Below are 55,725 nucleotides of genomic sequence, written 5' to 3' on the forward strand. Positions count from 1 at the left end.
AACCTGACATGGTAAGTGCGCTCGTGGAACCAAGAACGAGAATCCCCGGCCTACGGCCCGCTGTCGCGAATGCCCTTTAGGGCGGGGAGTATGTCAATCCAGGCTAGCCAGCCGTTTGCGCTTGGAGGGTAAGGAACTCAGGCAGTTTGCGCCTGGCGCGCCAGCCCCGTTGCCGCCAAAGCAGCCAAGGCGCGATCCCGGTAACGGCCATAGCGCTCTTGTTTGCTGCGAACCTTTTGCCCCTCCAGCTCCGGCAAGAGGCCAAAATTGGCTGGCATGGGCTGGAAGTACTTGGGATCGGCGCTGCTGATGAACTGAAACAGGGATCCCATCATCGTCTCCGGCGGCAACGTGATCAAAGGCAGCCCCAGAGCCAGGCGGGCGGCGTTCTGTCCGGCCAGCCACCCCCCCGCCACGGCGCAGGCGTAGCCTTCAGTGCCCACCAACTGGCCGGCAGCCAACAGGGTCGGACGGCGGCGAAATTGCAACGTAGGCAGCAAAAGCTGTGGCGAGTTCAAAAAGGTGTTGCGGTGCATCACGCCAAAGCGGACAAACTCCGCTGCTTCCAGGCCGGGGATGAGGCGAAAGACCCGCTGCTGTTCTCCCCACTTCAAATTGGTCTGAAAGCCCACCAGGTTCCACAGCTTGCCCGCTCTGTCCTCCTGGCGTAGCTGCACCACCGCATAGGGCCGGGATCCCGTGCGGGGATCCACCAGCCCCACCGGCTTCAAGGGCCCAAAGCGGAGGGTGTCTTTGCCGCGGCGGGCCATTTCTTCAATGGGCAGGCAGCCCTCGAAAAACTTGCGCTCCTCTTTTTCAAAATCCTTAAGGGGCACCTGTTCTGCCTCCACCAGCGCCTGCCAGAAGCGCTCGTACTCCGCCTCTGTCATAGGGCAGTTGAGGTAGGCCGCCTCTCCTTTGTCGTAGCGAGAAGCCTGAAACACTACTGCGCGGTTGAGGGAATCCCCGGTAACAATGGGGCTGGAAGCGTCAAAAAAGCTCAGGTATTCCAGGCCGGTGAAGGCTTGCAGCGCCTTGGCTAGGGGCTCGCTGGTTAGGGGGCCGGTGCAGAGGACAGCTATCCCTTCTGGGATCTCGGTCACCTCCTCCCGGCGCAGGGTAATGAGAGGATGGTTGGCAATGGCTTCTGTCAGGGCCTGGCTAAAGCGAGCCCGATCCACAGCTAGGGCCCCCCCTGCCGGCACAGCGTGGCGATCCGCGGTGGCGATCACCAGAGATCCCAGTTGGCGCAGCTCTTCCTTAAGCAGCCCTGCCGCTCGATCGCTGGCTATGGCCCCGAAGGAATTGCTGCACACCAGCTCTCCCAGTAGATCCGTATGGTGGGCCGGGCTTTGCCGCACAGGGCGCATCTCCGAGAGGATGACGGGCACCCCCAGTTGGGCGATTTGCCAGGCGGCTTCTGTCCCTGCCAGCCCCCCGCCCACCACATGGATGGGGGCCACGGTTGGCGATGGATGCGCGGGATGGTGCATCACAGCCTCCAGAGATAGGTATTCCCCGCTAGCAGCTCCCTCAGGCGGCAAAGTGAATGCGCAGGTAGTCCTCTTCCATTTTGGCTCGTGCCGGCTTCATGGCCGCTAGAGCCTGGGGCAACACCAGGTTGCGGCGGTGGTTGCCAATGCGGATGTTGAGCTCGTCGCCAGTTTTGCTCAGCTCCACCTGCTCTTTGGGGATCCCGGGCAAGTAGAGGTCTAGGCGGTACTGGCCGTTGTCGGTAACCACCTGCATTGTCTGCTCAGCGTAGAACACCTCCGCCGGGTTGCGGTCTCCCCAGAGATCCTTTTTCAGGCGGGCCAGGGCGTCCCACCCCACCAGCTCCTCGGGGTAAAGCGGGATCTCCACCACCGGTAGAGGAGCAAAGTCCTCGTGGATCTGCTGGCGATACTTCTGCTGGGCAGCCTTCCAGGCGGCAAAGTAGGGATCCACCACCCCTTCTGGCAAAATGCGGTTGGCGATCACCAAATCGGTGGCGACGCCGTAGAGGCTGAGGTAGGCATGCGCCCGCAGGGACTCCTTGATCACCATCTTTTCGGGGTTGGTGACCAGGCGCACTGAGGTGATGCGGTTGTCGGTAAGGATGCGCTCTAGCCGCTCGATCTTCTGGTAGAACTCGTAGGGGGCATCTAGCACCTGGTCATCTGGCAGGGGGATCCCGGTTAGCCCTTTAACAATCGGCTCGGCAATAGGGCGCAGCACCCGCGCCAGCCCCTGTAAAGGTTTGTAGAACTTGCGCATGTACCAGCCGGAAACATCGGGCAAGCTGAGGAGGCGCAAAGCCGTGCCAGTAGGGGCTGAGTCGATGATGAGCACATCGAACTTGCCTTCGTCGTAGTGGCGGTTGACCCGCACCAGGGCAAAGATCTCGTCCATCCCCGGCAGCACCGCCAGCTCCTGCGCCTGCACGCCGTCCAGCCCGCGGGCCTGCAACACCTGCGTGATGTAGGCCTTGACGGATCCCCAGTTCAGTTCCAGCTCCTGCAGGGCATCCAGCTCCGCTCCCCAGAGGTTGGGTTTGACCTCCACCGGCTCGTGGCCCAAGGGTTGGTCGAAACTGTCGGCCAGGGAGTGGGCCGGATCGGTGCTCAGCACCAGGGTTTTTAGGCCAAGCTCGGCACAACGCCAGCCGGTCGCCGCTGCCATCGAGGTCTTGCCGACCCCTCCCTTGCCAGTCATGAGGATGATGCGTTGCATGGGAGCGCCGTTTACATTCTTTTACAGTTCTAGGCTAACCGATTTGCTCTTTTCTCCTCCGAGCAGCCAAGGGCTGGAGGGCAGTCAACAGGTACACTATATGGTTGCTGAGAAAGTAATGGCCAAGAGTCAAGCCGGTGAAGACAGGTGGGAGGTGGAGGATGATGCGTCGCTGGCGCAGTTTGCTGCTACTTGCCATCCTAACGTTGGGCCTGTGGCTGGGATCCCTTCCTGTCCAGGCGGCTGCCGCCTTGCCCCGAGAGCTACAGCAGCTAGAGCAACACGTAGAGCGGCTGCAGAGCCTGGTGGACGCTGAGGATTGGCTGGAGATCCGCTCCTTCATTCACGGGCCGATGGGCCTGACCCGCAAGACCCTAACCAGCCTGGCAAACACCTTGCCCCAGCAGCAAAAGCGGGAGATGCTGCGCTTGGCCAAGGAAATGGGCCGCAGCTTGGAAGAACTGGACTTTGCCGCCAAAGCCTACGACCAACCAGAGGTGGAAGCTGCCCAGGCCAAGGTGAGAAAGACGTTGCAAGAGCTCAAGGCCCTGTTTTCGTAGTTGGGGACAGAGCGGATCAAGTTAAGGGGAAACGCTCCCGCAGATCTTGAGCCACCGGCGGGGGTACCAGGTGGTCAATGGGGCCGCCCAGCTTGGCCACTTCCTTAACTAAGCTGCTACTGACAAAGCTGTGCTCGCTAGCAGTAGCAAGGAAAAGGGTTTCCAACTCAGGAGCCAGGAGCTTGTTGGTGTGGGCCATCTGCAGCTCGACATCAAAGTCAGATAGCACCCGCAAGCCGCGCACAATGACTTTTGCCCCTCGCTGGCGGGCGTAGGCCACCGTCAGGCCGGAAAAGGTGTCGACCTCAACGTTTTTTAGGTGGGCAACAGAGAGGAGGATCTGGGCTTGCCGCTGCTCAGGAGTAAACAGAGGCGTTTTGTTGGGGTTTTTCAGGACTGCAACGATGACTTTGGAAAACAAGCGGCTGGCCCGCTCGATGATGTCGAGGTGCCCAAAGGTGATGGGGTCGAAGCTGCCGGGGTAGAGGGCAATCATGCTAGAGAGGGTACCGCTCTTCTTAGCCTACCTGCTCTCGGGCCCACGCCAGATAGGTAGCGCTTACCTGAGCAGCCGGCAGAGCCAGGATCTCCGGCTCCTGGTAGGGGTGGAGCTCCCGCAGCCGCTGTTCCAGGCGGGGATAAGCCCTGCTGGGCAACTTAAGCAGCAGCAAGTATTCTTTCTCTGTCTGCAGGGATCCCTGCCAGCGATAGTAGGAGGTAATTGGGGGCAGCACCTGGGCGCAGGCCACGTAGCGCTCGGCCACTAGGGTGTGGGCCAGGCGATGGGCGTCGGCTTCGGAGCCCACGGTGGTCAGGACTACGGAGAGGGTTTCTAGGGCGGTCTTGTCGTCCATTAAAGCTGGCTGTAGGCATTCCTCTCCCCCATCCTACCCTTCAGGCTCCGCAAGAAAAAGAGCAGGGCTAGGCCAGCCCGTCGGCAGCAAATCTGCAGGGGCACTACCTTACTAGTAGATAGGAACTGCTGCCGTCGGAGCCGCAAGGCGGCAATAAAGTCCTGAGCGCAATCCAAGGCGAGGCTGGCAGGGGGGTGCAGACTTTGGCAGCTTTTGGGTGAACCAGCCTAGAGGTCCGTCAGGGCTACCCCTAGGGAGACGAAGTGTTCTACCCTGGCATGAGGGCGGGTAGTTTACAATAGAACTTTGCCCGGCTCAGGTCGGGCTTGTATCTTGTCGTTTCATCTAAGGAGAAACAAGCCTTGCCGAAATTTGCCCTAAAAGCCTTGTGGCTGCAAAACGATTTGGCCATTGCAGTGGATCAAGTAGTGGCCAAAAACCGCAGTCCTCTCACCCGCTACTTCTTCTGGCCCCGAGATGATGCTTGGGAACAGCTTAAGGCTGAACTGGAAAGCAAAAGCTGGATTAGTGAGGAAGATCGCATCAACTTGCTCAACCAAGCCACTGAGCTCATCAACTACTGGCAAAATGGTGGGCGCGACCGCCCCATTAGCGAAGCCCAAGCCCAGTTTCCTGACATCCTCATCAGCGACAGTTCGTGAGTGTTCCTTGCTTCCGCCTGCTATCTCTGCATCCAGGCCATCTTGCTGAGGCTGCCGCCTTTGGGCTAGATTAGCACTCGAGGTTCCAGAGTGCTAACTCTTGACCTAGCCAAGGGAAGGGATCGCTGTCGACCTCGCAGGATCCCGCTCTGCCCGGTAGCACTTAGAACAAGTGGCCTAGTTGCTAGTCGAGATAGCGAGGATCAGGGATTCTATGGCAAAGCAGATTTTGTTTAAGGAAGAGGCCCGCAAGGCTCTAGAAGAGGGCATCAATCAAGTAGCAAACACAGTCAAGGTTACGATTGGCCCCAAGGGGCGCAATGTGGTTCTAGAGAAGAAATTTGGCGCTCCTCAGATTGTTAACGACGGAGTAACAATTGCTAAAGAAATTGAGTTGGCCAATCCCTTGAAAAATGCCGGTGCCCAGTTGATGCGGGAGGTGGCCAGCAAAACCAACGACGCGGCCGGGGATGGCACCAGTACAGCCACCATCTTGGCCCAGAGCATGATCCAGGAGGGGCTAAAGCACGTTGCGGCAGGAGCTAACCCTGTAGCCCTGCGGCGCGGCATTGAAAAGACCACCGCCTACCTGGTGGAGAAGATTGCCGCCCAGGCCAAACGGGTGGAGGATCGCAAGACCATCACCGAGGTGGCCACTATCTCTGCCGGTAACGACAGCGAGGTAGGCGAGATGATCGCCAAGGCCATGGATGCGGTGGGGCGAGAGGGGGTGATCACGGTCGAAGAGTCCAAGTCGATGGAAACCCAGTTGGAAGTAGTGGAGGGAATGCAGTTTGACCGCGGCTACATCTCTCCCTACTTCATCACCGATACCGAGCGGATGGTAGCGGAATACGAAAACGCCTATCTGCTCATCACGAGCAACAAGCTCTCCAACGTGCAGGAGCTGGTGCCTCTGCTGGAGCGGCTGGCTCGGGAGGGGCGGCCCCTACTGGTGATTGCCGAAGATGTGGAGGGAGAAGCCCTGGCTACCCTAGTGGTCAACAAGCTGCGGGGAGTGTTGAATGCGGTGGCGGTGAAGGCTCCCTCCTTTGGGGAGCGGCGCAAGGCCATGCTGGAGGACATTGCCATCCTCACCGGGGGCCGGCTCATCTCGGAGGAAATTGGCGTCAAGATGGAGAATGTCACCCTGGACATGCTGGGGTCGGCCCGCAAGATCACGGTTACCCGCGACAAGACCACCATTGTTACCGATGGCAGTACTAAGGCAGCCGTAGAGAAGCGGGTAGCTCAGCTCCGCAAGCAGCTGGAGACCACCGATTCTGAGTACGACCGCGAGAAGTTGCAGGAGCGAATTGCCAAGCTGGTTGGCGGAGTGGCGGTCATCAAGGTGGGAGCTGCCACCGAGACCGAGCTCAAAGACCGCAAGCTGCGCATTGAAGATGCTCTCAACGCCACGCGAGCAGCCGTGGAGGAAGGGATCGTCCCTGGCGGGGGGGTGACACTGCTCCACCTTTCCAAGGGGATCCCAGACTTTAAGGCCAAGTTGAATGCCGAAGAGCAGGTGGGGGCAGACATTGTCTACCAGGCCGTGCGGGCGCCGCTCTATCAGATTGCCCACAATGCGGGGCTGGAGGGATCAATAGTGGTGGAAAAAGTTCTGGAGCAAGAGATGCCCTACGGCCTCGACGCCCTGACCGCCGAGTATGTGGACATGTTTGCCCGCGGGATTGTAGACCCGGCCAAGGTGGTGCGCTTGGCCCTGCAAAATGCGGCTTCCATTGCCGCCATGTACCTCACCACGGAGGCCGTGGTCGTCGAGAAGCCAGAGCCCAAGCCGGCCAAAGGCCGCTCGAGTAAGCCAGGAATGATGTAAAGCCTCTTCTCTGCAAGCCTAGGCCCCTATTCGGGGGCTTTTTCTTGGGCAGAGCTTTCGGGCCGCAGCAGGGGAAAGGCGATGACATCCCGAATGCTGGGAGCATCGCACAGCAGCATCACCAGGCGGTCAATGCCTAGGCCAAGACCGCCCGTGGGAGGAAGGCCATATTCCAGGGCCGTGAGGAAGTCTTCGTCAAGAAAGTGGGCTTCTTCCTTGCCGGCTGCCTTTAGGGCTGCCTGGGCCTCCAGCCGCCGCCGCTGATCCACCGGATCGGTGAGCTCCGAGTAGGCGTTGGCGGTCTCCCGCCCAACAATGAACAGCTCAAAGCGCTCGGCCAGCCCCGCCTTGCTGCGGTGAGGCTTGGTGAGCGGACATACCTCCAGGGGATAGTCCAGGACAAAGGTGGGTTGGCGCAGGCGGCTTTCACAGCAGTGCTCAAAGGCCTTGACCAGCAACTGGCCAGGAGAGTCCTGGGGTGAGAGATTGGGGATCCCTTGCGCGGCCAAGGCGGGCAAGAGCTCCTCAGAGCACTCTTTTTCTACATCGATGAAGATGCCAGTGGCCTCTTCCACCAGCTCTTGCATCGTCACCCGTCGCCAGGGGGGGGTGAGGTCGATGGCTTCCCCTTGGTAGGTAAGCTGCAGGGATCCCCGCACAGCCAGGGCGGCGTTGCACACCAAGGTTTCGGTGAGCTCCATCATCGTGTGGTAGTCGGCAAAGGCTTGGTAGGCCTCCAGGGAGGTAAATTCCGGGTTGTGGCGGGTGGAGATCCCCTCATTGCGAAAGACCCGCCCAATTTCGTAAACCCGCTCGATCCCGCCCACCACTAGCCGCTTCAGGTGCAGCTCGGTGGCAATACGGAGGTAGAGATCTAGATTCAGGGCGTTGTGGTGGGTTACAAAAGGCCGCGCCTCTGCCCCCCCGGGGATAACCTGCAACACCGGCGTTTCAATTTCCACAAAGCCTCGCTCTTCCAGGGTCTGCCGCAGGGAGCGGATGATCTTGGCGCGGTCGAGCAGGGTCTGTTTGACCTCGGGGTTGACAATGAGATCGACGTAGCGCTGGCGGTAGCGTTTTTCCACATCCCGCAGGCCGTGCCACTTGTCAGGCAGAGGCAGCAGGGCCTTGGTCAGGATCTGGTATTCGTCCACCCACACCGACAGCTCCCCTTTTTCGGTGCGCTTGAGGCAGCCCCTGGCCCCCAGCCAGTCGCCCACGTCGATGAGCTTGTCTAGGTTCTTGAAAGCCACCTCCCCCATGCGCTCTGTTAGCCGCTGCTTCTCCAGGTAAAGCTGGATGGTGCCAGAGCGATCTTGCAGAGTCAAGAAAGCGAGTTTACCCATCACTCGCCGCGCTCGGATTCGCCCAGCCACGGCCACCTGGACATCCTCCCGCTCCCCGCCAGGCTCCAGGTCAGCAAATTGCGCCTGCAACTCGGCAGCTAGGTGGGTAACGGGAAAAGAATAGGCATAGGGCAGGATCCCTTGCTCCTGCAGGTGGCGGACCTTTTCTAGGCGGGCAGCCCGTTGAGCGGCTTCGCTGCTAGTGGAAGGGGTGGACATAAGTAAAAACTGCTGAAACCAACAAGCGAGGAAGAGGATCCCGGCTTTGCCCCTGCGCTCCCTAGAAGGCGCTTAGGCTCTAGGACAGGCTTAAGGCTTATCCCTGGGCAAGGCCAGCCAAGAGGGCCTGCACCTGCTGGAGGTGAGCCCAGGCGCTGGAGCTCCCTTCTTGGTACCGACTCAGCTCCGCCTCCAACTGCCCCAGATACCCTGCCCACTCTGCCCAGCGCTCTTGCTCAGCAGCAAGCGCAGCTTGCAGTTGGTTGAGGCGCCCCCAGGTTTCGGCCATTGCCTGGGCACGGGCCCGCAGGGCCTCCTCCTCTTGCTCTAGGTGTTGCCACTCCTGCTCCAGGTCCTGCTGTTGGCGGTTCAGTTGCTCCTGTTGAGCTGAGAGGGAAGCTTCCAGTTGGTGGACAAGCGTTTGCAGGCGGTCTTTTTCCTGGAGCAGCTCCTGCTTTTGCTCGGCCATCTGTCCCAGGAGGGAGCCAATATCCACTCGAACCGGAGCGGCAGCCTGATTCTGTAGCTGCTTGAGGCGAGCCTCGTGGCGGGCTAGTTCCTCGTACTCCCGCTGCAGGTTTTTCTCTTGGGGCAGCAGAGCTTCTTCTAGGGCGCTACAGGCAGCCTGGGCGTAGTCGATCTCCATTTCGAGGTCAAACCGTTCCTCGGGAGAGGCGGTGGCCAGCCGCGCTTGTAACCCCTGTAAGGTTTGCCGGTTCTGCTCCAGCTCAGCCCGCTGCTGGCTAACCTGGGCCGCCCGCTGCTCGTAGTCCCGGCGCATTTGGCTAACCAAAGCCGCCAGCTCCTCCACTGAGACCGCCACCTCCTCCCCTCCGTTGCGGCTACCGTCAACGATGAAGTCGTACTCCTGAACCAAACGGTAGGCTTTTTGCTGGAGGCTCTCCTGAGAGTGCAACTGCTGGAGGATCCTCTGCAGTTGCTCTTGGTAAAGCTGCAGGGATCGCTGCTGAACCTGCCAGCTAGCCTGGCTTTGCTCGAGGGCATGGCGGGATCCCCACCAGGCAGCGCGGCGCTCCCGCCAGGCTTGGTAGTCCCGCTCCAGCTCCTCCTGGCAAAGTTGGGCTTGCTGTCGCTCCTGCTCCAGTTGGGCCATCTGGTGGTGGAAGTGCTCCTGCTGCTGCTGAACCTGGCCTTTTAAACTTTGCAGAAGATCCAGGGGCGCCGTAGGGAAACTTAAATGTTCCTGAACTTCTTGCAACAAAGCCCGGAGCTGGGCTGCTTCAGCTTCTCTAAGGCGGCTGGAGCGAGCTTCCAGTTCCTGCCGCTGTCGGTTGAGAGCTTCTCGCTGCTCTCCAATCAGGCGCTGTTGCTCAGCCAGATAGGCTTGCTGGTTGGTCAGCTCCTCTTTGAGACTCTCCAGAAGTTTGCGCTCCTCCTCGACCGCTTTGTATTGCTCGTACAGCCGCTGCACCTCCTCTTCTTGGGCAGCCAGCTCCATCTCGCGGCGGGTGAGCTCTTGGGCCTGAAAGGTGAGGGACTTGCGCCAATTCTCGATCTCTTCCTCTTGGCTGCGGACTTTTTGCTGAAGTTGGCTGAAACTTTGCAGGTAGGTTACCACTTGGCGAGCAGCTTCGCTGATGCGAGTTACCTGACGGTTGCCAGAGACCTCTGCTAGCACCAGCGCCCCATCCTTGAAGCGCCCGGCTTCTTGAGCAATGCGGCCATCCAGGGTGATGGATTCTTCGTTGACGGCCACCCAGGTGTTGTCCTGCTGTTGCTTAGCTAGTAGTTGCAGAGACGACTTGGCAAATCCAAGTGGCTTGGAGAGCTCTGCTAGGTACAGCACGCCTAACCCCCTCAAATATGGACAGCAATAACCTCAATCCTGCTTTAGGGCCGCCGCTCAACTTGCAGGTTAACCCGCCATCTCAGTTGCTGATCCCAACCTCAACGATAGGGTAAAAAAAACGCCTTTGCCAGAGGCTGCTTGGGGAAACCTGGAGTAGCTATTCAAACTGGCCGCTTAGCCCTAGAGTGATCTAGGGTGAGGTGATAAGGTTCTGGTCAGGGGCGATATGGAGCTGCAGAGTGAACCGCTTGCTATTCGTCGGCGTTCCCCTGCCCCAGCAGTAGTGGTCGCCTCGCAGGTCTACCAGATAGCAGCGCCCGAGGCTGAGCCGCGCCACATTTTGGAAGCCATTGTCTGGCACAAAGAGCAGGAGGTGGAGCGCCAGCGGGAGCAGCTTCCTCTCAAGGAATTGCAACGGCAACTGGAGCAGGCTCCCCCCGTGCGGGATTTCGTGGCCGCTCTCACCCAATCCCCCCACCCCGTCTCTCTCATTGCTGAGGTGAAAAGGGCCTCTCCTAGCCGCGGCATCCTCCGGGATCCCTTTGACCCAGTGGCCATTGCCCGCAGCTATGAAGCAGGGGGGGCCAGTTGCCTATCGGTGCTTACAGATGAGCGGTTTTTTCAGGGCAGCGGCGAGTACCTGCGCCAGATCCGCCAGGCAGTAGGGATCCCCATCCTCTGCAAGGAGTTCATCCTCTACCCCTACCAAATCCTCTGGGCCCGCAGCCTAGGAGCGGATGCGGTGCTGCTGATTGCCGCCATTCTCTCGGATGCCGACTTGGGCTACTTCCTCAAGCTCGTTCAGCGGTTGGGCATGGCGGCTTTGCTGGAGGTGCATACCGCTCAGGAGCTGGAGCGAGTCTTAGCCTTGCCGCAACTGCAACAGGCCAAGGGGCGGGTGTTGATTGGAATCAACAATCGCGACTTGAGAACCTTTACAGTCGACTTAAGGACGACACGCAACCTCCTAGCCGCCTACCGGGATCGCCTGGGGGATCTGCCGGTGGTCAGCGAGTCTGGCATCCACACCTTCGCCGATCTGCAGCAGTTGCAAGCCTGGGGGGTGCGCGCCGTGCTGGTGGGGGAAGCCCTGGTCACGCAGCCAGATCCTGGCCAAGGGGTGCGCTCCCTGTTGTCCCCGTAAACTTTTCGCCAGCCACCAAGATGGATCCCTTCTAGATCGATGAAACGGATTCCGGTGCCAGCCCACATCCACTATGAGTTTCTGCTGCGGGTTTTGGAGCGGCAGACGTTTCCGGCGGTCGAGGAACAGGATTTTGGCAACCGCGGCCGCACGCAGGAGCTGATCACCTCTTTGCGCAAGGCCCTCACCCAACAGTTGCAACTGGAAGAAGAGTGGCGCCAGCGGGGCTACCAAGTGGACTACCGCTGGAACCTGGACGATCCGCCTCCCTCCCCTTGACCTTCTAGCCCCCTGCAAGGCTTAGCATCGAGCTATGGAGGTGTAGAGGCTTTTCAGGATGCAGGTTGTTTTGACGGTGCCCAAGCTGGCCTGCTCGGCTTGTGTGGAGACCATTGCCCAGGCGGTGCGGCAACGGGATCCCCAGGCCCAAGTGGAAGCGGATCCCAAGACTAAGCAGGTGCGGATTCTCTCCGCGCAGACAGACACGGACTGGCGGCAGGTTCTTGCCCAAGTGGGCTATCCGCCGGCGTAGCGACGTCGGCAGGACAAAGCTCCCGGCTGGGGTTTTCCTCATTGTTGGGAGGAAGGAGGCTTTGGCGTTGCTTTTACTCGGAGGGCAGCCATGTCTGGTTCTAGTACCCCCAACCCCTCTGCCCCATCTGCTGCCGGCACTTGGCGCTTGGCCATCCAGGGTATGAGCTGTGCCTCCTGCGCTGCCGGCATTGAACGGGCGCTGGGCCAGGTGCCAGGGGTGACGGCGCAAACGGTGAACTTTGCCAGCGAACAGGCGATTGTTCAAGGGGATCCCCGGCTGGTGAGCCCCCAAGCCTTGATCCAGGCGGTGGAGCAGGCGGGGTATCGGGCCCACCTCATCCAAGACGATTGGCAACCGCTGGAGCCGACGGATCCCGAGCGGATTGCCCAACGGGCGGCAATAGGAATAGGCATCAGCACGGCGCTGCTAGTGGGATCGTTGCCGATGATGCTGGGGAGGGAGATCCCCGGCTTGCCCCTACAGGATCCGTGGCTGCAGTTGCTGCTGACAATACCGGTGCAGTTTTGGGTGGGCCAGCCGTTTTATCGCGGGGCCTGGGCGGCTTGGCGGCGGCGAACGGCCGATATGAACACCCTGGTGGCCTTGGGAACCAGTGCCGCCTTCTTCCATTCCCTTTTTGCCACCCTCTTTCCCGACTTCTTCCACCGGCAAGGGCTGCACCCCGAGGTGTACTACGAAGTAGCGGCCGTGGTCGTCACGCTGGTGCTGGTGGGCAAGTGGATGGAGCAGCGGGCCAAAGCCCAAACCTCCGAGGCCATCCACAAGCTGATGGGGCTGCAGCCCAAAACCGCAAGGGTAATTCGCCAGGGAGTGGAACAGGAGATCCCAATTGGGGAGGTGCAAGTAGGAGATTGCATCCGCGTGCGCCCCGGCGAGAAGGTGCCGGTGGACGGTGTAATCCTGGAAGGTTCCTCGGCGATAGATGAGTCGATGGTAACCGGGGAAAGCCTGCCTGTCGTCAAATCGGTGGGGGATGAGGTTATCGCGGCCACTCTCAACCAGACCGGCAGCTTTGTCATGAAGGCCCAGCGGGTAGGCAAAGATACGCTTTTGGCCCAGATCGTGCGCCTGGTGCAGGAAGCTCAGGGATCCAAAGCTCCCATTCAGCAGGTGGCAGATCGAGTGACCTCGTGGTTTGTGCCGGCGGTCATTGGAGTGGCGGCGGTAACGTTTGGGCTCTGGTGGGGACTGGCGGGCAAGCCAACGTTGGCTTTGGTCAATGCCGTTGGGGTGCTGGTCATTGCCTGCCCTTGTGCCTTGGGTTTGGCCACCCCCACCTCGATCCAGGTGGCCACAGGGCGAGGAGCAGAGCTGGGGATCCTGGTGAAGCGGCCTGAGAGCTTGGAGGTTTTGGCCCATCGCCTTGCCACCGTGGTCTTGGACAAAACCGGCACTCTCACCGCTGGCCGTCCCGCTGTTACCGATATCTGGACTCCAGCCTCCTCTCCCCTAGGGCTGTTGCGTCTAGCGGCTGCGGCAGAACAGTACTCAGAACATCCGCTAGCCCGGGCAGTGGTGCAAAAAGCTGAAGCAGAAGGGATCGCGCTCCCGCCAGCCCAGCACTTCCAGGCAAGAGTAGGCGAGGGGATAGAAGCCTGGGTAGAGGGACAGCCGGTGCGTGTTGGTCGGCTGAGCTGGCTGCAGGCGATGGGGATCCCTTGCCATCCCGCCAGCAAGGAGCGGGCTCAAGCTTGGGAGAACGAGGGCAAAACGGTCATTGGCGTGGCTCAAGGGGAGAGTTTTCTGGGACTGCTGGCCATTGCCGATCCGCTAAAGCCCACTTCCGCTGAAGCTGTGCAGCAGCTGCACCAGATGGGGCTGGAGGTGGTTATGCTGACTGGCGACAACCCCACCACTGCCCAAGCCATTGCCCGGCAGGTCGGGATCCGGCGAGTCATTGCCCAAGTCCGTCCTGAGCAGAAGGCAGCCTTGATTCGCCAGCTTAGGCGGCCTCAGGGGCGGGTGGTGATGGTGGGAGACGGCCTTAACGATGCGCCGGCCCTGGCTGAGGCCGATGTGGGGATTGCCATGGGGACGGGCACGGACGTGGCCATGGCCACCGGCGACATTACCCTGGTATCGGGCGATTTGCGGGGTGTGGCTGCCGCCATCCAACTTAGCCGGGCTACCCTTGCCAACATTCGCCAAAACCTCTTCTTTGCTTTTATCTACAACGTCCTGGGGATCCCCATTGCTGCCGGGGCGCTCTATCCCTTCACCGGCTGGCTGCTCAACCCCATGTTGGCGGGGGCAGCCATGGCCTTCAGCTCTGTCTCGGTGGTGGCCAATGCCCTGCGCCTGCGGCACTTTCAGCCCTCACCCCCAGTCCCTCTTGCTCGGAGAGGAGGGAGTTAGGGATCAAGACAAGGATCTGGAATTATCTCCCCGGAGGCGGCAATCCCCCTGGGGGGCCTTGGTGAACAACTAGCGGCAGGCTAGCCTAAAAGGCCCAGGCAGGCTGGGGAAAGTGCGGCGCCAATCCGCTCCCTCAGCGAAAACACCCACCTGCTTTTTCCTGGACCTTTGCAATTCCCAAGGAACGGAGTTTTCGTGTTGAATACCCTCAGTTTTTCTCCTTCCCCTACCGTTGGGCAGTCCCCTTCTGCGTCCTTGCCCTTGTTGCTCATCGGCCACGGATCCCGTGACCCGGAGGGACAGCAAGCCTTCCTGGAGCTGGCCCAGACCTACCAAGCTCTCACCCCCCATCGGCCGGTGATCCCTTGCTTTCTGGAGCTGGCCCAGCCGACCATTGCCCAAGGGGTGGAACACTGCTTGGCCCAGGGGTGGCAGGAGATCGTGGCTCTGCCGCTATTGCTGTTTGGGGCGCGCCACAACAAGTTCGACGTGACCACGGAGCTGGATCGCCTCCAGGCCCTCCACCCGCAGTTGCGCGTCCACTACGGCGCGCCGCTGGGGATCCGCGTTGAGATCTTGCAAATGCTGCGGGAGCGAATGGCCACTTTGCTGGCCGCCCAGCCGCAGCGGATCCCGGAAGCGGAGACGGTGCTGCTCTTTGTCGGCCGCGGCTCCAGTGATCCCGAAGCCAACGCCGAAGCCTGCAAGCTGGCTCGGCTGCTCTGGGAAGGGTCGGGGTTTGCGGCCGTGGAGACTTGCTTTATCGGCATTACCCATCCGCGCCTGCCCGTGGGGTTGCAGCGAGCCCTCTCTTGGCAGCCGCGCCGGGTTCTCGTGTTGCCCTATTTTCTCTTTACAGGGGTACTGGTGAAAAGAATCGAGGCGGCAGTGCAGGAGCAGCGGCGCTGCCACCCCGAGATTGACTGGCTGATGCTGCCAGAATTGGGCATAGTGGATACGGTGCTGCACACCCTGCAGCAACTGGAGCAGGAGGCTCTCCAGGGCCAAACTCCAGTGAACTGCCACCTCTGCAAGTTTCGCCTGGCGGTGAGCGCAGAGCTGGGAGCAGGACATTCCCATCCTCATCCCCACGACCATGACCATCACTCTCATGGGCATGGACACGACCATCACTCCCATGGGCACGGTCCTCACCACCATCACTCTGAACACCACCATGCCCCCGCAGGGGCAGCGGATCCCTGGGCCTCCTTGGAGAGCTATCACCAACGAGCTTGGCAGGTGCCCTAGCAAGAGCGACGGGATAAACTGGGGGGTGGCAGGCGTTGTGTGGGCCCCTTAGGGCTTTGGTTTCTTGGCCTACCCGATGACGAGGCTTGTCCGCTCCTTTTGGATCTCCGGTGCTGCTGCTGCAGGGAGCGGGCTCCTCGTCTTCGCCGGGGTGGTGGCTCTGCTGGATCAGATCCTGCCGACTCTGCCCAAGATTTCCCTCTCCTTGGCTGGGATTCCTGGCCTAGCGGCTGGGCTGGGGGCTGCCTATGGGGTTTGGTGGCTGGCCCGGCTGGCGTTGCAGTCGACCTCTTGGGGCAGCTTCCGAGAAGCGCTGCTAGAAGCTCTATCTCCGTTTGATCCTGCCGATCACGGCGGCCAGCCGCGACTACGACCCAAGCCTAGCCCAGAGCAAGCGCTGCGCCAGCTGCAATCCCAAGTTGCTGCCCTGGAGGCAGAATTGGAACGCCAAGGGATCCAACTACAGCAGGCAAAAGCAGAGCAAGCCCAGCTCCAGCAGCGGCAGCAGCAACTCGAGCGCCTTCTACAGTGCACCAAATGGGAAAACCAAAAGCTGCACTCTCAACAAGAGGAATGGGCCCGGCAACTGGAACAGTCCCAAGAGAAGTTGCAGGCGTTGCAAGCGTCCTACCGGGCCCTGGAGACCCTCTGTGAGATCAGCTTCGCTCTCATCGAGAAAACGCGAGGTGAAGACCCCCGGCTTTAGCCGTGGGGTAGTGCGTCTCCAGCTAGCTACTGCCTTCGCCCACCCGCCTGAGCACGAAGAGACTCCCTTGGCTGCCACGGCCAATCCGCAGATCCTCGTCCAAATAGGTGATATCCAGCCAGCCCGTTGGCTTGCGACAACCCAGGTCAATCTTGATAGCCGGGATCCGGTTGGGATCCCGTTCGAGCAGATAGAGAAAACTCTCGATCTCGTAGCTCATCAACGCCTGGAGTCCCACAAGCAGCCGCTCGAACAGCACCTTGACCCGCCGTTCCGATGCCGGATAGAAGCGGGCTGCCACCGCCAAGATCCCCCGCGGCAGCCAGCCGGATCCCTGGATTTCGGCCACGTTAAAGACTTGGCTCTTTTGGGCTCGAATGCACTGATAGATCTCGCCGGTGGTCAAAAGGGGCAAAGGGGCCAGCCGCAACAAAGCGGCGCTAGTGGTGAACAGGTTCAGCCAAGTCCCCTCCAACCGTTCAGGAGCTGCTAGGGGGTTAGGGGTAGGGTTGAGGACTTCTAGGGCGGCAATGTGAGCCAGAATCTGGTTTTTTTGGCTAGGGGAAACCCTGCGGCCCCGGTCGGTCGTCTCCAAAAGCTGCAACAGCGCCGACTTTTTTTCAGCTAAGGTTTCAGGCATGGGACCATACCGGCAGGACGACCCTATTCTAGGAGCAAGCAGCTAGGCGGAAAACCCAGGGTCTGTGCCTCAATTGCCCGGCTCTTTTGCCCACTGCAGATCCGCCACCTGCTTGTAGCCCAGCCCGGCCCGCACCAGCAGCGGCTCCGGCCCTGTGAGATCGATGACGGTCGAGACCTGGGCCCGATAGGGAGCCTCGTCATCCACTATCAGATCCACTTGCTTCTCCAACTGGCGCATTTCCTCGGCGGTAAAGATTCCCCCTTCCTCCCAATCCGCTGCCGGATCAAAGCCCACCTCCAACGAGCCGATGGGATCCCTGCCCAGCTTGGCCGAGGTGGAGACGATGGGGTTACCCAACTCGGCCAACAGCGCCTGACAGATGGCCGAATCGGGCACGCGGATGCCAGTGGTCTTTCGCTTGGGATCCATCACCAACCGAGGCACCAGCTTGGTGGCTGGCAACAAAAACGTAAACGGGCCAGGGATCAGCCGCCGCATCAGCCGATAGGCGGGATCGCTCACCTGGGCATACTGAGCAATCTGGGAAAGCGAAGGGCACAGAAAGGTAAGAGGCTTGTCGTTAGAAAGCCGCTTGATGTGCCGCACCCGCTCCACTGCCTGCTTGTGAGTGACATCGCAGCCGATGGCATAGACCGTGTCGGTGGGATAAAGCATGACCGCCCCCTCGCGGAGCGCGGCTGCAATGCGCTGGATGGAGCGGGGCTGGGGGTGTTGGGGATGGAGCTTGAAGTATTCGGCCATCAGAAAACGTCAAGACTCAGAACGGCTTTCCGAGACCTCCACCACAGGACGAGGGGTGGGCGGCACCGACAGGGAGCTCTGCGGCCAGTCTTTGAGCTGCTGCATCAGCGCCTGGATGTGCAAACGCGGCAGGTAGGGCCAGTCACCTGCCTCCTCTAGTTCTTGAAGCACTTGATAGAGCTCTTGCCGGGTGTTGGGCAAAGCTTCTTGGAAGGCTCCCTCCAAAATGGTGCGGTGCAGATCCTCCAACAGGCGCAGCAGCATTGCCAGCTCCAGACAGGATCCTGCCCTTGCCTGCGTCGCCTGCTCAACGGCCCGCTTAATCTGGCGCAAGTCGGGTGGCAGATCCTCCTCGGGGACGTACATAGCCACTCATCTCTGGGCTTGGGGGAAGCGGGGGCACTCCTATTCTAGGCTTCTCTTGAGGCGCCGCTAGCTGGATCTTGCCCCCAGGTCGAGGGGGCTCTGGATCCCGGCCCAGACTCTGCCACACTTGCTGCAGGAGAGCATCCAAACCCTGCCTGGCCACTGCCGAGATGGCCAAGACTGGAGCGCCGACGGCGGTTGCAAGCCGCTGGGTTCGCTCGACAACCTCCTGCAGCTCGAGGGCGTCGATTTTGTTTAAAACCACAATCTGCGGCTTGTCGATGAGCCCGTGGCCGTAGGCGCGCAACTCCTGCTGCACAACTTGGTAAGCCCTGACAGGATCGGCCACCGTGCCGTCCACCAAATGAATCAGCAGCCGCGTGCGCTCCACATGGCGCAAAAAGTCATGCCCCAGTCCCACCCCTCGGTGGGCTCCCTCAATGAGACCGGGAATATCGGCAAACACCACCCCATCGCCCGAGGGATGGGGCACCACCCCCAAATTGGGCTGTAGCGTGGTGAAGGGGTAATCGGCAATCTTAGGCCGGGCGGAGGAGATCACGGAAATCAAGGTTGACTTGCCGGCGTTAGGCAGGCCGACGATCCCCACTTCAGCAATGAGCTTCAGCTCCAGGCGCAGCCGCACCCGCTCCCCCGGCTGGCCCCTAGTAAAACGGCGGGGGGCGCGATCGTGGTTGCTCAAGAAGTGGGCGTTGCCCAAGCCCCCTTTGCCGCCCCGGGCCACCAGCAGCTGATCCCCTGGCTGCACCAGATCTCCAAGGAGCTCGCCCGTTTCTGCGTTGAACACCATCGTGCCACAGGGCACCCGCACCAGCCGATCTGCCCCGCTGGCCCCCGTGCGCTGGTTGGGTCCTCCTTTGGAGCCGTTTTCGGCTTTGATGACCGGCTGGAAGCGAAAGTCCAGCAAAGTCTGCAGCCCCGGATCTGCCACTAGGATCACCGAGCCGCCCCGCCCCCCATTGCCGCCCGAGGGTCCGCCGGCAGGCACGTACTTCTCGCGGCGGAAGGCCACAATGCCATCCCCCCCATTTCCCCCCTGCACCTCAATCTCCACCTGGTCAATGAAATGCAACTGCCTTTCTCCCAACGCTCCCTGGGCCACTTTCTTACTAGCTTGGCAGGAGGGCGAGGAAATTTGCTACAAGAGCTTCTTTTTTAAGCTAGGATAGTGTTTCCAAGACCTACCCTTTTGGGTGTGAAGGTGGAGGCATGCCCATGCCTTCTCCTAGTCTAGGTCTGGCTGTGGTTTGAACTTGCGCAACTGCTCTGCTAGTAAGCCCCTATGACTCGAGTTACCGCTGCTGCCGACGTAGGTTTTACCACCGAGGACTTTGCCGCTCTCCTAGACAAGTACGACTATCGCTTCAGCCCCGGCGAAATTGTAACCGGCACAGTATTTTCGGTGGAACCGGGCGGCGCGTTAATCGACATTGGGGCCAAAACCGCTGCCTTCTTGCCGCTGCAGGAGATGTCTATCAGCCGGGTGGAAGATCCCCACGAGGTACTCCAGCCCGGAGAGACGCGCGAGTTCTTCATCCTCACTGAAGAGAACGAGGAGGGGCAGCTGACCCTCTCCATCCGCCGCATTGAGTACATGCGGGCGTGGGAACGGGTGCGCCAGCTCCAAAAAGAGGATGCCACGGTGCGGGCCACCATTTTTGCCACCAACCGCGGGGGCGCCCTGGTGCGCATCGAGGGGCTGCGCGGTTTTATCCCCGGCTCCCACATCAGCACCCGCAAGCCCAAGGAAGAGCTAGTGGGCGAGGAGCTGCCCTTGAAGTTTCTCGAGGTGGACGAAGACCGCAACCGCTTGGTGTTGAGCCATCGCCGGGCTTTAGTGGAGCGGAAGATGAACAAGCTAGAGGTGGGCGAGGTGGTGGTTGGCACGGTGCGCGGCATCAAGCCCTACGGTGCTTTCATTGACATTGGCGGCGTTTCCGGCTTGCTGCACATTTCCGAGATCTCCCACGAGCACGTCGACACACCCCACAGCGTCTTTAACGTCAACGACGAAGTGAAGGTGATGATCATCGACCTAGACGCGGAGCGGGGCCGGATCTCGCTATCAACTAAGCAGCTGGAGCCCAATCCCGGCGATATGCTGCGGGATCCCAAGCTGGTTTACGAGAAAGCCGAGGAAATGGCAGCCAAGTACCGCGAGCAACTGCGGGCTGCCAAGCAAGGACAGGCGGAACAGGTTGAGGAGGCACCCTTGAGGGTGGCAGAAGAAGAGCTGGAATATGCGGCAACAGCAGCGGAATAGGGCAGGCGGCCTGAGGCGCGCTGGTCTGGCCGTCGCGGCCTTCACCTGGGATCGTAGGGGGGCAGCCGAGCAGGAGGGCAGCGGCGGTGGCAGGAGATTTGTCCATGGGCGTCTGCGGCTACCTCTACACGCCGGCCTATGCTCCTTGGCCAGAAGAGGAGCTGGCTTGGCTAAAAGCCCACGGGGCTGATCCTCTCTGGCACGACTGGGGATCCCGTACCTACCTGGAGGAGCTGCTGCAGGGCGTGGCCAGTGGCTCGGTGCATCAGGTGCTGCTGGTGCGCCTGGCGGATTTGGGAGATCAGCTGGATGAGGTGCACGGGCGGCTGCTGCAAATCCAACAGGCTGGGGTCCGCCTTAGCCTGGTCAGGGCAGATGGCCTACAAACCCCTAGCACTGCTGGCGAGTGGATCCCGCTGCTGGCCGAGGTTCCCCATCACCTGCAAAGCCGCCGTCGCCGTCAAAGCCAGGCTCAAAGCCGTCTGGCAGGCAAGCCTCCCCCCGGGCCGCCTCCCTTTGGCTACCGCCGCGAAGGGGGTCGCTATATCCCCGATTGCCGCCAGGCCCCCATTGTTCAGGATTTTTTCCGGCACTTTCTCCTCTACGGATCTCTGCGCCAGGCGGTGCGCTTCATTGCCGAGAGACACCACAAGCGCATCTCAGTAGCCACCGGGCGCAACTGGCTGCTCAACCCGGTCTACCGGGGGGATCTGGCCTACGCCGACGGTACTGTTCTGCGCGATACTCACCCAGCTCTCCTCAGCCGCACCGAAGCCGCCCAGATCGATCGCTGGCTGAAACGCAACCAAGGGATCCCGCGCCGCAGCGCCAGCGCCTCCCGCGCCTTGGCCGGACTCGTCCACTGCCGGGCCTGTGGCAGCCTGCTACGCATTGTGCAAACAACCCCCAGCAAGGGCAAAAGGAACGGCTCTTCTTACCTCTACCTGCGCTGCCAAACCTGCCGCTATAGCCTCCGCTACGCTGAAGTCCTGCAGGAGGTGATTCGACAGGTCTGTGAGCAGTTGCCCCAACGGCTCCAGACGCTGAATCGGCAGGCTCTAGCCCAAACTCGCCAACAGCTCCAGGCCCAACTCCAGGCCAACGCCGAGCGGCTGCGGCAACTGGAAGAGCTGCGACAAGCCGGCCTGCTGGACGAGCCCTCGCTAGCCCAGCGCTGCTACCAGCTGCGAGCAGAGACAGCCCGCTTGGCCCAAAAGCTAGAGCAGCTCCCCCCTGCCAACCTCACCCAGACCGTCCAAACCCTCTCCCTCCCGCCCTTCTGGCAGGATCTCAGCGAAAGCGAGCGCCGCGCCTACCTGCGGGAAGTCCTGCGCAAGGTTGAGGTGGATTCCACGGGGGCTGTGCAGATTACCTTTGCCTTTGATCCGCTCTGAAAGACTTCTACAACCCCGGACAAAAGCGGACTTGTGCTCCAGGTTGAGGCTTTCTTCCTGCTTCCACGACCCATAGCTAGCAGCAGAGTTCACCTCCGCTACCCCACTAGAGGGATCTCCACAGGCGTCACTTCCCGTCGAGCTGACGGTAGTTGCTCCTTGCTCTTGAGCGAGCACGCAGGCCAAAGGCGGAGCCAACTTTAGCCTAGGCGAAATGCCTACCCGAAGAAACGTACCTGCTCGCTTACTAGCTTAGCTAACCCACGTCAAGGCAGAAGGTGCGTTGGCGAGGTTGCCCATTGTGCTGGGAAGCCCTAGCGGCCTTCTTTAGTCCTCGTTCGCAACAGCGGTGCGGCTTTGCCCACCTAGATCTACCTGAGCCGGCAAGGCCGAGCTTGTATCTAAAAATGAAGGGAATGGCCCGGAAAAGCGTCGCAAACCTTATCAATTCCTTGTCTAGACCCCTTTCCACTCCAAGATGGATCCTGCAGGGATCTGGGGGATCCCCCCCCAGGAAACAGTCTAGGAGGTGGATATGGAAGGGCAAATGCAACCCACCGTCGTGATTACTGGTGCTTCCTCAGGCGTTGGCCTGTATGCCTCCTTGGCTTTGGCCAAGCGGGGCTGGCACGTGGTCATGGCCTGTCGGGATCTGGACAAGGGCCGGCGGATGGCCCAGCAGGTGGGGATCCCAGAGGGGAGCTACAGCCTGATGCCAATTGATCTGGCCAGCCTGGCCAGTGTTCGGCAGTTTGTCGAGCAGTTCCGTCAGTCGGGCCGTTCTCTGGATGCCCTGGTGTGCAACGCCGCCATCTACATGCCCCTGCTCAAGCAGCCCCTGCGCAGCCCCGAGGGCTATGAGCTAACCATGGCCACCAACCACCTAGGACATTTCCTCCTCTGCCACTTGATGCTGGAGGATCTCAAGCGCTCCCCCTACCCGGATCGGCGGCTGGTAATCTTAGGAACGGTTACCCACAACCCCAAAGAGCTGGGAGGCAAGATCCCACCCCAACCTCACCTGGGAGATCTGCGGGGCTTTGCCCAGGGCTTTAAGGAACCCATCAGCATGGCCGACGGCGGCAAGTTCGATCCCGTCAAGGCCTACAAAGACAGCAAAGTTTGCAACATCATCACCATGCGGGAGCTGCACCGCCGCTTCCACGAGAGCACCGGCATCACCTTTCTCTCCCTTTACCCCGGCTGTGTGGCGGAAAGCGGCCTCTTCCGCCATCACTATCCCTTGTTCCAAAAGCTTTTCCCCTGGTTTCAAAAATACATCACCGGTGGCTATGTCTCCCAGGAGCTGGCCGGCGAGCGGGTGGCGCAGGTGGTGGCCGATCCCGAATTTCGCCAGTCGGGATTCTACTGGAGCTGGGGCAACCGGCAACGGAAGAATGCCAGGCCCTTTAACCAGGAGGTTTCTGACGAAGCCAAGGATGAGGCCAAAGCCAAGTTGCTCTGGGAGCTGAGCGAGAAACTGGTGGGCGTGGTCCAGTTGGCGGCCCTCTAGCTTTGCCAGTTTCTAGGAACCACTGCTCGCCAATTGGTTGCGTAGTCTATACCCCCAACTTTTGGGGATCGCAACCCCAGCACCATTGTTGGGCTTGGCACCTATGCCCTTGGATCCTCAAGGTGGATCTGGAGGACCTCGGGTCCCGTAGGGGCAAGGGATCTTGGCCAAAGCCAGCCCGACGCAAGCCAGGGGATCTTCGCACCCTGTCCAACGGGGTTAACCTTAGCTCCGCTCCGAAATGGGGATGTAGCGCTGCTGGCGCTTGCCGGTGTAGACCTGGGTGGGGCGAAAGAGGCGATTATCCGCCAACTGCTCCCGCCAATGGGCCAGCCAACCCGCTACCCGAGCAATGGCAAACACCGGAGTAAACAAATCCTCTGGGATCCCCAACTTGGCGTAGACCAAGCCTGAGTAGAAGTCCACATTAGGGTAGATGCCCTTGGGTCCCAGCAGCTCTGCACACACCCGCTCTACCTCCAGGGCAATGTCGTAGTACTTGTCGTGGCCGTGGCGCTCGAACAGCTCCTCGGCAAGCTTTTGCAGGATGATGGCCCGCGGATCCTTCACTTTGTAGACGCGGTGCCCCATGCCCATAATCCGCTCTTTTCTAGCCAGCTTTTCTTCAATAAACGGGCGGACGTTCTCCACTGAGCCAATCTGCCGCAACAGCTTCATCACCTCTTGGTTGGCCCCGCCGTGCAGCAACCCCGAAAGGGTGCCCACCGCTGTGGCCAGGCTGCTGTAGGGGCTAGCCAGGGTCGAGGCGCTCACCAAAAGGGCAAAGGTTGAAGCGTTAACCGTGTGCTCGGCGTGCAGGATGAGACAGGTATCGAAAACGCGAGCTAGCCAGGGATCTGGCTTTTTGCCCGAGAGCATGTAGAGGAAATTGGCGGCATGATCCAGGCTGTCGTCAGGGGGAATGGGATCGTTGCCCTGCCGCATCTGGTGAAACATGGCCACCATCGTCGGCAGCTTGGCCAGCAGGCGGGTAACCGTGACAAAGACGTAGTCGGGATCTGCCTCCTGCACCGGGTAGAACATGCCCAGGCTGGCGACACAGGTCTGTAGGGCATCCATCGGGTGGCCAGAGTCGGGAAACGACTTAATCATGTCGCGGATACGGTACTTGACCCGCCGATGGCTGCGGACAGCCTGATCAAAGTTGTCCAGCTCCGACTGGGTGGGCAGCTTGCCAAAAATCAGCAAGTAAGCTGTCTCCAGAAAGGTACTGTGGGCCGCCAGCTCCTCAATGGGGATGCCGCGGTATTCCAGGATCCCTGCCTGGCCGTCGACAAAGCTAATGTTGGATCGCGTGGCCGGAACGCCCTCTAGCCCAGGCCTGTATTCCGCCATAGCTGGATGCCTATGTGCTCCCCAAAACGAGAGAACAAGGGCGCTACTTTGCTTGCTATCCGCTACATTAAACCACGAGGAGGCCTGGCCCGTAAGCCCCTGGCTGCAGGGGGCCATTGACCCAACTGTAGCTGCCCAGGATAGTGCCAGCAGGGATCTGGGCTTGGGGCCCTAGGCGGGTATAGGCGCCGATGTAGCAAGGGGCATGCAGTTGGGCAGCAGGGTGGACCTCAGCCGTCTTGTGAACCCAGATCCCGGGCGCCCGTTCTTCCACATCCTCGAGCGGAAAATCCCTCATCCGGCCTAGGAGAATATCCAGTTGACCCTGGTAGTAGCTGGCCGGCGTGCCCAGATCCCGCCAGTAGCCCGTGTGCAGGTAGGCTTGCAGCCGCTGCCCTTGCTGGAGCAGGTCGGGGAAGACGCGCCGCTCAAAGCTAAGGGGATCCCCGCTGGGGTAGTCCTTGAAAATGGCTGGATCGAGGACATAGGTGCCGGCATTGATGGTGTTGGTGGTCAGGGTGAGGGCTTCGGCAGGGGTGGGCTTTTCCCGAAAGGATTGGATCCGGCCGCCTTCCCCCACTTCCACCAGGCCGTAGGCGGTGATGTCCTCAACGCGGGCAAGGGTAAGGGTGGCAACAGCCCCGCTCTGCAAATGGCAGCGCATCAATGCCGCCAGATCCAAATCGGTGAGGATATCGGCGTTGAAGACCACCAAGGGATCCCCGCTGAAATAGGGCTGGGCCAACACCAAAGCCCCTGCCGTATCCAGCGGTGTTTCCTCGACGATGTAGCGAAGCTTTACCCCCCAGGCAGCGCCATCTCCTAGGGCAGCCTCGATCTGCCTGCCCAAGTACCCAACGCTCAACAGGATGTCCGTCAAGCCAGCTCGACGGCAGCGGCCAATGAGCCAGTGCAAAAAAGGTACCTCCAACAGGGGCAGCAACGGCTTTGGCTGCCATAGGGTCAAAGGTCGTAAGCGAGTTCCCTGCCCCCCTGCCAGAATTACCGCCTGCATAGCTGTCCCCAACCCATTTTCCCAGCCTAGATGGTAGGGGAAAAGGATCCGGCTTGCCAGAGCCAACTGGCTGAGGCCAGAGGCAGGGAGAGCCCCCCTTTGCCGCTGTTCTGCTGGGCAGCGAAGGCCCGCTAGGCTGGCGGCGACGGCTGGGGATCCCGGCAGGCGGCCAGGATGGCCTGGGCAGCCAACTGGCCAGAGAGGGTGGCTCCTTCCATGCTGTCGATGTAGTCCTGGGCGGTGTAGCTGCCGGCAAGGAAGAAGTTGGGCACGGGAGTTTTCTGCGGCGGCCGATAGGGCTCCATGCCCGGCGCCTCGCGGTAGAGGGAGTGGGCCAGCTTGACCACGCTGTACCAGGTCAGGTTCAGTTGCCGCGAGGAGGGAAAGAGCTCATGCACTTGGTGCAGCACGTGCTGGGCAATGGCCTCGTTGGACATGGAGATAAAGGGATCCCCGGGCGTAAGCACGCATTGCAGCAGGGATCCCTGGCCGGGTTTGTAGTAGTCAGCAGGGCTGGTGAGGGCGAGATCGGCAAAGCAGGAGAAATCGGCATCGGCAGTGTAGAGGAGGTTGTCAATGCCAAGCGGCTGGGGATAGTCGGCGGCGCGTTTGGCCCGGCCCTGGGGGTTGAGCTCCGTCACCCAGCCGTCGAAGCGCAACTGCACCGTGGCAACTGGCACTGAGTCCAGCTTGTAGAGGTTGTCGAACTGGGGCCACTGCCGCCACACCTGGGGGATCAGGCGTTTTGCCCCTTCTACCGCCGTTGCACACACATACACATCCGCCTCCACGCGCTCGCCGTTGGCCAAAACCAGGCCGGTTACCGCGTAGGGGGGGGAGTCGCTGACTTCAATGCGGCTGACCCCCCGCCGGGTATGAACCTGACCGCCGTGGGCTTGTAGGTAGCGGACGATGGGCTGGGTAAGGTAATTGTCCGGGGATCCCTTGAGGAAATTGAGCTTAGAGGCGTCTGTTTTGCTGGCAAACATCTGAAAGATGGTCAGCATGCAGCGAGCAGAAATCTGCTCCGTGTCGATGAAGCCCAGGGCATAGGCAATGGGGTTCCACATCCGCTTCAGGCTACCCTCAGACCCGCCGTGCTGGCGGAACCACTCGGCAAAGCTTACCCGATCCAAAGCGCGAATCTGTTGCATTGCCCCTTCGTAGTCCAGCAGGCCGCGAATCAAGGGGCTAGTGCCTAGCGCCAAGGCGTTGCGCAGTTTATCGGCCCAGGAGAGCTGGTTGGTGGTAAAAAAAGCTTTGAGGCCGTTGAAGGGCGCTCCTAGGGGAAAGCGAAAATCGAGGCTGGCCACCCGCCCGCCGCGGTTGACAAAAGTGTGGACGTGCTGCTTGGGCAGCAGATTCTCGTAGGCCCCCACCTTTTTCATTAGGGCAAACAGGTTGCTGTAGTTGCAGAAAAAAACGTGCAATCCCATCTCAATGTGGTTGCCCTCGGCATCCTGCCAGGATCCCACCTTGCCGCCGGCAAAGGGCCGCGCCTCGTAGATCCGCACTTCATGGCCCGCCTCAGCCAAGTAAACCCCCGTTGCCAAGCCGGCCAACCCTGCTCCAATAATGGCTACCCGCATCGCGATTTCCTAGGCCCCGCTAGGGGCTGACGCAACTGCAAAGAAAGATGAACTGCTCCCATTCTGGAACAAAATGCCGCCCACTTCCCCCCTTGACAGACAGCGGCAAAGTTTGTCACGATACACTACTAGCTAGTGCGGATGTAGCTCAGTGGTAGAGCTTCTCGTTGCCAACGAGAAGGTCGCGCGTTCGAATCGCGTCATCCGCTTTCTTGGCACTCCCTTGGCTTCTCTTCCAAGGGAAGGGGGGATTGCCTATCGCTTGTAGAAGGTCTCTAGGCTGTGGCGGTCGCCCACAAAGCGCCAGTGCCAGGGCTCGTAGCTTACTCCTTGGGGGTTGCCGCGGGGAAAGGACAGCTCAAAGCCAAAACGAGCAGCGTTCTTCTCCAGCCAGCGGAAGGCAGGAGTCTTTTCAAAAGCCTCCTGGAGATCCCACTGCGGAAACTGGGCATCCCCAATGTCGATAGCGTAGCCGGTGTGATGCTCGCTATATCCCGGGGGAGCGCTGACTGCAGCCCGTTCTCCTGGCCGCAGAGCCCGCGCTTGGGCTACTTGAAAAAACAAAGCCTCCTGCTCCGCTATCGAGCGAAACCCAGAGATGGGGACAAGGCGGATCCCGTCGGCTAGAGCCGCTGCGCTCATTCGCCGGTAGCTCTCGGCAGCGGCGTGGCGCAGGCGCACCTCGCGCCCGTGGTAATAGCCCACTACCTGGAGGGTCTCTGGCGGAGCTTCAGCATAGGCATAGTGGCCCAGCAGAGAGGGCCTGCCCTCTCCTTGCTGAGAAACAGAGAGCTCTTGCGCCAGGGGTTCTCTTCTTTCCTTTGATCCTGGCAACCTGCCCACTGCCCACATCGTTGAGAGCAGCAGCGTAAGCAAGGCTAGAGCTAGCCTTAAGCCCAGCCTCCAAGGACCTGAGGAGCCTTGCGCTTTTGCTGGAGGGGGAGGGTAGCGACGCGCAACTGGAATGTCGTCGTTCATACCCAAAGGCTGGGAGGCAAGCCCTCAGGTTCAGCCTCCTCACCGGCCCAAGTCCGCCAAGATATCGCGGGCGTGAGTTTCCGTATTAATGTTTTGGTAGACCTTAGCAATTTTGCCCTCACCATCAATGACGTAGGTTACTCGCTTGGCATAGCCGCCTCCGTCCACATCGTAGGCGCGGGCAATTGCGCCGTCGCTATCCACCAAGAGAGGGAAGGGCAAGTTGTACTTTTCGGCAAACTTCTTGTGGGAAGCTTGGTCGTCCATGCTTACCCCCAGCACCACCAAGTCTTTGCTCTGATAGTCCGCGTAGGCGTCACGGAAGCCGCAGGCCTCTTTGGTGCAGCCAGGGGTGTCATCTTTGGGGTAAAAGTAAAGAATCACCGTTTTCCCAGCAAAATCGGCTAGGGAAACCGGGTTGCCGTGGGCGTCGACGGTGTTAAAGCCAGGAGCAGGGGTACCGACCGCAAGAACCATAGACGGGTGACCTATAGGACTGCCCTCAGCATTTTCTTCAGCCCCCCTCCTCCCTGTCAAGCGCCGGATTCGGCTCGGCTGTCCGTTGCAACTCGGCCACCACTTCCTGGAGCTCCGCAGCTAACCCCGAAGGTAGCCGTCGTCCCAGGATCTCCGCCAGCGAGCGGTAGTACCATAGGGATCCCTCCTTACCGCCGGAGAAGCGCTCCCAAAGCTGATCCCCTAGCTGGCGAAAGTCCCGTAGGAGGCAGCGGGCGTTGTGCAGCTTGTCAGCGGCAGCCACCAGCAGAACCGAAGCGTCTGCGGTTTCCAAATGCTTCAGGTAGGCCGTTTTCCGCTCCTTCCAGTTTTCTTTGGGCTCGCCCCGGGAGCTATCGCTTTCAGTATCCGTACACCCTAAGATGATCTGCAGCACTCGTTCTCCAAAGCGCTCCCGCAGTTGCTGTTCAATCTGGGCCCGTGGCTCGCCGCTGTAGCGGGGGCCATCTTCCAGGCTGTCGTGGAGCAAAGCAGCAATGGCCTCATCCTCATCGGCACCGTACTCTAGGGCAATGGAGGCTACGGCCAACAGGTGGCTGAGGTAAGGGATCCTGGTTCCCTTGCGGGTTTGAGCAGCGTGCCATCGGTAGGCGTAGCGCATGGCCTCGGCAAACCGCGGCGTCAAGTGGGTGGACATCGGTCTCTCTCTAGTCGGGGTTGGTAAGTTGAGGAGATGGGGCGGGGATCGTTAGCACCTGGTCGGAACCTCAGAGGTTCAGATCCCAGCCCCCTGCCAAGTGTACTGCTAGGCGAAGGAGCTCGGAGTGATTTGGCTGGTAGGCGGCCACCTCTACTTGAGGACTGGCAGGAAATCCCCATTGCCGCTCAGCAGCAGCTCTGTTTTGGAGGCAAGATAGCCTCCCCTCCCAATTGGCCTTGCAGCTGCAAACGGCGCTGGCTGAGGTTGTGTCGGGTAGAGCCTGAAAATGGGACAGCATGCTACCGTCAGAAGGCCATGACGGCTTAGAGACAAGCTCGGGACTCATTGGCAGCTCCAAGGCTCTGCTAGCTGCTGCCTAGAAGCCAGCTGCAGCTGCAGGGAGTATGTCAACCTGGAAAAACCCTTTCTAGTTAGAGGTCACCATGCGGATCCCGACTTGCACCTATCGCATCCAGTTTCACGCCGGTTTTGACTTCGAGGCAGCACGGCAAATCGTCCCCTACCTAAAGTTGCTGGGTGTTAGCGATCTGTACGCCTCTCCCATCTTTCAGGCTCGCAAAGGCAGTACCCACGGCTACGACGTGGTGGATCCCACCCAGATCAACTGCGAACTGGGAGGAATCGAAAAATTTGAAGTTCTATGGGAAACTCTCCACCAGCAGGGAATTGGCTGGATCCAAGACATTGTTCCCAATCACATGGCCTATGACGGCCAAAATCGAATGCTAATGGATGTGCTGGAAAGCGGCCCCAACTCAGACTTTATCGATTACTTCGATGTTGACTGGGATCACTCCTACCTTGGCATCAAGGGCAGAATTTTGGCACCCTTTCTGGGAGATTTCTACAACAAATGCTTAGAGTCCGGACAAATCCAGCTTCGTTACGATGCCGATGGCCTTAGCATTAACTACTTCAACTTGAGGTTTCCTCTCAATATCGACACCTACGCCGATGTTTTTACTTACAACTTAGGCAAGCTGAGGCGAAAACTAGGACGCAGCCATCCTGACTACGTCAAGCTACTGGGAATTCTCTTCAGCCTCAAGTTCATTCCTAGCAAAGAAGACCTCCTAGAGCGTACTGACCAAATCAATTTTGCTAAGCACTCTCTGTGGGAGCTTTATACCTCCAGCCCGCATATTCAAAGCTTTTTTGATGAGAACATTGCCATCTTTAATGGCAAGCCAGGAGATCCCTCAAGCTTTGACTTGCTGGACAGTCTCTTGGCCCGGCAAAACTTCCGCCTTTCCTTCTGGAAGGTAGGTGCTGAAGAGATCAACTACCGTCGCTTCTTTACCATCAATGACTTGATCTCGCTGCGGGTAGAAGACCGGGAGGTCTTTCGCAAAACGCACCAGCTCATCTTTAAGCTTGCAGAGCAAGGGCGCTTTACGGGCTTGCGCATTGACCATATTGATGGCCTATTTAACCCGGAGGAATATCTCCATCGCCTCCGTGAGCGCTGTCCAGATCTCTACATCGTTGTAGAAAAAATACTGGGGCCTGACGAGAAGCTGCCTCCTCAGTGGCCGGTACAGGGCACAACAGGTTATGACTTCCTGGCTAAGCTGAACGGCCTCTTTTGCTGCTCTGAGAACGAGGAGGCGTTTGAAAGGCTATATCAGAACTTTACCGATCTAAGGCAGTCTCCCGAACAGGTAATCGAAGACAAAAAACGCCTAATTATTGAGCGCAACCTAGCGGGGGACATGGACAACCTTGCCTTTTTGCTTAAGCGAATTACCAGCCATCACCGCTATGCCAACGACTTTACTCTCTACAGCTTGCGCCGAGCTCTGGCAGAGGTTTTGGTGTGTTTCCCAGTTTACCGAGTCTACATCCATGAAGGGGTTCTCAGCCCAGAAGGTCAGCAGGCTATCCGCCAGGCTGTAGAGAAAGCTAAGGAGAACCTGCCCATCTTAGTCAACGAGCTGAATTTCCTACAGCGCTTTCTCTGTCTTGAGTTCCCCGAAAACATCTCGGAGGAGGAGAAGAACGAGCAAATCTACTTTGCCATGCGGCTGCAACAGTTGGCCGGCCCTCTCATGGCCAAAGGGGTAGAGGACACGGCCTTCTACGTTTACAATAGGCTGCTATCCCTAAACGAGGTAGGCAGCGATCTGTGTCGTTTTGGCATTTCTATCCAGGAGTTCCATCGCTTTAACCAAGAACGAGCAGCCCAGTGGCCTTTGACCCTAAATGCCTCTTCCACCCACGACACCAAGCGTGGCGAGGATGTGCGGGCCCGCCTGAACGTACTCTCCGAAATACCCGCCGAGTGGGAGAGACATATTAACCTTTGGCACGAGCTCAATGTTGGCTATAAAGTTTACCGCAAGCAAGCCAAGCGTTCGGAGCTGCCAGATCGCAACGACGAGTATTTTCTCTATCAGACTTTGATCGGCTCCTATCCTTTTCAACCAGAGGAAGTTCCGACCTTTGTCCAGCGAGTTAAAGACTACGCCATCAAAGCAGTTCGGGAAGCTAAAGTCCATACTGCCTGGCTTCGCCCCGATACCGAATACGAAGAAGCTACCCTTGCTTTCATCGATCAAATCCTGCAGCCCTCAAGCCCCTTCTTGGAGTCTTTCCTGCCCTTTCAGCGCAAAATTGCCCACTTTGGCATCTTTAACTCTCTCTCTCAAACTCTGCTGAAGCTCACCAGCCCTGGGATCCCGGATATCTATCAGGGCACGGAGCTGTGGGATCTCAGCATGGTGGATCCCGACAATCGCCGACCTGTGGACTTTTCCCGTCGCCTAGCTTACCTCGAAGAAATCCAGCGGCGGATCAAGCAGGATCCCCTGCAACTTATCCAAGATCTTCTGCTCCACCGCCACGATGGCCGCATTAAGCTGTTTCTCATCCACCTGGTGCTCAAGGCCCGTCAGGAACAGCCGCAGCTGTTTCTGGAAGGCAGTTATATTCCTCTACAGGTGAGCGGCTCCTATGCCAACCACGTCATAGCCTTTGCCCGTCAGCACGATAAACAAGTCGTGCTGGTGGTGGCGCCCCGCTTTTTAACTTCCTTAATTGATGAAACTCAAGATCCCCTGGGGGAATCGGTTTGGAAAGATACGGAAATTCAACTGCCGCGCTGGAAGCGGCTGGACTGGGTGAATGGCTTAACCCAGGAAGAGATCCCTGGTGGCGACAGCTTGCCCGTGGGGGCCGTCCTCAAGTCTTTCCCCGTGGCTCTGCTATGGGGGCAATCTCGCTGAGGAGCCTAGGGAGCCGCTGCCGCAGGAGTCAGGGCCTGGAAGTTGACAATGCGGGCAAACTCTTGGGGATCGAGGCTAGCACCCCCCACCAGTACGCCATCAATCTGCGGCTGGGCCATCAGCTCGTCGATATTGCTGGCTTTGACCGAGCCACCGTAGAGGATGGGTAGATGGTCAGCGCCCAGATGCTGGCGAATAAGGCCAATGACGCGGTTGGCCTCAGCGGCTGCACAGGTTTTTCCCGTGCCAATGGCCCAGATGGGCTCGTAGGCAATCACAAGGTTTTGCAGATTGATCCCTGTCAAGGCGCGATCCAACTGTCCCACAATCCAAGACTCGGTTAGCCCCTGTTCCCGCTGCTGCAAGCTTTCCCCCACACAGAGGATAGGGGTGAGCCCATGCCGCTGGGCCGCCGCCAAGCGCCGGTTGACGGTTTCATCCGTTTCGCCAAAGTATTGCCGTCGCTCGCTGTGGCCAACGATGACATAGCGCACCCCCAGCTCTACCAGCATGGGGCCGGAGATCTCTCCCGTAAACGCCCCTTGATCCTCCCAATGCAGGTTTTGCGCTCCCACAGCCATGCCGGATCCCCGCGTTTCTTCTGCCACCACGGCCAGGTCTGTAAAGGGCACGCACAGGATGATCTGCCGCTGCGGCATCACCCCTGAAGACGACGCTTGCAGGGCTGGGCCAAACTCGCGGAGAAACTGGCGGGCCTCCACTTGGGTTTTGTGCATTTTCCAGTTGCCCGCGATGAGGATGGGACGCAAGATAGATCCTCCCTAAGCGACACAACGATCCCAACGGGGAATCCCGATTTCGAGTGTATCAGCAAGCGGTTCCAAAAGAGGGCGGAGGAGCTTGCTGGCGGCGCTCTTCCAAGCTGGCTGCTATAGCAGCTAGGCAGTCTTGCAAAGGGGAGCCCCGCTCCAGGTGCTGGACGGCAACGGCATAGGCTTCAGGGTGGGCTTGCAACAATGCCCGGCTCTGGCGCAAGAAGCGGTTCATTTGAACCCTCACTTGAGCAGCAGAGGCCAAAGGCGGGGCAGCCCGGATCCCTGACAGGAGCTTAGCCAACTGTTGCCTATCCTCCTCATCTCCCACCACTTGGCCATAGTGCAGAGACTCTGCGGCAGCCCCTGCCATCCAAAACAGGCCGTAGCGCTCCAGATCTGCCCAGGAGAGGCCCCCCTGGGCTTCCCAGGTGTGCATGGGGGCCGGATCCAGCTCCACTCCGCCGTAGCCCGGGATCCCTCGTCGAAAGGCTTGCCAAGGGCTGAGCACGTAGCCGCGCAAGGGGATCCCCAGCAGGTGGGCCACCAAAATGTGTCCCGCCTCGTGGCGGATGACCCGCTGCCGATAGGCTGGAGAAGCCCAATCCAGAAGCGCGCCCAGCAACCCCGACAGCCGCCCCCCGAAGGCCACCTGTTCGACAATCCCCAAGGCCACCATCCCAGCCAAAGGCAGAGCTAGCCACGGCCCCAGAGCCGCCGACACCACCAAGGCCGCCACGATCCAAGCCGCGCGGGTGATTCCAGCTTCCGACATCGCTTAGGCTTTTGCCTCCGGGCCTAGCTCGAGCGCCAGCAGCTCATCGGCCAACTGCAGAAACGCCTCCCGATCCAAATAGGAAACATCCCCTACCCATTCCCCTAGCTTGACCACGTAGACTTCGCTCAAGGTCGGCCGGCGCCGCAGATCGCGCGAATAGGCTTTCACCAACGCCAACACCGATTGTTTCTTAACAATTCGCCGGTAGCGGGGATCATCCCTAGCCCGCACGCGGTAAGTAACCCCTGTTTCATCGCCAATTTCCATCTCAAACTGGCGCTCTCGCACCTCCTCGATGTAGAGCTCCCCGTCCTCATCCAGCTTTTTCCGCTCTTCCACCACCACCTCGTAGCGGCGGGTACTCAAGACCTGGCCAAAGAAGAGCCCTCCGTAAGGGATCTCGCGAAAAGCCATCTGCCGGCGGGAGATGGTGTAGAGGGGCCCCCACAGGAAGGGGTAGAGCAGCGAGAGAAACCCTGCTAGAAAGGAGACTGCCCCCAGGAAGGATCCCTCGCCAAAAGCGCGAGACAGCACCAGCAGCGCTACGCCCACCAAAATCGCCGTAATGATCCGGCCTACGCTGTTGAGGGCATCGCTCCAGTAAGCGGCGTACTGGAGCCGCGTAGGCACTAGCGGGATCACCGACTCGCACTCTTCTGGGGTAAGCTCCAACAACATGCCCCGGGATCCTCGAAAGAACCAGACCCCATCTTAGAATGAGGCAGAGAGGCTCTGGGGCAAGTTTCCGGAGTCAGACAGCAGGTGGCCCATTTTCTTCACTCCCACAGCCGCCGAATGGGAGAGCGGTGCAAAAGGCGGTGGGTTTCAGCCAACAAGTCTGGGATCGGCAGGTGCTCGGGACAGCGAGGCAGACAGTCGCCGCACTCGGTGCAGCGGTCAGCAGGTACTCCCGGGAACCAGTGCCCCGCCTGGCCAAACATGTTGTAGCGATACTGGGCAAACTCCGTCATCTCGTGGGCAATGGCCAAGTTGCGCAGCCGCAGCACCTCTGGGATGTGGATCCCTTCTGGACAGGGTAGGCAGGCATAGCACTGGGCACAGCGGCTGGACCCCAGGCGCTCCTCTTCTGCTTGGCGCAGCCGCTCCTGCACCGCTAGGCCCTCCGTCCACCAGCGCTCCGGATCCTGCAGGGCCACCAGGGCTGTTTGTAACTCGTCAGGATGGGTGATGCCTAGGCTGAGGGTGTGGATGCGGGGATCCGCCAGCAAAAAGCGGTAGGCAAACTCCAAGGGGCTAAAGGGCGCACAGCTCTCCTGTAGGCGCTGGGGTGGGCGGTAGAGCATTCCCCCCTTGTCGGCGGGGGAGATGATGAACACCCCCATATCCTGCTGGGCCGCCGCCTCTAGGGCCGGTGCATTGCGCTGCTGGAAAAAGTGGTAGTGCAAATTAACAAAGTCAAACTGGCCGGTCTGGATGGCCTCTAGGATTAGCTTCAGGGATCCATGGGTGGAAAAGCCGATGTAGCGCACCAGGCCCTCCTGCTGCGCCTGCCTGAGCAGCGGCAACCCTTCCCGCAGTACCCACTCCAGGTGTTCGGGCAGGTTGATGCCGTGGAAGGCAAACTGATCCAGATACTCCACCTGCAGCCGCCGCAGGGATCCCTCCAGCCGTTCCCGCAGCCTCTCGCCGGGCGTAAGCTTGGTGGTCAGGATCAGGCGCTGCCGCGGCACTGCCAGCTTCTGCAGGATCTCCCCCAAGAGCACCTCCGCATGGCCGTAGGCCTGGGCCGTTTCCAGGTGGTTGATCCCTGCCTCCAGCGCCGCTGCCACCGTGGCCTGGGCCTGCTCCGGCGGCACGTTGACCAGCCGCATGCTGCCCAGGGAAAAAGCCGACATGAGCTGCTGGGTGCGCCCAAAGCGGCGGTAGAGCATCTAGCCCAAGGCCTCCCTGAAAAACGCCACTGCCTCCGCCAGCACCTCGAGGAAGCGATCCACCTCGGCCAGGGTGTTGTAGAGGTAGACGCTGGCCCGCGCTGTCGATTGCACCTGCAAGTGGCGGTGCAGCGGCTGGGTGCAGTGGTGGCCAGCCCGGATGGCGATCCCCTGCTCATCCAGCAGCGTAGACAGGTCGTGGGGGTGGATGCCCTCCGCCGAAAAGCTGACCAGTCCTGCCCGGCACGCCGGATCCTTGGGGCCATAGATCTTCAGGCCTGGAATGCGCTGGAGCCCCTCCAGGAGGCGAGCGGTTAACTTTTGCTCATGGGCATGCACGCGCTCTAGCCCAATCTGGCTCAAGTAGTCTACGGCTGCCCCCAAACCCACCGCTTGGGCAATGGCCGGCGTGCCCGCCTCAAACTTGTGGGGGATATCGGCGTAGGTGGCGTGATCCCAGTACACCTCAGCAATCATCTCGCCCCCACCCAAAAAGGGCGGCATGGCCCGCAGCAGCTCCCGCTTGCCGTAGAGCACCCCAATCCCAGTGGGGCCGCACATCTTGTGCCCAGAAAAGGCCAGCCAATCGCAATCCAGGGCCTGCACATCCACAGGCATGTGGGGCACACTCTGACAGGCATCCAGCAACACCCTAGCCCCGTAGCGATGGGCTAACTCAATCACCTCCCGAACCGGGTTGATGGATCCCAGCATGTTGGAGACGTGAGCTACCGCCACTAGGCGGGTGCGATTGCCCAGCAGAGAGCGGTAGTGCTCCAGATCCAGCTCGCCTTCGGGCGTGATCTGGATAAACCTAAGGCAGGCCCCTGTCTTCTGAGCCACGAATTGCCACGGGATCAAATTGCTGTGGTGCTCCATCACCGACAGGATGATCTCGTCTCCCCGCTCTAGGGTGCTCATGCCCCAGCTGTAGGCCACCAAGTTAATGGCCTCGCTGGCGTTGCGGGTGTAGATGATCTCCTGCGGGGAGGGCGCATTGACCAAGCGGGCAATCTTCTCCCGCGCCCCCTCATAAGCCTCTGTGGCTTCGTTGCCCAGGGTATGCACCCCCCGGTGCACGTTGGCGTTGCTGTGCCGATAGTAGAGGTCCATTGCCTGCAAAACCGCCAGCGGCTTCTGGGAAGTGGCCGCATTGTCGAAGTAGATGAGCGGCTGGCCGTTGATTTGGCGCTGCAGGATTGGAAAATCCGGCCGCACCTGGGCAGCTAGGTCGGCAGCGGCATCAAAAGCCTGGCCCAACTTGGGGGAAGAAAGAGGGGATACCGCCATAGTCTGCGCAGAAGCCTATCTCCCTCAGTATGGCATCGCTCTAGGATCCACCCCGAAAACTCTCCCTTGCCGGCAGAAGAGAGTTGTCACAAACTGTAATTTGATGTTAATTTTCTTTGAGAAAGGTTATGAGGTATTAACCATGCAACCCTCTCCCCGGATCCCTTCTCGCCTGGATTCTGCTTCCGTAGCTAAGTACTACGACACCACCAACGACTGGATCCCGGGCTGGACGGAGCAGGCGGAGCGCTGGAATGGCCGCCTGGCTATGGTGGGTTTTGTCATCAGCATCGCCACCGAGGCGCTAGTGGGCCACAGTGTTTTCGCCAGCACCCTTGCCCAGTGGCTGGGACTGCGGTAGCTCTGGCAAGGCAAGCTGGAGAAAGCGGCGGCGGGCCGCTAGGATCCCAGTTCTTCTCCCGCCAGCTTGTTGGCTTAGCACTTCGACACTAGACAGCAATGCTTGACAACCCCTTCCTCCCCTACATTGCTGTGATGGTAACAGGCCTAGTGGCTGCCGTTGCCCTGGGTTCGATAGCGTTCTTTAACTCCAAGCGCCCTGCAGGCTGGGAGGGTGCTGTTCGTCCACCCTACGTGCCGCAGTATGGGCAAGAGGGCGAAGCTCCACCGGCATGGGAAATTGGCTGGACGGAGCAAGCTGAGCGCTGGAACGGGCGGCTGGCCATGCTGGGGTTTGCCATTAGCATCGCAGTGGAAGCACTAGTAGGCCACAGTGTGCTGGCCTTTGTCCTAGGCCTGCGCTAACAGCCGGCCCGGATTTCTTGAGCAGGTCTCTTGGGACGTCCTGAGCAGCCAAGGCTTTCGTTGGCCAAGCGGTGGGTTGGGTAGAGCTTGAACATAAAACGGGATCCGTCTCCCCAAGACCGATTTTCTTCCAGCAGGCTCAAGACTCTACCCCGTTGCTGCGCTTTTGCTCAACTTGAGGATCTGGGCCGCCACGCCTAGGGTTTCTTCGTAAAGATAGTCAGGGCCAGGCCGCTGCAACTCGGCAGCCAGCAGCGTTTCCAAGGAATCCTGCTCCAGGGGTGCCACCTGGCGAACCACGCATCTCTGGGCACCTCCCCTGGCTTCCATGCGCATGCAGCCGGTGGTTTCCGAACAAAGCACGGTGCAGGCGTTGGCTTCCTGGTTGCTCGAGGTGAGGCGCAGCCCAATGAGGTCCCCCGGCTGGCTAGTCTCCGAGACCAGGGGTACGGCGGCCAACTCTGCCTTCACCTCACCTCCAGCTTGAGTTTGGAAGCGGATGAGGTCAATCTCATAGTCCTGTTCCCGGCTCTGCGCTCGCTCGGTGGGCGTCCACCCCAGACGGCTGGCCAGCCAGCTCAGGAAAAGGAGGGCCTGGCAGGGGTTGCCGGCTTTGTAGTCAATGGTTACCTGATCTATCCAGTACAAAGACTCCCGCCGCTCTGGCGGGTCGAAGGCTTGGGCAGTGAGTTCCTGCCAGGGCAGCAGCCGGCGCCAGTTGAGATCCCCGCAGTGGTGTCCCTCGCTGACGAGAAGATTCATCTCCTGCAAGTCTTCCTCGGGATTGACAAAGCCCCGCGAGTCGACGATGACGCGGCTGCTTAGAGCCACCAACTTCTGAAACAGCAAGCTGTTCAAGTCCAGGTTGCCTTGCCACCACAGGAAGGTGGGCAAGTTGGGGATCAACAGCGAGGCAACGGTGCTGCAAGCCCGCACAAGAGCCGATTCCGGTGCCTTCAGGGTGATGTATTCGCAACACACCAGCGAGCTGCGCTGTTCGCGCGTCACCGGACAGTAGGCAGCTACCTGGGCCTCGAGGGTGTCGTCTGTGGCTCCCTCCCGTTTGGCCCGCAGGTCAATGACGCGGCAGGGGTTTTGGCTAGCAATGGCCTCGACGGTGGGGGAAGGCAGCAGCAGGGCATCGTCTAGCGACTCATACACCACCAGGGTAAAGGTGGCAGCCCGGGCGGCAACGCTCTCTTCCTTGGAGGACCAGATTTTGTTTAGCTCCTGCTCGATTTCCTCAAGGGAGACGTCTTTTGGGGCTTGCAAAGGCAGGACGGCAGCAGGTTGATCCATCGTCTCCTCCTGCAGTGGGCTCTTGCTCGATTCTAGGCAGACAGGCCGGCTGCGCAGGAGGGGTTTAAGGTAAGGTACAGATCTTCAGGTAAACCCTCAGGCCGGGCACGGCTGGATGCTCAGCTCCAAGGGTCGGCCAGGATCCCCCACAAGCACCAAACCGCGGCCATTGGCGTGTAGATGCCGCACAATCCAGTACAGCGTTTCGATGCGCTCCGGGCAGCCCAGCTTCTCCGCCAACTGGGTTAGGGTCAGGGATCCCTTTTGCTCTTGCATCACCTCCAGCACCTGACGCTGGAGCTGCAGGACGGCGCTAGCCGCTTTCTTGCCGGCTTCCACCCCCGGCTGGTGATAGGCGTTGACCTGGATCAAGGAGGCGTAGAGGCCCACTGCCCGTTCGTAGAGGGCAATCAGGGCCCCCACGGAGCGGGCATCCACCCGCGGCAGCGTCACCGTGATGGAGTCGCGCCCGTTTTCGTAGAGGGCCTGGCGGGTGCCCTGCAGTAGGCCATCCAGGTAGTCGCCGCTGGTTACCAGTGGCTCTACGAAGGGGGAAGGGATCCCGGGCTCGCGATCCTGGAGCACCTCGATGAAGGTGACGAAGAAGTTGTTCAAGCCCTCCCGCAACTGCTGCACGTAGGCGTGCTGATCGGTGGTGCCCTTGTGGCCGTAGACGGTGAGGCCCTGCTCCACCAGGTTGCCCTGCAGGTCGTGGGACTTGCCTAGGGATTCCATCACCAACTGCTGCAGGTAGCGGCTAAACAGAGCCAGGCGGTCTTTGTAGGGTAAAACCACCATATCCTTGCGCCCCCGCCCCTCGCCGACGATGTACCAAGCCATGGCCAAGAGGGCAGCGGGGTTGCGCTCTAGGTGGGGCACGCGGGTGGCCTCGTCCATGGTGGCGGCCCCGGCCAGCAAAGCCCGGATGTCGATCCCCTGCAACGCTGCCGGCAACAGGCCTACTGCCGAAGTTTCTGACGTGCGCCCCCCCACCCAGTCGAAGATGGGGAAGACCGCCAGCCACCCTTCCCGCTGCGCCTGCTGCTCCAATTGGCTGCCGGGACCGGTAACGGCTACTGCCTGGCTGGCAAAGGGGATCCCGGCCTTCTGGTAAGCCAGCGCCACCTCCACCAAGCCGTTGCGCGACTCGGGCGTGTTACCAGATTTGGAGGCAACAATCACCAGGGTCTGTCCCAGTTTGCCCGCTAGCCGTCCCAGCACCCGATCAAACCCGTCGGGATCCGTATTGTCGATGAAGTGGATGTTCAAGGGCGGCTGCAGCGGAGCCAAGGCCTCCGCCACAAATTGCGGCCCCAGGGCCGAGCCGCCAATGCCAATCCAGAGCAGCTCGGTGAAACGCCCTCCTCCACTTGCCGGGATCACGCCGCCGTGGATCTTTTTGGCAAAGCTCTCCACCTGTTCAACGCAGTCTTGAATTGCCTGCCGGATTTCGGCAGTGGGAGCCAGCTCCGGCGCCCGCAGCCAATAGTGGCCCACCTGGCGACCTTCGTCCGGGTTGGCGATGGCCCCGGCTTCTAAGGCCTGCATTTCAGCAAAAGCCCGGGCAAAGAGAGGCCGCAGGGCCTCCACTTGGGCAGGGGTAAAACGGATGCGGCTGATATCCACAAAAATTTCCAGCTCGGGATGGTAGTAGAGCCAATCGCAGTAGCGCTGCCAAAGTTGAAGGCTGTCCATGGGATCCCTGCTGCCAAAGCCGTAACCAGCTTACCAAAGCCGTGCCGCAGCCGGCTCCCTGCCAAGAAGCAGCTAGGATCCAAAACACCGCCTGCTAAAGTGCTCCCCGAAAACACCTCCCATGAGCCTGGACGCCGACCGGCAGTGGATGGAACGCTGCCTCTCCTTGGCCCGCTCGACACCACAGCGCCCCTCCCCTAACCCGCGGGTAGCTTGCGTCATTGTCCGGGGGGATCAGGTGGTGGGGGAAGGTGTTCATCTGGGAGCCGGCCAGCCCCACGCCGAGGTCTTGGCTCTGCAGCAGGCGGGATCCCTGGCCAAGGGCGCCACCCTCTACGTCAACCTCGAGCCCTGCAACCACTATGGGCGCACCCCCCCCTGCACTGAGGCCATTCTGGCGGCTGGGATCCGGCGGGTAGTGGTGGGGATGCAGGACCCCAATCCGCTGGTAGCCGGCAAAGGGATCCGTCGCCTGCAAGAGGCAGGAGTCGAGGTGACAGTGGGGGTGCTGGAGCAGGACTGCCAAGAGCTCAACGAGGGCTTTGCCTTTGCCATTGTGCGAAAGCAGTGTTTTGGCCTGCTCAAATACGCCATGACCCTAGACGGCAAGAGCGCCGCCACCACTGGCCACAGCCAGTGGATTAGCAACCCCTTGGCACGAGAGTGGGTTCACCGCCAGCGGGCCTGGCACGACACCGTGATCGTTGGCTCCCAAACCGTTTGGCACGACAACCCCCGCCTCACCTGCCGCCTGCCGGATTTTCAGGGATCCCAGCCTCTGCGGGTGGTTCTCAGCCGCTCCCTTAACCTCCCCCCAGTGGCCCACCTGTGGCAAGTAGAGGAGGCGCCAACTTTGGTGATTACTGAAGCCACTGAGGCTCATCCCCTCTGGGGAGCCCTGGCCAAGCAAGGGGTGGAGCTGCTGCACCTGGATCGAGTAACCCCGGCTCGAGCAGCGCAGGTTCTCTTTGAGCGAGGCTGTCTGAGCGCCCTCTGGGAATGCGGCGGCACCCTGGCCTGGGCAGCCCTCAAGGATGGGGCCATTCAGAAGGTGGCCGCCTTCATCGCTCCCAAGATCCTGGGAGGGGCCAACGCACCAACTCCCGTAGAAGGGGAAGGGATCCCTGAGGTCAACCAGAGCTGGCAACTGCTGGAGCCGCAACTGCAGACCTTGGGAGACAACTGGCTAATTAGCGGGAAGCTGGCTCCCTTCCCTCTGGCCGCTGAGGCAGGGTTAGCTTCTTCCTGAGGCTTTGGACCCCTTGGCCTCCTGCCCATGGTAGGTCAGCAGCGGCGATGTTACACTAAGTTACAGCATAGATTACGATATGTCGATCATCCTTGCTATTGTTGTCTTGCTGGGATTCTGGGCGCTGCGCCTGATGGAGCAGGCTTTCCAGCGGCAGGAGTTCTCGCGCATGCTAGCGGGAACCTTAGTGGCTACGGCTGCTGGTGGCCTCTTGACCTGTTACTCCCTGATGAGCGACATCCTACGCCTGTTGCTTTACCTGCAAGCCCACTCTTCCTCCTATGCCCAAGATCTCCTCTCGGATCTCAGCTGGCTCGACTAGGCCAGTTGGGCTGACAACCAGGCTTTGATGCGCTGGATCAGGAGGTAGTTGGGGGCAAGCAAGTTTTGGTAGAGAAGCTGTGCAAGAGCGTCGACAGGGCTAAACTCTTGCCCAACCAGGAAAGGATAGCTAAAGCCCAGAGGAGTTAGGTGATCCCCCTCTAGGCGCTGCCATTCGGTGTGCTCCCCGTACTTGCGAGAAAGCTGCTGATAGAGCAGTGGAATATCGTCAATATCATCCTGCTGAAACTCTACAAGCAGGTTGTTTCTCACCGGATACCGCTCCTCAATGAGGCGATTGGTCTCTGCCGGAGAGGGCTCAAACTCCAACCACAGGTTTACCGGCGGTGACGAGGATCCCATCCACATCCGCCACAGATCGCTGAGTTGCTGTTGAGGCCACGCTTGCACCAACACCTGCAACAGCGGCAGCGCCCGCTCCAACCCGGCATTGCTGTAGGCCAAAAAAACATTGCCGCGCCGCTGGGATCCCAAAGAAGGGAGGGCTAGGCAGGAGAGGATCTGCAGCTTACCGCCAAGGCTGTGGCCCAAGCCAAAGAGGGGTAAGCCCATCAAGCCTTTGCTCTGCAGGCTTCTATGGAGAGATCGTGCTGCCTTGAAAGCTATTTGGGCGTGATCGAGGTCGGTGGCGTAGGCAGTGGCTACAACGGCCATGCCCATGCGGGCCAATTCTTCCAACAGACGGCTGTAGAAAAACTGCGGCGCAGATCCCACAAACGCTCCGCCTAGAAAGTGGATTACGGCGCGGGGTTGGGGAGGCAGAAGAAACCAAGTCTCTCCATCCGTTTGCCAAGTCGGTTTCATGGCGCAGCAACCTCACCTGCCATTTGACTGAGATTCCTCCCAACGGGATCCCCCTTCATCCTAATTGCCCCCTCTTTGCAAGGGGAAGGGCAAACTGGACAAGCTTCCCTGAGAAAGCCTTGGCGAGGCCTTGTGAAAGTACCACTAGTAATTTCCCGGGGCAAAGTTAGCGCGAACGGCCCTGGACTTTGGCTAAAATACGTGTGGTTATGCCAAGTATTTCTTGTATTCTGGGCTTGTGAGCTAATCGATGATGAAGCGCTATGCCCACGGGACGTAGCTAGAACAGCAGCGTGCAGAAGCTGGTCAACAGCAGTGTCAATGCCGTCAGAAGCAGGCTAAAGCTCCACAGCCACACCGCAGCAAGCAGTAGGATCCCGATGACCCAGATGAGCAGGGCATTCCAGTAGGGTCGGTTAGGGGCTTTGGAGACGTTAATTCTTTGAAAGAAAGGCAGCAGGATAAATGCCACATCCAGCAATAGACGCGGCAGCCGCAGATCCTGGGGTAGCGGCCGATCCCGCGCTGCCAGGTAGAGCAGCCCCCAGCTCAATAGAAGTGGGGTCAGCAGCAGATAGTTGGACTCGGCCAGCAGCGGCCGATCCACCACCAGGGGAAACAGAGGGCTGATCCCCCAGCCCAGATAGAGGTAAAAGTTGAAGTTCAGCAGTGGCCGCAGCAGGGGGGGTAGGTTGAGGCTCTGAATACTCCCCCGGGCTCCAACTCTCTTGCCCCCAGATCCGCCTTCTCGAGGGATCGGCTTTGCCCCAGCTCGCCAACCGCAGTAGTCACAGTAGGGAGACTTGTACCGGTAGGCTGGGATGGGCTTACCACAGGCCGGGCAGCGTTGGAGGGGACGAGGTTGGGAATTGGAGGCCATGGATATCCCTGATGCGGCTGCTCCAGGATGCCTCAAGCTTTAGCTAATGCCCAAAGCAAACGAGAGGGTAATACAGGCCGCCCCTAGGGCTGCCCCGGCGAGCACCTGGACGGGCGTATGGCCCAGCAGCTCTCGCAGGTAGGGCTCCTGGAAGCGATCGGCGCCTTTCTCTTCCAACCATTCGTCTAGGAGGCGGTTCAACACCTGCGCCTGCTTGCCAGCAGCCTGGCGGATCCCGGCAGCGTCATACATCACCACCAGGGCAAAGACCACCGTTGCTGCAAACAGGAGGCTATCCCAACCTTCCTCTAACCCCACGCCCACGGCCAAAGCAGTCACCAGGGCCGCATGGGAGCTGGGCATCCCCCCCATCTCCAGCAAGACCCGCAGGTTGAGCTTTCCCGAGCGCACATAGGCCAGGATGAGCTTGATGGCCTGGGCTAACCCGCTGGCCAGCAGGGCAACCCAGAGAACGTGGTTAGCCATCAACTGTTGCAGCATAGGGCTCTCCGGCAGAGGAAGGGGAGCAAGGCCTCCAAGGGGGGCAGGTTAATGCTGGCGGCGGGCGATGAAATCTGCCAGGGCCAACAGGGGCTCAGCCTGGGATCCATAGGGGCGCAGCGCCTGCTTAGCCGATTGGATCAGCTCTTCGGCCTTCTGCCGAGAGGCCTCTAGACCCAGCAGGCTGGGGTATGTGGCTTTGGCAACCACTTGATCTTTGCCTGCTGTTTTGCCTAACTGTTCGCTAGTGGCAGTGACATCCAAAATATCGTCGACAATCTGGAAGGCTAGGCCAATATCCCGGGCATAGTGGCTCAACCGCCCCAGCAGCTCCTCATCGGCCCCGGCCAGGATCGCTCCTGAGACCACTGAGGCCTCTAGCAGGGCGCCGGTTTTGTGGCGGTGGATGTACTCCAGGGTTTCCAGGGAAATGGCCTTGCCCTCCGACTCCAGATCCACCACCTGGCCTCCCACCAAGCCAGTTGCCGCAGCCGCATGGCCAATGCGGGCAATCACCTCCAGGATCCGCTGCGGCGGCACCCCCCGCGTTTGGCTAGCGATATGCTCAAAAGCGTAGGCCAGCAGGGCATCGCCTGCCAAAATGGCGATATCCTCACCAAACACCTTATGATTGGTGGGCTTGCCGCGGCGAAAATCGTCGTTGTCCATGGCCGGCAGATCGTCGTGGATCAACGACATGGTGTGGATCATCTCCAGCGCACAGGCCGTAGGCATGGCCTGCTCCACCGAGCCGCCGGCCAACTCACAGGCTGCTAGACAGAGGATGGGCCTGAGGCGCTTCCCCCCTGCCAGGAGGCTATAGCGCATTGCCTCATAGAGGCGTTCTGGATAAGCAGGCCTAACCGCGGCAGAGAGGGCTTCCTCCACCTGTTGCTGCCGCTGGCTTAGGTAGGTTTCTAGGTCGAAAGTTTGGGCAACCAAGCTGGTTTTCCTCTCAACTCAGCCCCAGAGGATCCCTGGCGGGCAGCTCTACAACAAGGCCCACAGGCTGACATTATCGCATGTTCGCCCGAGCTCCGGATCCCTCCTGCCAAGGCTTGCTTTGGCTTATGGCAAGAATTGAAGTACTGGGATCTTTGGAGTGCAAGCTTGCGCCGTTTGTCATCTCGATGTCAGGATGCACTAAGGGTCTTCACTGGCTGAGTTTTTCATGTCCCACTCACCTGCCTACCTCAGCGCTTCTCCTCCTCCCGATGGCGATGGCAACCGCCTGCTACGGGCAGCCCGCGGGGAAGTGGTGGATCGCCCCCCAGTTTGGATGATGCGCCAGGCGGGCCGCTACATGGCGGCCTACCGCGAGTTGCAGAGCAAGTACACCTTCAAGCAGCGCTGCGAGATCCCGGAGCTAGCCATCGAGATCTCTTTGCAACCCTTTCGCGCCTTTGCCCCCGACGCCGTGATCCTGTTCAGCGACATCCTCACTCCTCTCGAGGGCATGGGCATTACCTTTGAGCTGGTGGAGAACCAGGGGCCGATTATCGACCCGCCAATTCGCTCCCAAGCCCAGATTGAGCAAATCCGACTGTTAGAGCCAGAAGAAAGCTTGCCCTTCATCAAAACCATTCTTACGACCTTGCGCCGTGAGGTGGAAGGGAAGGCGACCCTGCTGGGCTTTGTTGGCTCACCTTGGACTTTGGCCTGTTACGCTGTCGAGGGGCGCAGCTCCAAAGACTATGCCTACATCAAGAGTTTGGCTTTCACCCAGCCGCAGCTCTTGCACCAGCTGCTGGGCAAGCTGGCCGATAGCATTGCCCGCTACGTGATCTACCAAATTGAGAGCGGTGCCCAAGCGGTGCAGTTGTTTGATACGTGGGCTGGCCAGCTCAGCCCCAGCGATTACGAGACCTGGGCTTTGCCCTACCAAAAGCAGATTGTGGATCAGGTCAAGGCTCGGTATCCCCAAGTGCCGCTGATCCTCTACATCAACGGCAGCGCCGGCTTGCTAGAGCGGGTGGGTAAAGCTGGTATCGACGTGTTCAGCCTTGACTGGATGAGTGACATGGCAGAAGCCAGGGCCCGTCTGGGATCCCTGCCTGTCCAGGGCAACCTCGATCCAATGGTCTTGCTGGGATCGCGGGAGTTGATCCGCCAGCGCACCCTGGAGGTGATTCAGAAGGCGGGCTCGCGGGGGCACATTATGAACCTGGGGCATGGGGTTCACCCTGCCACCCCTGAGACCAATGTCCACTACTTCTTCGAGACGGTGCGCCAGTCGCCAGAACTCCTGAGGGCCGCTTCCCCAGCTTCCTGACTGAAGCCCAGCAGGCTCCGGTGCCCTTTTCTCTCCAGCCTGCCGAAACGCTGCGCGAGGGTCCTCACTCTCAATCAGGCTCGAAAGAGCCGTCCTCTTCTTCTAGGCTCCAGCTTGCTGCCAAGGCGTCCGCCATTGCCGCCCGCAGCGCGCGAGTATCTGCCCACAGTTGCGCGGGATCCGACAGCGGATCCGACAGGGGAACCAAACGCAAGATGCGGTGCTCCTGCACCAGATCGATCACCACGCTAGGCCGTTCCGTGCCCACCTCTGCCACCTCAGCGGGGGAGGGATCCCGCAAGCAGGCGTAGTCGAAGCTGTTTAGGTTTAGGTAGAGGCTGCGATTGGCCACCAAGGTGGCCGCCGTTGCATCCTGAAATACCTCCATCACATAGCCCTCCCCCTGCCTTTGCACCTGACCTTCGACGATATCGAAGTAGCGAACCCGCCCCAAATCCGCCAAAAGACGGTAAATATCCCGCTTGTTAACCAAAATTCCGCTGTCGACAATGCAGGGAGCACAAGGACGACTCTCGGTCATAGGGCAGCTAGTCTTGAGGCACAAAGTAGGTGGGTCGGGAAGTTGTGTTGAATCCTCAATTAGGGCAAAGAAAATCCAAAGACTTTGCGAAACTCAAGCTACCACAGGATGACTTCTCCCTTTCTTTGCCAAGGGCTGCAGGCTCCTTAAAGATCCCGCTCTAGCCTCCCTTGAATGTATCACAGCTTTTCCAAAAGGGACATGGGTCTTCGCTTTCAAGATGTCTCCACGATATAAGGTCAAGCAAACTGGTTGAGCATCTGCCGTCTTTGATCTACATATTGTGGAAAAGTAAGCAGCCAAGGAGTTTGAGACACTAGATGTTGTAGGCAACAGCAAGAACAGCCCATCTCTGCCCCAGTCTCTGTCGTCGATGAGGAAGATAGACTGCGCAACCTTTTGCCTGCCCAAGCCAGAGGCGCAAGGGAGAGTGGCGGCTAGAAGAGTTCGGCTTAAAACCTCCGAAAAGCCTTATCCGGTTTAAAGTGAGGATTGACCTGACAAGAGTGAGGCTTGGCCGATGACAACTGCCCCAATTCCCGCCTTCTGCCAAGGGATCCGCTACTTTGGCGATCCCTGGCCGGAATTCGACCGCCTGGGCCAGGAACCTGCAGTGGATGCTGCCACAGGCAAGCTGCGGGATCCCGGCAGCCGTATGGCCGCCTACCAGACCTTGCTCTATGCCGATGCGCTGCGCTACCTCACCCTGCAGATGACCGCCAGCAAAGCCTCGGGCCACCCGGGCGGATTTGCCAGCCAAGCGGAAGCCTATGCCGCTTTGGTGTACCTGGGCCAAAAGAACATCCCTACCGAGGTGGGCCACCACGCGCCCGGCTTCTATGCCGCCATGTTCTTGGATGGATCGCTGGCGGAGATGGGCATCCACACTGTCTCCGACTTGCAGGCTCGCTTTCGGGAACGGGAAGGGCTGCTGGGTCACCTCTCTGGCTACATCCCCGGCCTGCTAGCGCCAGCAGGGCCCCTTGGGCAGGGGCAGCATTTTGCCATGGCCGCCGCCTTGCTCTACCCGGATCGGCTCTTCCCCGTCACCATCGGCGATGGGGGCTTGGGGGAGCCCTACGTGATGAGCTCCATGATCCACTTTCACACCGCCTTCCCGCAGCGCACCAACTTCCTGCCGGTGCTGGTCTGGAACGGCTATAGCCAAGAGCACCACAGCATGATCTCGACCTTCACCAACGCTCAGATGGTCGAGTACTGGCGGGGCAATGGCTTTGAGGAAGTGGTGCTAGTCGACGCCAAAGACTTCGACGATGCCCAGCAGCCCGGTCCCTATGTGGATAGCACCCAATTTTCTCTGGAAGCCCGTCTGGCCTTTGCCCAGAGGGTACTGACCGAGATGGAGCGGGCCATCCAGTCAGCGCTGAGCGGACATCTGACGGTTTTCATCCTCAAACAACTCAAAGGAGCAGGCGTGCACGCCAAGGGATCCAAATCCCACAACCTCTATGCCCACCACACCTTGGATCACCCCGACATCGTGGCCGCTCTGCAGGCACGGGCCCTCCACCCAGCCGCTTGGGCTTTGGTGCGCCAAAACTGCGAGCGGGCAGCCGGTGGACCAGCCGCCAAGGTAGTTGTCACGGAGTCCGTCCGGCCCTTGCCGCCTTTGGGATCCCTGAACTTAACCGAGTTCCCCCTCGGCGATAAGCAAGTCTCGACTACTGCCATCGGCGCCTTGGTGGTGCAGGTGGGGCAGAAAGACCCTGACTTTCTGGTGGCCAATGCCGATGGCAACGAGGCCTCTGGTCTTGCCAATGTCAACCAGGACCTCAAAGTCATCCACCCCACGGTGGATCCTCTCTACAACCAACAGCCCCAAGGGCAGGTCTACGAACCCCTGAGCGAAGATGCCTGCGCTGGCTTGACAGGGGGCCTGGCGCTCTTTGGCGGGCGCTCCCTCTGGTGCTCCTACGAAGCCTTTGCCGTCAACGGCTTGCCCATCTGGCAGACGGTAACCCAGGCAATGGCGGAGCTGCGCCGCCCCACTCCTTCCGCTATTGCTCTCTTCACGGCTGGAGCGTTGGAGCAGGGACGCAACGGCTGGACCCACCAGCGGCCGGAAATTGAGGCCTACCTAGCGGCCATGATGCGCAACGGCAACATTTTCCCCCTCTTTCCCCCCGACGCCAACTGCGCCCAAGCTGCCTACGAGTGGGCCTTATCGACCTTCAACAAAGGGATCCCGATCTTTGCCAGCAAAACCCCCCTGCCCATCCGCACCACCCTAGAACAAGCCCGCCAGGCAGTGGAGCAGGGTTGCACTGTGCTGCAGGAACTGCCTGGCTCCCGCACCGTGGTCTTTGCCGTGGTGGGAGATATGATCCTCCTGCCCGTCTTTGCCGCCGCTGAACAGCTCAAGGCCCAGGGGATCGGCAGCAAAATTGTCTCTGTGGTCAACCCCCGCCGCCTCTATCGCCCCGTCGACGTGGCCTGGTCCACCTGTGCCCAAGCTGATGGGGAGTTCATGTCTGACCAGGAGTTTGCTGCCTGGTTTGCTGGCGAGGCCCTCATTGGCGTAACCGGCGGATCCAGCCTGATGTTGGAGCCCCTATTGCTGCGCTACACTGGCCCGCGCGACATCTTTGCCTGGAAACGCGGCGAAACCACCGCCACCCCTACGGAACTCATGGACTACAACGGCCTGACAGCCCAGGCGCTGGCAGAGAGGGCAAAGCAACTGCTATGCTGAGGGCAAGCTTTTAGCTTGGTCAGCATTGTCCACCTTATTTTTTCCTATGACTGAGGCTAGCTATCTCCGAGAGAAGCTTGAGAGGATGTCTCCCACCGAGAGGGTAGAGCGAGTTGTTGTCCAACACTTTGCTTTTCCTCTCCTGCAGGCGCTTGGCTTTGACGAGTCGGAAATTAGATATGAATTCGAGACAGGTTGCGGCCAGGTCGATCTCGCAGCAAGAAAGAACGGAGATCCTGAAGATACTTTCCTTAGATCCCCGAAGAATCCCTACTTGCTTTTGGAGGCAAAATCTAGAGCAGTTAATCTCAGAGAAGGATCTTACTATAGAGATGCAGTTTGTCAGATAGAAAGTTACTTGCTTGCCAAGAACTGCAAATCTGCAAAATGGGGAATTATCACCAATGCAAATAACATCCAGCTTTGGAGGAAGCATGGAAAAGTCGTTCACCCTGCTACAGCAAACCTTGATATTAGCTCAGATAACATTGAGAGCATAGTGCGTAACTTGCGAGACAAGATAGAAAACTATGAGCGCGCTCTGACTGTATGCGTGTATAACAATAAAGGGGGCGTAGGCAAAACAACGACGGTCATTAACCTTGCGGCAGCACTAGCAACCAAGGGAAAAAAGGTCTTAGTTGTTGACTTTGATTCTCAGGGTGATCTGACAGGAAGTTTGGGAGTCACTCCTGGAAAAATTACACTGACGCAATGTTTAAAGGATCCCAAAATAGACGTCCATGCCATTGTCCAAACATATAGACTCGAGGGTAAACGGATTATATTTTCCATCTTCGAAATCTTTGACAGACTCAAAGGCAAGCAGAGTACCCTTCCCATCTTCGACATTATCCCAAGAGACCCTGAACTAGAGACGTTGACTGATAGCCGGGCAGTAGCATATATCCCAAAGGGAACTCGGCGCCTTCGCGATCTCATTGCCCCTCTTCGCAATGAGTATGATTACATCCTAATCGACTGCCCAACTCAATGGCTTTACTTTAGCCAGAGTGGTGTTTTTGCTGCCGATGTTATTTTGATACCTACCCGCCCCGACGATCTGTCTTCCCTGAATAATGCTGCTAGAGTAATCACCCAGTTTATTCCAGAAACTGCTAGGTCACGACAGGATGGTGGCCCCAGGACTTTGCCTATCTTTTTCAATGGCGTCACCTCCTCAGGAAGCGAAAACACTATTAAACGAGCACATGATGAGATAGACGAAATTGTCAGCCAAGAGAGAAGCATGAACCTACTTCCATATTTCCGGCCAAAACCTAAGAAAGGTAATGAGGACAAATACATTTTCAGAATACCTGAATATGCAGTGATAAAAACTGCAGCCTTTGAAGGAGTCCCTGCCGTCTTTAAGCGCAGGAAAGTTTTAGAATACTACCAGAGTCTTGCCCGTGAGTACTTTATCGATGAGTGAGTTTTCAGATCTAGGTAGGTTGGTTAACTTACCCCTTGAGAGCATTACGCCCGCCGACGGGTTTTCTGCTCCCTCCTTCCTTGTTACAGCAGCCGCAAATCAGCTAAGGGCAACAGGAGGACACAACTGGGTTCCTCTGCTGGTGGCCGAGGCTGGCAACTATCAGTACAAGGCCATTGGTAACCATTTTGTCTATGCAGTTGCTCGAGAGGCAGGGCTGGAGAGGCTCTGGTGCATTGTTGTCGATCCCGACCCAGAGCAGGTTAAGCAGGCCCAAATCCTCACCAGAGAAATTGTCCCAAAGGTGAATCTGACAGAGGCCCCGAGAGAAACTATCTTGGCTGCGCTGAGATACCTGGCTGAGCAACCTGGCACTCCGCTCAAGGGAGTTGATATAACCATTGCAGCCGCGCGAATTGCGGAGGCAGATAGGAGCTGGTGGCAGGACTTAACCCCCATAACCAAGCTGGGGTGCAAAATTACACGAGGCAAAAAGTTGGAGGCCCTGAAAGAAGTATTTTTTCTAGCTCCTACAGCGCCACCCCCTAGCCAGAAGAAGTCGTCTAAAAAATCCACAGCATCTGCCAGGGCCAAGAAAACAAGCGCAACTCGCTCTCGGAAAAAGAAAGAGGGCTAGAAGGGCGGCAGAGCAAGACCAGCTTTACTCTTCTCTTAGTACCGCTGTTCTCCTACCCAAAGGCCCACCAGCGCTGCTTGGCCCCAGGGATCCACCTTCACCTCTGCTCGCAGTGTTTCTGGGTTGCGGCGGATCTCTAGTTCCAGAACATCTCCCAGCGCTTCCGAAATGAAAAACTCTTCGATCCCAAACCTAAGCTGCCTACCATCAAACCACCCTTGTAGGACAACCTCTTTAGGTTGCAGCTCCCTGGGTCGGTCGCGGCTGATGCCGATGGCCTGCCAGGGTTGAGCGGGATCCCCATTGGGAGGGGCCAAGCGCAGGTAGAGGATCCCTGGCCTACTCAGCTCAGGTGACCAGCCAGGTAGCTTCTCCAAAGTGGAAAACTGGGCAACGGTGTAGCTCAAAGCTACGTAGCGGCCCCGCAAGAGGTCATAGGGATCCACAGGAGCAATCTGCAAGTAGATGGGGGTGCCGGTGGCGAGGGTAAGCGCTTTCCGGGCTGGTACCAGTGCAACCAGGCCCACCTGTAGCAGCAGGGCTAGCCAAAATCGCCGTAGGGATCCCTGGGGAGAAGGAGTTGACACAGATAGCCGGGGAGAGCAATTTTTAGGGAGCAGTTTCAATGCAGAGATGCTATTCTAGGCTAAGCACCTCCCTGGCTCAGTAGCTCAGCGGTAGAGCAGGGGACTCATAAGCCCTGGGTCGCGTGTTCAAATCACGCCTGAGCCATCCCAAGAAGAGGTTGGCGTAGTGCTGGTGAATCCCAGATACACTAGTCAAGCCTGCTCTAAGGATCTGCCTATCCAGCAGCGCAGGAAGGGGTTAGGGTGCGGGCATTGTGGCTGGGAAGAAATGAGACTGCGCTTTTGGGGGCTGCTGTAAACCAGCCCGCTAGAGGCTCGTGAGTGGCTTGCCAACTGCAGGGCTACGTTCGCGCTTGCGGGAGGAGTCCTTACAGCCCCCAGCTTTTACCCCTGCTCTAAAGAAAAAGCAATGCCTTAGCTAGAAAAACTCTCTCAAACGATCGATAATAGGCCAGCGCACTGCTTTCTCTTCTTAAAACTGTGGCCTTGACTTGCTCACCGCCATCGCGCTTTGCTCAAGCCATTCAGCGGGGAGAATTTCTGCTCACCGCCGAGATCACCCCACCCAAGGGATCCGACACCACTGCCATGCTGGCTTTGGCCCAGCAGCTCAAACAGCGGGTGCACGCCATCAACATAACTGACTCCAACCGGGCTGTTGCCCGCATGAGCCCCTTGGCCGCCTCGCTGCTGCTGCATCAAGCGGGCATTGAGCCCATCCTGCAACTGGCCTGCCGGGATCGCAACCGCTTGGCTCTCCAGGGGGATCTGCTAGGAGCTTCGGCTCTTGGACTGCGCAATGTTCTAGCCCTGACGGGGGATCCCATCCACGTCGGGGATTGCCCCGATGCTCGAGCCGTCTTTGACCTGGAGTCGGTGCGCCTGCTGCAGCTTATCCAGCGCCTCAACAGCGGCCTTGACTGCAACGGCAAACCCCTTCCTGACGGCGGCACCTGCCTGTTTCCGGGGGCAGCGGTAGAGCCACAATCCCCTAGCTTTTCGGGCCTGGAGCGGCGCTTCTACCGCAAGCTGGAGCACGGGGCCCAGTTTTTCCAGAGCCAGATGGTGACCGACTTCGACCAACTGGAGCGCTTCATGGACAAGCTGGGGCGCCCTGCCGGCAAGCCCATCCTGGCCGGTATCTTTCTGCTCAAGTCTGCCAAAAACGCCCTGTTCATCAACCGCAACTTGCCGGGGGTGCAGATTCCGGAGGCCATCATCCAGCGGCTGGCCAAGGCTCCCGACCCCCTGGAAGAAGGGATTCGCATTGCCGCCGAACAAGTGCGCCAGGCCCGCCAGATCTGCAACGGCGTGCACCTGATGGCCGTCAAGACCGAACATCTCATCCCCCGCATCCTTGACGAGGCCGGGATCCCACCTCTTAGCAACTAGCTCAACACCTGCTCCAGCCCGTAGACCAATCCCTTGAGCTGCAACACCTTGCGGATGCCCAGGATCACCCCCGGCATAAAGGCCACACGGTCGGTGATGTCGTGTCTTAGGGTGAGCGTCTGCCCCATGCCGCCGAAGATTACTTCCTGGTGGGCGACCAACCCCGGCAGGCGAACGCTGTGGATGGGGATGTTGGGGCCAGGGATCCCACCCCGCGAGCCGGGGATCAGCTCCCTTTCTTCCACCTCGGGGGGGTTGAACGCCTTGCCCAGTTGTCCCAGCCGCTGGGCCGTCTGCAGAGCTGTGCCACTGGGGGCATCGGCCTTGCGGTTGTGGTGCAGCTCGACGATCTCCACGTGATCGAAATATTGAGCCGCCTGCAGCGCCATCTGCTGCAGCAGGATCATGCCGATGGCAAAGTTAGGCGCAATGAGGCAGCCCACGCCAGCCTTGTCCGCTAGATCCCGCAGCCGCTCCAGTTGCTCCGGCGTTAGGCCGGTTGTCCCCACCACTGGCCGCACCCCAAAGGCAATTGCCGAGCGGACGTTTTCGTACACAGAGCTAGGATGGGTGAAGTCCACCATGACGCCTCGGGTACTCTGCTGCGACAGCCGCAGCAGCTGCCCTGCCAGGTCGTCGCTAATGGCCACTCCCAACGCTCCTAGCCCTAACACCTCGCCAATATCTGCGCCTAGGTGCGAACGAGCCACTGCTCCCACCAACCTCATGTCGGGGGTTTGGGCCACTGCTCGCACCACCTCCCTCCCCATCCTGCCCAGGGCTCCTACCACTAAGACGGGGATGGGCTCAGAATTTTGTCCTTCTTGCTCGACTGCCGTCGCCACCGCCTGCCCCCTTACCTTGGAGCGCTAGAGATCCCCGTCCAGGCCATCACAACTTCACCTCAATGTCTACCCCTGCCGGCAGATCTAGCTTCATCAAAGCATCGATAGTCTTGGAGGAGGGGGAATAGATATCGATAATGCGCCGGTGGGTGCGGATTTCAAAATGTTCCCGCGAGTCCTTGTCTATGTGAGGAGAACGCAGCACACAGTAGAGGCGCCGCCGCGTCGGCAGCGGAATTGGCCCCACTGGCACTGCCTCTGTTCGGCGGGCTGTATCCACAATTTTGGCGCAGGAAGTATCCAGCAGCCGATGGTCGTAGGCCTGCAAGCGGATGCGAATTTTTTGTTGGGTTAAGGTAGCCATACTGGAAGAGAGAGTAGGGTGTACTTAAAAGGCAACAGGGATCGAGTCCTCTGGAGTAACCAGCGCCCAATCCCTGCTGCGAGCCAGTAGCTTACTTCAGGATCTTGGAGACTACCCCAGCTCCAACCGTCCGACCGCCTTCGCGGATGGCAAAGCGCATCCCCTGCTCAATGGCAATGGGTCGGATGAGCTCCACCGTCATCCTAACGCGGTCGCCCGGCATCACCATCTCCGGCTTCGAGCCATCGTCAGCCGTAAAGGAGGAAATGGTGCCCGTGACGTCGGTGGTACGCACGTAGAACTGGGGACGATAGCCCGCAAAGAAGGGTGTGTGGCGGCCCCCCTCTTCTTTGGTGAG

At 59.6% G+C, this 55,725-nt stretch carries 54 protein-coding genes and 2 tRNA genes (1 of these 56 only partly in view); 24 read left to right on the forward strand and 32 right to left on the reverse strand.

Annotated features, from left to right (window positions below; translation table 11 throughout):
* Nucleotides 1–137 precede the first annotated feature (137 nt).
* The gene (gene trmFO, locus NW806_RS04440; RefSeq protein ID WP_414410173.1) at nt 138–1,493 is read right to left on the reverse strand and encodes an FADH(2)-oxidizing methylenetetrahydrofolate--tRNA-(uracil(54)-C(5))-methyltransferase TrmFO; all 1,356 of its coding nucleotides are present in this window, start codon (nt 1,491–1,493) and stop codon (nt 138–140) included.
* Nucleotides 1,494–1,533: 40 nt separating this feature from the next.
* Nucleotides 1,534–2,712, reverse strand: coding sequence for a TRC40/GET3/ArsA family transport-energizing ATPase (locus tag NW806_RS04445; RefSeq protein ID WP_414396102.1), 1,179 nt, complete (start codon nt 2,710–2,712; stop codon nt 1,534–1,536).
* 161 nt (nt 2,713–2,873) lie between these two features.
* On the opposite strand from NW806_RS04445, the gene psbQ reads away from it, so the two are divergent.
* Entirely contained in the window at nt 2,874–3,272 is a 399-nt protein-coding gene (gene psbQ, locus NW806_RS04450; protein ID WP_414410174.1) for a photosystem II protein PsbQ, read from the forward strand.
* A gap of 16 nt (nt 3,273–3,288) precedes the next feature.
* On the opposite strand, the gene coaD is transcribed toward psbQ, so the two are convergent.
* Complete coding sequence (coaD, locus tag NW806_RS04455) at nt 3,289–3,768, reverse strand: pantetheine-phosphate adenylyltransferase (protein WP_414390724.1); 480 nt, start codon at nt 3,766–3,768, stop codon at nt 3,289–3,291.
* Between the two features lie 22 nt (nt 3,769–3,790).
* Nucleotides 3,791–4,126: a divalent-cation tolerance protein CutA gene (gene cutA, locus NW806_RS04460; RefSeq protein ID WP_414410175.1), complete on the reverse strand. Its 336-nt coding sequence runs from the start codon at nt 4,124–4,126 to the stop codon at nt 3,791–3,793.
* Nucleotides 4,127–4,452: 326 nt separating this feature from the next.
* Between cutA and NW806_RS04465 the strand changes: the two genes are divergently transcribed.
* Together NW806_RS04465 and groL are read left to right on the forward strand one after the other, a co-directional pair.
* Nucleotides 4,453–4,788, forward strand: coding sequence for a 30S ribosomal protein PSRP-3 (locus tag NW806_RS04465; protein WP_414410176.1), 336 nt, complete (start codon nt 4,453–4,455; stop codon nt 4,786–4,788).
* A gap of 214 nt (nt 4,789–5,002) precedes the next feature.
* A complete protein-coding gene (groL, locus tag NW806_RS04470) occupies nt 5,003–6,625 on the forward strand; it encodes a chaperonin GroEL (RefSeq protein WP_414410177.1) in 1,623 nt (540 codons plus the stop codon).
* Nucleotides 6,626–6,651: 26 nt separating this feature from the next.
* Here the strand turns inward: groL and lysS are convergent, their stop codons facing one another.
* Together lysS and hmpF are read right to left on the reverse strand one after the other, a co-directional pair.
* On the reverse strand, nt 6,652–8,190 hold the full coding sequence (gene lysS / locus NW806_RS04475) for a lysine--tRNA ligase (RefSeq protein WP_414410178.1): 1,539 nt from the start codon (nt 8,188–8,190) through the stop codon (nt 6,652–6,654).
* Between the two features lie 97 nt (nt 8,191–8,287).
* Nucleotides 8,288–9,997, reverse strand: coding sequence for a pilus motility taxis protein HmpF (gene hmpF, locus NW806_RS04480; protein ID WP_414410179.1), 1,710 nt, complete (start codon nt 9,995–9,997; stop codon nt 8,288–8,290).
* A gap of 229 nt (nt 9,998–10,226) precedes the next feature.
* On the opposite strand from hmpF, the gene trpC reads away from it, so the two are divergent.
* The 6 genes from trpC (at nt 10,227) to NW806_RS04510 (ending at nt 16,012) form a co-directional block, all read left to right on the forward strand.
* The gene (trpC, locus tag NW806_RS04485) at nt 10,227–11,144 is read left to right on the forward strand and encodes an indole-3-glycerol phosphate synthase TrpC (RefSeq protein WP_414396094.1); all 918 of its coding nucleotides are present in this window, start codon (nt 10,227–10,229) and stop codon (nt 11,142–11,144) included.
* Between the two features lie 39 nt (nt 11,145–11,183).
* Nucleotides 11,184–11,423, forward strand: coding sequence for a DUF5340 domain-containing protein (locus NW806_RS04490; protein WP_414396092.1), 240 nt, complete (start codon nt 11,184–11,186; stop codon nt 11,421–11,423).
* A 58-nt stretch (nt 11,424–11,481) separates the two neighbouring features.
* Nucleotides 11,482–11,676 carry a copper chaperone gene (locus tag NW806_RS04495; RefSeq protein ID WP_414396091.1) on the forward strand — a complete coding sequence of 65 codons (195 nt, stop codon included), beginning with the start codon at nt 11,482–11,484 and terminating at the stop codon, nt 11,674–11,676.
* A gap of 90 nt (nt 11,677–11,766) precedes the next feature.
* On the forward strand, nt 11,767–14,055 hold the full coding sequence (locus NW806_RS04500; protein WP_414410180.1) for a heavy metal translocating P-type ATPase: 2,289 nt from the start codon (nt 11,767–11,769) through the stop codon (nt 14,053–14,055).
* A 195-nt stretch (nt 14,056–14,250) separates the two neighbouring features.
* Nucleotides 14,251–15,306, forward strand: coding sequence for a sirohydrochlorin chelatase (locus NW806_RS04505; protein WP_414410181.1), 1,056 nt, complete (start codon nt 14,251–14,253; stop codon nt 15,304–15,306).
* 76 nt (nt 15,307–15,382) lie between these two features.
* Nucleotides 15,383–16,012 carry a hypothetical protein gene (locus NW806_RS04510; RefSeq protein ID WP_414410182.1) on the forward strand — a complete coding sequence of 210 codons (630 nt, stop codon included), beginning with the start codon at nt 15,383–15,385 and terminating at the stop codon, nt 16,010–16,012.
* Between the two features lie 22 nt (nt 16,013–16,034).
* On the opposite strand, the gene NW806_RS04515 is transcribed toward NW806_RS04510, so the two are convergent.
* The 4 genes from NW806_RS04515 to obgE all read right to left on the reverse strand — a co-directional run bounded on the left by NW806_RS04515 (nt 16,035) and on the right by obgE (nt 18,876).
* A complete protein-coding gene (locus NW806_RS04515) occupies nt 16,035–16,652 on the reverse strand; it encodes a PAP/fibrillin family protein (protein WP_414410183.1) in 618 nt (205 codons plus the stop codon).
* Between the two features lie 69 nt (nt 16,653–16,721).
* Entirely contained in the window at nt 16,722–17,417 is a 696-nt protein-coding gene (locus tag NW806_RS04520; protein ID WP_414396083.1) for an L-threonylcarbamoyladenylate synthase, read from the reverse strand.
* A 9-nt stretch (nt 17,418–17,426) separates the two neighbouring features.
* Nucleotides 17,427–17,783: a hypothetical protein gene (locus NW806_RS04525; protein WP_414410184.1), complete on the reverse strand. Its 357-nt coding sequence runs from the start codon at nt 17,781–17,783 to the stop codon at nt 17,427–17,429.
* Nucleotides 17,737–18,876 carry a GTPase ObgE gene (gene obgE, locus NW806_RS04530; protein WP_414410251.1) on the reverse strand — a complete coding sequence of 380 codons (1,140 nt, stop codon included), beginning with the start codon at nt 18,874–18,876 and terminating at the stop codon, nt 17,737–17,739. Before obgE ends, NW806_RS04525 begins: the two co-directional genes overlap by 47 nt.
* Before the next feature lie 210 nt (nt 18,877–19,086).
* Here obgE and NW806_RS04535 point away from each other — a divergent pair, with 210 nt between their 5' ends.
* The 3 genes from NW806_RS04535 to NW806_RS04545 all read left to right on the forward strand — a co-directional run bounded on the left by NW806_RS04535 (nt 19,087) and on the right by NW806_RS04545 (nt 22,974).
* On the forward strand, nt 19,087–20,067 hold the full coding sequence (locus NW806_RS04535) for a 30S ribosomal protein S1 (protein WP_414396080.1): 981 nt from the start codon (nt 19,087–19,089) through the stop codon (nt 20,065–20,067).
* Nucleotides 20,068–20,171: 104 nt separating this feature from the next.
* On the forward strand, nt 20,172–21,461 hold the full coding sequence (locus NW806_RS04540) for a recombinase family protein (protein WP_414410185.1): 1,290 nt from the start codon (nt 20,172–20,174) through the stop codon (nt 21,459–21,461).
* Between the two features lie 535 nt (nt 21,462–21,996).
* Nucleotides 21,997–22,974, forward strand: a complete 978-nt coding sequence (locus NW806_RS04545) for a protochlorophyllide reductase (protein WP_414410186.1) — start codon at nt 21,997–21,999, stop codon at nt 22,972–22,974.
* Nucleotides 22,975–23,199: 225 nt separating this feature from the next.
* Here the strand turns inward: NW806_RS04545 and NW806_RS04550 are convergent, their stop codons facing one another.
* The 3 genes from NW806_RS04550 to zds all read right to left on the reverse strand — a co-directional run bounded on the left by NW806_RS04550 (nt 23,200) and on the right by zds (nt 26,934).
* Nucleotides 23,200–24,330, reverse strand: a complete 1,131-nt coding sequence (locus NW806_RS04550) for a citrate synthase (protein WP_414396075.1) — start codon at nt 24,328–24,330, stop codon at nt 23,200–23,202.
* A gap of 67 nt (nt 24,331–24,397) precedes the next feature.
* Complete coding sequence (locus NW806_RS04555) at nt 24,398–25,345, reverse strand: sugar phosphate nucleotidyltransferase (RefSeq protein ID WP_414410187.1); 948 nt, start codon at nt 25,343–25,345, stop codon at nt 24,398–24,400.
* Between the two features lie 131 nt (nt 25,346–25,476).
* The gene (gene zds / locus NW806_RS04560) at nt 25,477–26,934 is read right to left on the reverse strand and encodes a 9,9'-di-cis-zeta-carotene desaturase (protein ID WP_414410188.1); all 1,458 of its coding nucleotides are present in this window, start codon (nt 26,932–26,934) and stop codon (nt 25,477–25,479) included.
* A gap of 137 nt (nt 26,935–27,071) precedes the next feature.
* Here zds and NW806_RS04565 point away from each other — a divergent pair.
* A tRNA-Gly gene (locus NW806_RS04565) sits at nt 27,072–27,143 on the forward strand.
* Nucleotides 27,144–27,189: 46 nt separating this feature from the next.
* Here NW806_RS04565 and NW806_RS04570 read toward each other — a convergent pair.
* From NW806_RS04570 to NW806_RS04580, 3 genes are all read right to left on the reverse strand, one after another.
* The gene (locus tag NW806_RS04570; RefSeq protein ID WP_414410252.1) at nt 27,190–27,777 is read right to left on the reverse strand and encodes a D-alanyl-D-alanine carboxypeptidase family protein; all 588 of its coding nucleotides are present in this window, start codon (nt 27,775–27,777) and stop codon (nt 27,190–27,192) included.
* A 174-nt stretch (nt 27,778–27,951) separates the two neighbouring features.
* Complete coding sequence (locus NW806_RS04575) at nt 27,952–28,389, reverse strand: peroxiredoxin (protein ID WP_414405202.1); 438 nt, start codon at nt 28,387–28,389, stop codon at nt 27,952–27,954.
* 37 nt (nt 28,390–28,426) lie between these two features.
* The gene (locus NW806_RS04580; protein ID WP_414396067.1) at nt 28,427–29,065 is read right to left on the reverse strand and encodes an HD domain-containing protein; all 639 of its coding nucleotides are present in this window, start codon (nt 29,063–29,065) and stop codon (nt 28,427–28,429) included.
* Between the two features lie 446 nt (nt 29,066–29,511).
* Between NW806_RS04580 and treY the strand changes: the two genes are divergently transcribed.
* Nucleotides 29,512–32,313 (forward strand): malto-oligosyltrehalose synthase, encoded by a 2,802-nt coding sequence (treY, locus tag NW806_RS04585; RefSeq protein WP_414410189.1) that lies wholly within the window; start codon nt 29,512–29,514, stop codon nt 32,311–32,313.
* Nucleotides 32,314–32,318: 5 nt separating this feature from the next.
* On the opposite strand, the gene tpiA is transcribed toward treY, so the two are convergent.
* The 5 genes from tpiA to NW806_RS04610 all read right to left on the reverse strand — a co-directional run bounded on the left by tpiA (nt 32,319) and on the right by NW806_RS04610 (nt 37,046).
* On the reverse strand, nt 32,319–33,083 hold the full coding sequence (gene tpiA, locus NW806_RS04590; protein WP_414410190.1) for a triose-phosphate isomerase: 765 nt from the start codon (nt 33,081–33,083) through the stop codon (nt 32,319–32,321).
* A gap of 58 nt (nt 33,084–33,141) precedes the next feature.
* Nucleotides 33,142–33,861, reverse strand: coding sequence for a hypothetical protein (locus tag NW806_RS04595; protein ID WP_414410191.1), 720 nt, complete (start codon nt 33,859–33,861; stop codon nt 33,142–33,144).
* Between the two features lie 3 nt (nt 33,862–33,864).
* Entirely contained in the window at nt 33,865–34,542 is a 678-nt protein-coding gene (locus tag NW806_RS04600) for a hypothetical protein (protein ID WP_414396060.1), read from the reverse strand.
* A 98-nt stretch (nt 34,543–34,640) separates the two neighbouring features.
* Nucleotides 34,641–35,756: an aldo/keto reductase gene (locus tag NW806_RS04605; RefSeq protein WP_414410192.1), complete on the reverse strand. Its 1,116-nt coding sequence runs from the start codon at nt 35,754–35,756 to the stop codon at nt 34,641–34,643.
* Nucleotides 35,757–37,046: a cysteine desulfurase gene (locus NW806_RS04610; RefSeq protein WP_414410193.1), complete on the reverse strand. Its 1,290-nt coding sequence runs from the start codon at nt 37,044–37,046 to the stop codon at nt 35,757–35,759. It abuts the gene before it with no gap.
* A gap of 142 nt (nt 37,047–37,188) precedes the next feature.
* On the opposite strand from NW806_RS04610, the gene NW806_RS04615 reads away from it, so the two are divergent.
* Together NW806_RS04615 and psb35 are read left to right on the forward strand one after the other, a co-directional pair.
* Nucleotides 37,189–37,407: a chlorophyll a/b-binding protein gene (locus tag NW806_RS04615; RefSeq protein WP_414396054.1), complete on the forward strand. Its 219-nt coding sequence runs from the start codon at nt 37,189–37,191 to the stop codon at nt 37,405–37,407.
* A 98-nt stretch (nt 37,408–37,505) separates the two neighbouring features.
* Complete coding sequence (gene psb35 / locus NW806_RS04620; RefSeq protein ID WP_414396052.1) at nt 37,506–37,811, forward strand: photosystem II assembly protein Psb35; 306 nt, start codon at nt 37,506–37,508, stop codon at nt 37,809–37,811.
* Nucleotides 37,812–37,958: 147 nt separating this feature from the next.
* Here the strand turns inward: psb35 and NW806_RS04625 are convergent, their stop codons facing one another.
* Nucleotides 37,959–39,110 (reverse strand): glucose-6-phosphate dehydrogenase assembly protein OpcA, encoded by a 1,152-nt coding sequence (locus NW806_RS04625; protein ID WP_414396050.1) that lies wholly within the window; start codon nt 39,108–39,110, stop codon nt 37,959–37,961.
* Nucleotides 39,111–39,206: 96 nt separating this feature from the next.
* Nucleotides 39,207–40,805 (reverse strand): glucose-6-phosphate isomerase, encoded by a 1,599-nt coding sequence (locus tag NW806_RS04630; RefSeq protein ID WP_414410194.1) that lies wholly within the window; start codon nt 40,803–40,805, stop codon nt 39,207–39,209.
* 127 nt (nt 40,806–40,932) lie between these two features.
* Here NW806_RS04630 and ribD point away from each other — a divergent pair, with 127 nt between their 5' ends.
* Both ribD and NW806_RS04640 read left to right on the forward strand, forming a co-directional pair.
* On the forward strand, nt 40,933–42,054 hold the full coding sequence (ribD, locus tag NW806_RS04635; RefSeq protein WP_414410253.1) for a bifunctional diaminohydroxyphosphoribosylaminopyrimidine deaminase/5-amino-6-(5-phosphoribosylamino)uracil reductase RibD: 1,122 nt from the start codon (nt 40,933–40,935) through the stop codon (nt 42,052–42,054).
* A gap of 79 nt (nt 42,055–42,133) precedes the next feature.
* Nucleotides 42,134–42,376 carry a hypothetical protein gene (locus NW806_RS04640; protein WP_414410195.1) on the forward strand — a complete coding sequence of 81 codons (243 nt, stop codon included), beginning with the start codon at nt 42,134–42,136 and terminating at the stop codon, nt 42,374–42,376.
* Here the strand turns inward: NW806_RS04640 and NW806_RS04645 are convergent.
* The 4 genes from NW806_RS04645 to crtE all read right to left on the reverse strand — a co-directional run bounded on the left by NW806_RS04645 (nt 42,373) and on the right by crtE (nt 45,523).
* Nucleotides 42,373–43,200: a DUF1350 family protein gene (locus NW806_RS04645; protein WP_414410196.1), complete on the reverse strand. Its 828-nt coding sequence runs from the start codon at nt 43,198–43,200 to the stop codon at nt 42,373–42,375. The genes NW806_RS04640 and NW806_RS04645 overlap by 4 nt on opposite strands.
* 280 nt (nt 43,201–43,480) lie before the next feature.
* Nucleotides 43,481–44,080, reverse strand: a complete 600-nt coding sequence (locus NW806_RS04650; RefSeq protein WP_414410197.1) for a hypothetical protein — start codon at nt 44,078–44,080, stop codon at nt 43,481–43,483.
* A 39-nt stretch (nt 44,081–44,119) separates the two neighbouring features.
* The gene (locus tag NW806_RS04655; protein WP_414410198.1) at nt 44,120–44,581 is read right to left on the reverse strand and encodes a divergent PAP2 family protein; all 462 of its coding nucleotides are present in this window, start codon (nt 44,579–44,581) and stop codon (nt 44,120–44,122) included.
* Between the two features lie 48 nt (nt 44,582–44,629).
* Entirely contained in the window at nt 44,630–45,523 is an 894-nt protein-coding gene (gene crtE / locus NW806_RS04660; protein ID WP_414410199.1) for a geranylgeranyl diphosphate synthase CrtE, read from the reverse strand.
* A gap of 229 nt (nt 45,524–45,752) precedes the next feature.
* Here crtE and hemE point away from each other — a divergent pair, with 229 nt between their 5' ends.
* Nucleotides 45,753–46,853, forward strand: a complete 1,101-nt coding sequence (hemE, locus tag NW806_RS04665) for a uroporphyrinogen decarboxylase (protein ID WP_414410200.1) — start codon at nt 45,753–45,755, stop codon at nt 46,851–46,853.
* 70 nt (nt 46,854–46,923) lie between these two features.
* Here hemE and NW806_RS04670 read toward each other — a convergent pair whose 3' ends face one another.
* Nucleotides 46,924–47,394, reverse strand: coding sequence for a hypothetical protein (locus NW806_RS04670; RefSeq protein ID WP_414396037.1), 471 nt, complete (start codon nt 47,392–47,394; stop codon nt 46,924–46,926).
* 520 nt (nt 47,395–47,914) lie between these two features.
* Between NW806_RS04670 and NW806_RS04675 the strand changes: the two genes are divergently transcribed.
* From NW806_RS04675 to NW806_RS04685, 3 genes are all read left to right on the forward strand, one after another.
* On the forward strand, nt 47,915–50,107 hold the full coding sequence (locus tag NW806_RS04675) for a phosphoketolase (RefSeq protein ID WP_414410201.1): 2,193 nt from the start codon (nt 47,915–47,917) through the stop codon (nt 50,105–50,107).
* Between the two features lie 85 nt (nt 50,108–50,192).
* Nucleotides 50,193–51,542 carry an AAA family ATPase gene (locus tag NW806_RS04680; RefSeq protein WP_414410202.1) on the forward strand — a complete coding sequence of 450 codons (1,350 nt, stop codon included), beginning with the start codon at nt 50,193–50,195 and terminating at the stop codon, nt 51,540–51,542.
* Nucleotides 51,520–52,179 carry a Rho termination factor gene (locus NW806_RS04685; RefSeq protein ID WP_414410254.1) on the forward strand — a complete coding sequence of 220 codons (660 nt, stop codon included), beginning with the start codon at nt 51,520–51,522 and terminating at the stop codon, nt 52,177–52,179. Before NW806_RS04680 ends, NW806_RS04685 begins: the two co-directional genes overlap by 23 nt.
* Nucleotides 52,180–52,214: 35 nt before the next feature.
* Here the strand turns inward: NW806_RS04685 and NW806_RS04690 are convergent, their stop codons facing one another.
* The gene (locus tag NW806_RS04690) at nt 52,215–52,766 is read right to left on the reverse strand and encodes a GDYXXLXY domain-containing protein (protein ID WP_414410203.1); all 552 of its coding nucleotides are present in this window, start codon (nt 52,764–52,766) and stop codon (nt 52,215–52,217) included.
* Nucleotides 52,767–52,839: 73 nt separating this feature from the next.
* On the opposite strand from NW806_RS04690, the gene NW806_RS04695 reads away from it, so the two are divergent.
* Both NW806_RS04695 and NW806_RS04700 read left to right on the forward strand, forming a co-directional pair.
* Nucleotides 52,840–52,911 (forward strand) — tRNA-Met (locus NW806_RS04695).
* Between the two features lie 335 nt (nt 52,912–53,246).
* Nucleotides 53,247–54,158: a methylenetetrahydrofolate reductase gene (locus tag NW806_RS04700; RefSeq protein WP_414410204.1), complete on the forward strand. Its 912-nt coding sequence runs from the start codon at nt 53,247–53,249 to the stop codon at nt 54,156–54,158.
* Here NW806_RS04700 and dapB read toward each other — a convergent pair.
* From dapB to tuf, 3 genes are all read right to left on the reverse strand, one after another.
* Nucleotides 54,155–54,928, reverse strand: coding sequence for a 4-hydroxy-tetrahydrodipicolinate reductase (dapB, locus tag NW806_RS04705; protein WP_414405223.1), 774 nt, complete (start codon nt 54,926–54,928; stop codon nt 54,155–54,157). The two genes, NW806_RS04700 and dapB, sit on opposite strands and share 4 nt — an antisense overlap.
* A 121-nt stretch (nt 54,929–55,049) precedes the next feature.
* Complete coding sequence (gene rpsJ, locus NW806_RS04710) at nt 55,050–55,367, reverse strand: 30S ribosomal protein S10 (protein ID WP_414396025.1); 318 nt, start codon at nt 55,365–55,367, stop codon at nt 55,050–55,052.
* 91 nt (nt 55,368–55,458) lie between these two features.
* Nucleotides 55,459–55,725, reverse strand: partial view of an elongation factor Tu gene (gene tuf, locus NW806_RS04715; protein WP_414410205.1) — the end only. It continues 963 nt past the right edge of the window; 267 of the gene's 1,230 nt are visible here — the last part of the coding sequence; the start codon falls outside the window, past its right edge; it ends in the stop codon at nt 55,459–55,461.

The organism is Synechococcus sp. W65.1, from assembly GCF_047461615.1.
Lineage (GTDB): Bacteria > Cyanobacteriota > Cyanobacteriia > Thermostichales > Thermostichaceae > Thermostichus.

Bases quoted from the DNA above. Each gene is read 5' to 3' on its own strand.
- trmFO (WP_414410173.1), bottom strand. From the start codon at position 1,493: ATGCACCATCCCGCGCATCCATCGCCAACCGTGGCCCCCATCCATGTG.
- NW806_RS04445 (WP_414396102.1), bottom strand. From the start codon at position 2,712: ATGCAACGCATCATCCTCATGACTGGCAAGGGAGGGGTCGGCAAGACC.
- psbQ (WP_414410174.1), top strand. From the start codon at position 2,874: ATGATGCGTCGCTGGCGCAGTTTGCTGCTACTTGCCATCCTAACGTTG.
- coaD (WP_414390724.1), bottom strand. From the start codon at position 3,768: ATGATTGCCCTCTACCCCGGCAGCTTCGACCCCATCACCTTTGGGCAC.
- cutA (WP_414410175.1), bottom strand. From the start codon at position 4,126: ATGGACGACAAGACCGCCCTAGAAACCCTCTCCGTAGTCCTGACCACC.
- groL (WP_414410177.1), top strand. From the start codon at position 5,003: ATGGCAAAGCAGATTTTGTTTAAGGAAGAGGCCCGCAAGGCTCTAGAA.
- lysS (WP_414410178.1), bottom strand. From the start codon at position 8,190: ATGTCCACCCCTTCCACTAGCAGCGAAGCCGCTCAACGGGCTGCCCGC.
- trpC (WP_414396094.1), top strand. From the start codon at position 10,227: ATGGAGCTGCAGAGTGAACCGCTTGCTATTCGTCGGCGTTCCCCTGCC.
- NW806_RS04490 (WP_414396092.1), top strand. From the start codon at position 11,184: ATGAAACGGATTCCGGTGCCAGCCCACATCCACTATGAGTTTCTGCTG.
- NW806_RS04495 (WP_414396091.1), top strand. From the start codon at position 11,482: ATGCAGGTTGTTTTGACGGTGCCCAAGCTGGCCTGCTCGGCTTGTGTG.
- NW806_RS04500 (WP_414410180.1), top strand. From the start codon at position 11,767: ATGTCTGGTTCTAGTACCCCCAACCCCTCTGCCCCATCTGCTGCCGGC.
- NW806_RS04510 (WP_414410182.1), top strand. From the start codon at position 15,383: ATGACGAGGCTTGTCCGCTCCTTTTGGATCTCCGGTGCTGCTGCTGCA.
- NW806_RS04515 (WP_414410183.1), bottom strand. From the start codon at position 16,652: ATGCCTGAAACCTTAGCTGAAAAAAAGTCGGCGCTGTTGCAGCTTTTG.
- NW806_RS04520 (WP_414396083.1), bottom strand. From the start codon at position 17,417: ATGGCCGAATACTTCAAGCTCCATCCCCAACACCCCCAGCCCCGCTCC.
- NW806_RS04525 (WP_414410184.1), bottom strand. From the start codon at position 17,783: ATGTACGTCCCCGAGGAGGATCTGCCACCCGACTTGCGCCAGATTAAG.
- NW806_RS04535 (WP_414396080.1), top strand. From the start codon at position 19,087: ATGACTCGAGTTACCGCTGCTGCCGACGTAGGTTTTACCACCGAGGAC.
- NW806_RS04540 (WP_414410185.1), top strand. From the start codon at position 20,172: ATGGGCGTCTGCGGCTACCTCTACACGCCGGCCTATGCTCCTTGGCCA.
- NW806_RS04545 (WP_414410186.1), top strand. From the start codon at position 21,997: ATGGAAGGGCAAATGCAACCCACCGTCGTGATTACTGGTGCTTCCTCA.
- NW806_RS04550 (WP_414396075.1), bottom strand. From the start codon at position 24,330: ATGGCGGAATACAGGCCTGGGCTAGAGGGCGTTCCGGCCACGCGATCC.
- NW806_RS04555 (WP_414410187.1), bottom strand. From the start codon at position 25,345: ATGCAGGCGGTAATTCTGGCAGGGGGGCAGGGAACTCGCTTACGACCT.
- zds (WP_414410188.1), bottom strand. From the start codon at position 26,934: ATGCGGGTAGCCATTATTGGAGCAGGGTTGGCCGGCTTGGCAACGGGG.
- NW806_RS04575 (WP_414405202.1), bottom strand. From the start codon at position 28,389: ATGGTTCTTGCGGTCGGTACCCCTGCTCCTGGCTTTAACACCGTCGAC.
- NW806_RS04580 (WP_414396067.1), bottom strand. From the start codon at position 29,065: ATGTCCACCCACTTGACGCCGCGGTTTGCCGAGGCCATGCGCTACGCC.
- treY (WP_414410189.1), top strand. From the start codon at position 29,512: ATGCGGATCCCGACTTGCACCTATCGCATCCAGTTTCACGCCGGTTTT.
- NW806_RS04595 (WP_414410191.1), bottom strand. From the start codon at position 33,861: ATGTCGGAAGCTGGAATCACCCGCGCGGCTTGGATCGTGGCGGCCTTG.
- NW806_RS04600 (WP_414396060.1), bottom strand. From the start codon at position 34,542: ATGTTGTTGGAGCTTACCCCAGAAGAGTGCGAGTCGGTGATCCCGCTA.
- NW806_RS04605 (WP_414410192.1), bottom strand. From the start codon at position 35,756: ATGCTCTACCGCCGCTTTGGGCGCACCCAGCAGCTCATGTCGGCTTTT.
- NW806_RS04610 (WP_414410193.1), bottom strand. From the start codon at position 37,046: ATGGCGGTATCCCCTCTTTCTTCCCCCAAGTTGGGCCAGGCTTTTGAT.
- NW806_RS04615 (WP_414396054.1), top strand. From the start codon at position 37,189: ATGCAACCCTCTCCCCGGATCCCTTCTCGCCTGGATTCTGCTTCCGTA.
- psb35 (WP_414396052.1), top strand. From the start codon at position 37,506: ATGCTTGACAACCCCTTCCTCCCCTACATTGCTGTGATGGTAACAGGC.
- NW806_RS04625 (WP_414396050.1), bottom strand. From the start codon at position 39,110: ATGGATCAACCTGCTGCCGTCCTGCCTTTGCAAGCCCCAAAAGACGTC.
- NW806_RS04630 (WP_414410194.1), bottom strand. From the start codon at position 40,805: ATGGACAGCCTTCAACTTTGGCAGCGCTACTGCGATTGGCTCTACTAC.
- NW806_RS04640 (WP_414410195.1), top strand. From the start codon at position 42,134: ATGTCGATCATCCTTGCTATTGTTGTCTTGCTGGGATTCTGGGCGCTG.
- NW806_RS04645 (WP_414410196.1), bottom strand. From the start codon at position 43,200: ATGAAACCGACTTGGCAAACGGATGGAGAGACTTGGTTTCTTCTGCCT.
- NW806_RS04650 (WP_414410197.1), bottom strand. From the start codon at position 44,080: ATGGCCTCCAATTCCCAACCTCGTCCCCTCCAACGCTGCCCGGCCTGT.
- NW806_RS04655 (WP_414410198.1), bottom strand. From the start codon at position 44,581: ATGCTGCAACAGTTGATGGCTAACCACGTTCTCTGGGTTGCCCTGCTG.
- hemE (WP_414410200.1), top strand. From the start codon at position 45,753: ATGTCCCACTCACCTGCCTACCTCAGCGCTTCTCCTCCTCCCGATGGC.
- NW806_RS04670 (WP_414396037.1), bottom strand. From the start codon at position 47,394: ATGACCGAGAGTCGTCCTTGTGCTCCCTGCATTGTCGACAGCGGAATT.
- NW806_RS04675 (WP_414410201.1), top strand. From the start codon at position 47,915: ATGACAACTGCCCCAATTCCCGCCTTCTGCCAAGGGATCCGCTACTTT.
- NW806_RS04680 (WP_414410202.1), top strand. From the start codon at position 50,193: ATGTCTCCCACCGAGAGGGTAGAGCGAGTTGTTGTCCAACACTTTGCT.
- dapB (WP_414405223.1), bottom strand. From the start codon at position 54,928: ATGGGGAGGGAGGTGGTGCGAGCAGTGGCCCAAACCCCCGACATGAGG.
- rpsJ (WP_414396025.1), bottom strand. From the start codon at position 55,367: ATGGCTACCTTAACCCAACAAAAAATTCGCATCCGCTTGCAGGCCTAC.